At 43.4% G+C, this 57,671-nt stretch carries 56 protein-coding genes, 4 tRNA genes and 1 riboswitch (1 of these 61 running past the window's edge); of the genes, 22 read left to right on the plus strand and 38 right to left on the minus strand.

The window, feature by feature from the left end; translation table 11 throughout:
• From HHA41_RS05775 to HHA41_RS05865, 19 genes are all read right to left on the minus strand, one after another.
• Positions 1-95, minus strand: a 95-nt coding sequence (locus HHA41_RS05775) for a GTP-binding protein (protein WP_017397055.1), incomplete at its 3' end; no start/stop codon positions are given.
• Between the two features lie 148 nt (positions 96-243).
• Positions 244-318, minus strand: a tRNA-Thr gene (locus tag HHA41_RS05780).
• A gap of 14 nt (positions 319-332) precedes the next feature.
• Positions 333-408 (minus strand) — tRNA-Gly (locus HHA41_RS05785).
• A gap of 36 nt (positions 409-444) precedes the next feature.
• Positions 445-528: transfer RNA gene (locus tag HHA41_RS05790), tRNA-Tyr, on the minus strand.
• Between the two features lie 54 nt (positions 529-582).
• Positions 583-658 (minus strand) — tRNA-Thr (locus HHA41_RS05795).
• Between the two features lie 98 nt (positions 659-756).
• Positions 757-2,250 (minus strand): anthranilate synthase component I, encoded by a 1,494-nt coding sequence (gene trpE / locus HHA41_RS05800; protein WP_168418404.1) that lies wholly within the window; start codon positions 2,248-2,250, stop codon positions 757-759.
• 159 nt (positions 2,251-2,409) lie between these two features.
• Entirely contained in the window at positions 2,410-3,081 is a 672-nt protein-coding gene (locus tag HHA41_RS05805; RefSeq protein ID WP_168460966.1) for a phosphoglycolate phosphatase, read from the minus strand.
• Between the two features lie 62 nt (positions 3,082-3,143).
• On the minus strand, positions 3,144-3,794 hold the full coding sequence (locus HHA41_RS05810) for an FHA domain-containing protein (RefSeq protein ID WP_168418402.1): 651 nt from the start codon (positions 3,792-3,794) through the stop codon (positions 3,144-3,146).
• A 69-nt stretch (positions 3,795-3,863) separates the two neighbouring features.
• Entirely contained in the window at positions 3,864-6,119 is a 2,256-nt protein-coding gene (gene gspD / locus HHA41_RS05815; RefSeq protein ID WP_168460924.1) for a type II secretion system secretin GspD, read from the minus strand.
• Between the two features lie 59 nt (positions 6,120-6,178).
• The gene (locus tag HHA41_RS05820) at positions 6,179-7,018 is read right to left on the minus strand and encodes a type II secretion system protein N (RefSeq protein ID WP_168460926.1); all 840 of its coding nucleotides are present in this window, start codon (positions 7,016-7,018) and stop codon (positions 6,179-6,181) included.
• Positions 7,018-7,758: a type II secretion system protein N gene (gene gspN / locus HHA41_RS05825; protein WP_168418400.1), complete on the minus strand. Its 741-nt coding sequence runs from the start codon at positions 7,756-7,758 to the stop codon at positions 7,018-7,020. The genes HHA41_RS05820 and gspN overlap by 1 nt, the downstream gene beginning before the upstream one ends.
• 162 nt (positions 7,759-7,920) lie before the next feature.
• Complete coding sequence (locus HHA41_RS05830) at positions 7,921-8,247, minus strand: H-NS histone family protein (RefSeq protein ID WP_168418399.1); 327 nt, start codon at positions 8,245-8,247, stop codon at positions 7,921-7,923.
• A 144-nt stretch (positions 8,248-8,391) separates the two neighbouring features.
• On the minus strand, positions 8,392-8,823 hold the full coding sequence (locus HHA41_RS05835; RefSeq protein WP_168418398.1) for a thioesterase family protein: 432 nt from the start codon (positions 8,821-8,823) through the stop codon (positions 8,392-8,394).
• Between the two features lie 9 nt (positions 8,824-8,832).
• On the minus strand, positions 8,833-10,026 hold the full coding sequence (locus HHA41_RS05840; protein ID WP_168418397.1) for a heme biosynthesis protein HemY: 1,194 nt from the start codon (positions 10,024-10,026) through the stop codon (positions 8,833-8,835).
• A complete protein-coding gene (locus HHA41_RS05845; RefSeq protein ID WP_168418396.1) occupies positions 10,027-10,863 on the minus strand; it encodes a hypothetical protein in 837 nt (278 codons plus the stop codon).
• The gene (locus tag HHA41_RS05850) at positions 10,860-11,639 is read right to left on the minus strand and encodes a uroporphyrinogen-III synthase (RefSeq protein ID WP_168460927.1); all 780 of its coding nucleotides are present in this window, start codon (positions 11,637-11,639) and stop codon (positions 10,860-10,862) included. The genes HHA41_RS05845 and HHA41_RS05850 overlap by 4 nt, the downstream gene beginning before the upstream one ends.
• A 19-nt stretch (positions 11,640-11,658) precedes the next feature.
• Positions 11,659-12,579: a hydroxymethylbilane synthase gene (gene hemC, locus HHA41_RS05855; protein ID WP_168460967.1), complete on the minus strand. Its 921-nt coding sequence runs from the start codon at positions 12,577-12,579 to the stop codon at positions 11,659-11,661.
• Between the two features lie 123 nt (positions 12,580-12,702).
• The gene (locus HHA41_RS05860) at positions 12,703-13,443 is read right to left on the minus strand and encodes a LytTR family DNA-binding domain-containing protein (protein ID WP_104852924.1); all 741 of its coding nucleotides are present in this window, start codon (positions 13,441-13,443) and stop codon (positions 12,703-12,705) included.
• Between the two features lie 71 nt (positions 13,444-13,514).
• Positions 13,515-14,669 (minus strand): histidine kinase, encoded by a 1,155-nt coding sequence (locus HHA41_RS05865; RefSeq protein WP_168460928.1) that lies wholly within the window; start codon positions 14,667-14,669, stop codon positions 13,515-13,517.
• On the opposite strand from HHA41_RS05865, the gene argH reads away from it, so the two are divergent.
• Both argH and HHA41_RS05875 read left to right on the plus strand, forming a co-directional pair.
• On the plus strand, positions 14,660-16,090 hold the full coding sequence (argH, locus tag HHA41_RS05870; protein WP_171525255.1) for an argininosuccinate lyase: 1,431 nt from the start codon (positions 14,660-14,662) through the stop codon (positions 16,088-16,090). The two genes, HHA41_RS05865 and argH, sit on opposite strands and share 10 nt — an antisense overlap.
• 13 nt (positions 16,091-16,103) lie before the next feature.
• Complete coding sequence (locus HHA41_RS05875; protein ID WP_026438236.1) at positions 16,104-16,376, plus strand: oxidative damage protection protein; 273 nt, start codon at positions 16,104-16,106, stop codon at positions 16,374-16,376.
• Between the two features lie 557 nt (positions 16,377-16,933).
• Here HHA41_RS05875 and phoU read toward each other — a convergent pair.
• Complete coding sequence (phoU, locus tag HHA41_RS05880; protein ID WP_168418393.1) at positions 16,934-17,656, minus strand: phosphate signaling complex protein PhoU; 723 nt, start codon at positions 17,654-17,656, stop codon at positions 16,934-16,936.
• Positions 17,657-17,817: 161 nt separating this feature from the next.
• On the minus strand, positions 17,818-19,155 hold the full coding sequence (locus HHA41_RS05885) for a TolC family outer membrane protein (RefSeq protein WP_168460929.1): 1,338 nt from the start codon (positions 19,153-19,155) through the stop codon (positions 17,818-17,820).
• A 474-nt stretch (positions 19,156-19,629) separates the two neighbouring features.
• Between HHA41_RS05885 and HHA41_RS05890 the strand changes: the two genes are divergently transcribed.
• The 7 genes from HHA41_RS05890 (at position 19,630) to HHA41_RS05920 (ending at position 26,401) form a co-directional block, all read left to right on the plus strand.
• Entirely contained in the window at positions 19,630-20,676 is a 1,047-nt protein-coding gene (locus HHA41_RS05890; protein WP_252726721.1) for a hypothetical protein, read from the plus strand.
• An 80-nt stretch (positions 20,677-20,756) separates the two neighbouring features.
• A riboswitch (TPP riboswitch) is annotated at positions 20,757-20,900 on the plus strand.
• Positions 20,901-20,995: 95 nt separating this feature from the next.
• Positions 20,996-22,891, plus strand: coding sequence for a phosphomethylpyrimidine synthase ThiC (gene thiC, locus HHA41_RS05895; protein ID WP_168460931.1), 1,896 nt, complete (start codon positions 20,996-20,998; stop codon positions 22,889-22,891).
• Between the two features lie 77 nt (positions 22,892-22,968).
• Complete coding sequence (locus HHA41_RS05900) at positions 22,969-23,589, plus strand: NUDIX domain-containing protein (RefSeq protein WP_168418389.1); 621 nt, start codon at positions 22,969-22,971, stop codon at positions 23,587-23,589.
• A gap of 10 nt (positions 23,590-23,599) precedes the next feature.
• On the plus strand, positions 23,600-24,409 hold the full coding sequence (gene cpdA, locus HHA41_RS05905) for a 3',5'-cyclic-AMP phosphodiesterase (protein WP_168418387.1): 810 nt from the start codon (positions 23,600-23,602) through the stop codon (positions 24,407-24,409).
• Between the two features lie 212 nt (positions 24,410-24,621).
• Positions 24,622-25,149, plus strand: coding sequence for an RNA polymerase-binding protein DksA (gene dksA / locus HHA41_RS05910; RefSeq protein WP_168418386.1), 528 nt, complete (start codon positions 24,622-24,624; stop codon positions 25,147-25,149).
• A gap of 2 nt (positions 25,150-25,151) precedes the next feature.
• Positions 25,152-26,084 (plus strand): tRNA glutamyl-Q(34) synthetase GluQRS, encoded by a 933-nt coding sequence (gluQRS, locus tag HHA41_RS05915; protein ID WP_168460932.1) that lies wholly within the window; start codon positions 25,152-25,154, stop codon positions 26,082-26,084.
• 56 nt (positions 26,085-26,140) lie between these two features.
• The gene (locus HHA41_RS05920) at positions 26,141-26,401 is read left to right on the plus strand and encodes a zinc ribbon domain-containing protein (RefSeq protein WP_168418384.1); all 261 of its coding nucleotides are present in this window, start codon (positions 26,141-26,143) and stop codon (positions 26,399-26,401) included.
• A gap of 2 nt (positions 26,402-26,403) precedes the next feature.
• Here HHA41_RS05920 and ftsW read toward each other — a convergent pair whose 3' ends face one another.
• From ftsW to HHA41_RS05945, 5 genes are all read right to left on the minus strand, one after another.
• Positions 26,404-27,600, minus strand: a complete 1,197-nt coding sequence (ftsW, locus tag HHA41_RS05925) for a putative lipid II flippase FtsW (RefSeq protein WP_168418382.1) — start codon at positions 27,598-27,600, stop codon at positions 26,404-26,406.
• 19 nt (positions 27,601-27,619) lie between these two features.
• Positions 27,620-28,966, minus strand: coding sequence for a UDP-N-acetylmuramoyl-L-alanine--D-glutamate ligase (gene murD, locus HHA41_RS05930; protein WP_168460933.1), 1,347 nt, complete (start codon positions 28,964-28,966; stop codon positions 27,620-27,622).
• Between the two features lie 171 nt (positions 28,967-29,137).
• The gene (locus HHA41_RS05935; RefSeq protein ID WP_168460934.1) at positions 29,138-29,389 is read right to left on the minus strand and encodes a DUF6587 family protein; all 252 of its coding nucleotides are present in this window, start codon (positions 29,387-29,389) and stop codon (positions 29,138-29,140) included.
• A gap of 32 nt (positions 29,390-29,421) precedes the next feature.
• Positions 29,422-31,278, minus strand: coding sequence for a ferrous iron transporter B (locus tag HHA41_RS05940; protein WP_168460936.1), 1,857 nt, complete (start codon positions 31,276-31,278; stop codon positions 29,422-29,424).
• On the minus strand, positions 31,275-31,535 hold the full coding sequence (locus HHA41_RS05945) for a FeoA family protein (RefSeq protein ID WP_168418377.1): 261 nt from the start codon (positions 31,533-31,535) through the stop codon (positions 31,275-31,277). Before HHA41_RS05945 ends, HHA41_RS05940 begins: the two co-directional genes overlap by 4 nt.
• A 184-nt stretch (positions 31,536-31,719) precedes the next feature.
• On the opposite strand from HHA41_RS05945, the gene xerD reads away from it, so the two are divergent.
• The 4 genes from xerD (at position 31,720) to thrC (ending at position 36,243) form a co-directional block, all read left to right on the plus strand.
• Complete coding sequence (gene xerD, locus HHA41_RS05950; RefSeq protein WP_168460937.1) at positions 31,720-32,637, plus strand: site-specific tyrosine recombinase XerD; 918 nt, start codon at positions 31,720-31,722, stop codon at positions 32,635-32,637.
• A gap of 89 nt (positions 32,638-32,726) precedes the next feature.
• Positions 32,727-33,542: a DsbC family protein gene (locus tag HHA41_RS05955; protein WP_168460938.1), complete on the plus strand. Its 816-nt coding sequence runs from the start codon at positions 32,727-32,729 to the stop codon at positions 33,540-33,542.
• A gap of 199 nt (positions 33,543-33,741) precedes the next feature.
• Positions 33,742-35,046, plus strand: coding sequence for a homoserine dehydrogenase (locus tag HHA41_RS05960; protein WP_168460939.1), 1,305 nt, complete (start codon positions 33,742-33,744; stop codon positions 35,044-35,046).
• Positions 35,047-35,103: 57 nt separating this feature from the next.
• Positions 35,104-36,243, plus strand: a complete 1,140-nt coding sequence (gene thrC / locus HHA41_RS05965) for a threonine synthase (RefSeq protein ID WP_168460940.1) — start codon at positions 35,104-35,106, stop codon at positions 36,241-36,243.
• A gap of 115 nt (positions 36,244-36,358) precedes the next feature.
• Here thrC and HHA41_RS05970 read toward each other — a convergent pair whose 3' ends face one another.
• On the minus strand, positions 36,359-37,450 hold the full coding sequence (locus HHA41_RS05970; RefSeq protein WP_168460941.1) for a serine hydrolase: 1,092 nt from the start codon (positions 37,448-37,450) through the stop codon (positions 36,359-36,361).
• 217 nt (positions 37,451-37,667) lie between these two features.
• On the opposite strand from HHA41_RS05970, the gene HHA41_RS05975 reads away from it, so the two are divergent.
• The 3 genes from HHA41_RS05975 to HHA41_RS05985 are packed head-to-tail and all read left to right on the plus strand — an operon-like array spanning position 37,668 to position 41,395.
• A complete protein-coding gene (locus HHA41_RS05975) occupies positions 37,668-38,303 on the plus strand; it encodes a response regulator (RefSeq protein WP_004975702.1) in 636 nt (211 codons plus the stop codon).
• A 52-nt stretch (positions 38,304-38,355) separates the two neighbouring features.
• Positions 38,356-39,924: a HAMP domain-containing sensor histidine kinase gene (locus HHA41_RS05980; RefSeq protein ID WP_168460942.1), complete on the plus strand. Its 1,569-nt coding sequence runs from the start codon at positions 38,356-38,358 to the stop codon at positions 39,922-39,924.
• A gap of 43 nt (positions 39,925-39,967) precedes the next feature.
• Positions 39,968-41,395 carry a sigma-54 dependent transcriptional regulator gene (locus HHA41_RS05985; protein WP_168460943.1) on the plus strand — a complete coding sequence of 476 codons (1,428 nt, stop codon included), beginning with the start codon at positions 39,968-39,970 and terminating at the stop codon, positions 41,393-41,395.
• 55 nt (positions 41,396-41,450) lie between these two features.
• Here the strand turns inward: HHA41_RS05985 and HHA41_RS05990 are convergent, their stop codons facing one another.
• The 4 genes from HHA41_RS05990 to lptF all read right to left on the minus strand — a co-directional run bounded on the left by HHA41_RS05990 (position 41,451) and on the right by lptF (position 46,503).
• The gene (locus HHA41_RS05990; protein WP_168460945.1) at positions 41,451-42,620 is read right to left on the minus strand and encodes a S41 family peptidase; all 1,170 of its coding nucleotides are present in this window, start codon (positions 42,618-42,620) and stop codon (positions 41,451-41,453) included.
• Between the two features lie 18 nt (positions 42,621-42,638).
• Complete coding sequence (gpmI, locus tag HHA41_RS05995; RefSeq protein ID WP_168460948.1) at positions 42,639-44,186, minus strand: 2,3-bisphosphoglycerate-independent phosphoglycerate mutase; 1,548 nt, start codon at positions 44,184-44,186, stop codon at positions 42,639-42,641.
• A 144-nt stretch (positions 44,187-44,330) separates the two neighbouring features.
• The gene (gene lptG / locus HHA41_RS06000; RefSeq protein WP_168460950.1) at positions 44,331-45,401 is read right to left on the minus strand and encodes an LPS export ABC transporter permease LptG; all 1,071 of its coding nucleotides are present in this window, start codon (positions 45,399-45,401) and stop codon (positions 44,331-44,333) included.
• Between the two features lies 1 nt (position 45,402).
• Complete coding sequence (lptF, locus tag HHA41_RS06005; RefSeq protein WP_168460951.1) at positions 45,403-46,503, minus strand: LPS export ABC transporter permease LptF; 1,101 nt, start codon at positions 46,501-46,503, stop codon at positions 45,403-45,405.
• Between the two features lie 158 nt (positions 46,504-46,661).
• On the opposite strand from lptF, the gene HHA41_RS06010 reads away from it, so the two are divergent.
• The 4 genes from HHA41_RS06010 to HHA41_RS06025 all read left to right on the plus strand — a co-directional run bounded on the left by HHA41_RS06010 (position 46,662) and on the right by HHA41_RS06025 (position 49,541).
• Positions 46,662-48,110, plus strand: a complete 1,449-nt coding sequence (locus tag HHA41_RS06010; RefSeq protein WP_168460969.1) for a leucyl aminopeptidase — start codon at positions 46,662-46,664, stop codon at positions 48,108-48,110.
• Positions 48,103-48,510: a DNA polymerase III subunit chi gene (locus HHA41_RS06015; protein ID WP_168418363.1), complete on the plus strand. Its 408-nt coding sequence runs from the start codon at positions 48,103-48,105 to the stop codon at positions 48,508-48,510. Before HHA41_RS06010 ends, HHA41_RS06015 begins: the two co-directional genes overlap by 8 nt.
• 47 nt (positions 48,511-48,557) lie before the next feature.
• Entirely contained in the window at positions 48,558-49,178 is a 621-nt protein-coding gene (locus tag HHA41_RS06020; RefSeq protein WP_168460952.1) for a hypothetical protein, read from the plus strand.
• A 144-nt stretch (positions 49,179-49,322) separates the two neighbouring features.
• The gene (locus HHA41_RS06025) at positions 49,323-49,541 is read left to right on the plus strand and encodes a hypothetical protein (protein ID WP_136144345.1); all 219 of its coding nucleotides are present in this window, start codon (positions 49,323-49,325) and stop codon (positions 49,539-49,541) included.
• A gap of 67 nt (positions 49,542-49,608) precedes the next feature.
• Here HHA41_RS06025 and HHA41_RS06030 read toward each other — a convergent pair whose 3' ends face one another.
• The 7 genes from HHA41_RS06030 to glnK all read right to left on the minus strand — a co-directional run bounded on the left by HHA41_RS06030 (position 49,609) and on the right by glnK (position 55,810).
• A complete protein-coding gene (locus tag HHA41_RS06030; protein ID WP_168460954.1) occupies positions 49,609-50,154 on the minus strand; it encodes a VTT domain-containing protein in 546 nt (181 codons plus the stop codon).
• 121 nt (positions 50,155-50,275) lie between these two features.
• On the minus strand, positions 50,276-50,935 hold the full coding sequence (locus HHA41_RS06035) for a riboflavin synthase (protein ID WP_168460955.1): 660 nt from the start codon (positions 50,933-50,935) through the stop codon (positions 50,276-50,278).
• 33 nt (positions 50,936-50,968) lie between these two features.
• The gene (locus tag HHA41_RS06040; protein WP_131260998.1) at positions 50,969-52,261 is read right to left on the minus strand and encodes a DNA adenine methylase; all 1,293 of its coding nucleotides are present in this window, start codon (positions 52,259-52,261) and stop codon (positions 50,969-50,971) included.
• Positions 52,258-53,361, minus strand: coding sequence for a bifunctional diaminohydroxyphosphoribosylaminopyrimidine deaminase/5-amino-6-(5-phosphoribosylamino)uracil reductase RibD (gene ribD, locus HHA41_RS06045; RefSeq protein WP_136144347.1), 1,104 nt, complete (start codon positions 53,359-53,361; stop codon positions 52,258-52,260). Before ribD ends, HHA41_RS06040 begins: the two co-directional genes overlap by 4 nt.
• Positions 53,362-53,397: 36 nt before the next feature.
• Positions 53,398-53,856, minus strand: a complete 459-nt coding sequence (gene nrdR / locus HHA41_RS06050; RefSeq protein WP_096902237.1) for a transcriptional regulator NrdR — start codon at positions 53,854-53,856, stop codon at positions 53,398-53,400.
• Positions 53,857-53,995: 139 nt separating this feature from the next.
• Positions 53,996-55,408 carry an ammonium transporter gene (locus tag HHA41_RS06055; protein WP_168460956.1) on the minus strand — a complete coding sequence of 471 codons (1,413 nt, stop codon included), beginning with the start codon at positions 55,406-55,408 and terminating at the stop codon, positions 53,996-53,998.
• 63 nt (positions 55,409-55,471) lie between these two features.
• Positions 55,472-55,810, minus strand: coding sequence for a P-II family nitrogen regulator (gene glnK / locus HHA41_RS06060; protein WP_004650081.1), 339 nt, complete (start codon positions 55,808-55,810; stop codon positions 55,472-55,474).
• A gap of 275 nt (positions 55,811-56,085) precedes the next feature.
• Between glnK and HHA41_RS06065 the strand changes: the two genes are divergently transcribed.
• Positions 56,086-56,313 (plus strand): accessory factor UbiK family protein, encoded by a 228-nt coding sequence (locus HHA41_RS06065; protein ID WP_136143898.1) that lies wholly within the window; start codon positions 56,086-56,088, stop codon positions 56,311-56,313.
• Between the two features lie 69 nt (positions 56,314-56,382).
• Positions 56,383-57,671 carry the 5' portion of a YifB family Mg chelatase-like AAA ATPase gene (locus HHA41_RS06070; RefSeq protein WP_168418358.1) on the plus strand. It continues 199 nt past the right edge of the window, so 1,289 of the gene's 1,488 nt are visible here — the first part of the coding sequence; its start codon is at positions 56,383-56,385; the stop codon falls past the right edge of the window.

Here is a 57,671-nt window from a genome sequence, read left to right on the forward strand (position 1 = left end):
ATTGCAGCTGTTAAAGTTGTTTTACCATGGTCAACGTGACCGATTGTGCCCACGTTAACGTGTGGCTTATTACGTTCAAACTTAGCCTTAGCCATGTTCATCTTCCTCGTTTACGTCGAACACAATGCTGAGTAAAACTCTGCCCCGACATATCGCCTAAAAATCTAGACACCTAATACTTGAAAAGCAGACTAATAAGCCTGCTTTTTAAAAAATTTTTGCGAATAATCGCTAAACTGTATCTGGAGCTCTTATCGAGATTTGAACTCGAGACCTCTCCCTTACCAAGGGAGTGCTCTACCACTGAGCTATAAGAGCGATAAATCCTTCGATGGAGCGGGAGACGAGGATCGAACTCGCGACATGCAGCTTGGAAGGCTGCCGCTCTACCAACTGAGCTACTCCCGCATCTATGTTGGTAATTACCACTTCTATCGAAGTTAATGGTGGTGGGAGAAGGATTCGAACCTTCGAAGCTTACGCGGCAGAGTTACAGTCTGCTCCCTTTGACCGCTCGGGAATCCCACCATTTCACACTTACTCAGTGTTCGTTCTTTACTTCACGATTTAAACTCTCCAAGATGGTGCCGGCACACGGATTCGAACTGTGGACCTACTGATTACAAGTCAGTTGCTCTACCAACTGAGCTATGCCGGCGTTTCTTAGTGTTTCGTACGTTTCGTATCGGAACGGTGTGCAGTTTAGCAAAACTTGAAATCCGTGCAAGTGTTTTTTTCAAAAAAACCGTTAAAAACTCATAAAATCAATCCATTTGATGATAATTCAACCGCTTTGATCACTGCGCGAGCTTTTATTTGGGTTTCATTCCATTCAGATTCAGGATTTGAGTCAGCAACCAAGCCTGCACCTGCCTGCACATAGACCTTATTTTCACGAATTACACAGGTACGAATGGCAATCGACATATCCATTTCGCCATGCCAGCCTAAATAACCAACAGCACCACCGAAAACGCCACGTTTTACAGGCTCAACTTCGTCAATAATTTCCATAGCACGAATTTTTGGTGCGCCTGAAAGCGTGCCTGCGGGGAAGGTTGCCTGAAAAACATCCAAAGCATCTACATCATCACGCACTTCACCCTGCACATTGGAGACAATATGCATGACATGCGAATAACGTTCGATCACCATTTGATCGGTGACTTGCACTTTACCAATTTTGGCAATACGCCCAACATCATTACGACCTAAATCGATCAGCATTAAATGTTCAGCGATTTCTTTTTCATCTGACAGTAAGTCTTGTTCCAAAGCCAAGTCTTCTTCTTTGGTTTTGCCACGCGGACGTGTACCCGCTAAAGGGCGCACGGTTGCAATGCCATTTTCCAAACGCGATAAAATTTCAGGTGATGAACCGACTATATGAAACGGTTGGTCGTCAGCCAAGGTTTTGCCCTGCACCAAAAACAAATACGGCGATGGATTAAGGTGACGTAAGGCACGATAAACCTGTAACGGTTCACCATCAAAATCCGACACCATACGATGCCCAGGCACCACCTGCATGACATCGCCTGCACGGATATATTCTTTAACTTTTTCAATTGACGCCAAGAATTTTTCTTTGCCTGTGAGTGATTCAAAATGTGGCGGTGTATGCTTTTGTGCTTTTAAGCTAATCGGCGTTGCTAAAACTTCTTCTAGTGCATCGAGCTGCTGTTGTGCCTTGTTATAGGCATCTGCCTGTGCTGCATCGGCATGCACAATTAAAAACAGGGTATCTTTTAAATTATCAAACACGATGACTGTTTTAGACAGCATCATCCAAATATCAGGCAAACCGACAGGATCTGCTGTCGGCACATTTTTCAAACGTGGCTCAATATAACGAACCGCATCGTAACCAAAATACCCAACTAAGCCACCAGTAAAACTTGGCAATTCGGGTAAATCGGCCTGTGTAGGCACTTTAAACTGCGCTTGAAAATCGCGGATATATTGAAAAGGCTGTGCACAGTTTTGTTTTTCTACTGAACCATCTGCATGTTGAATGGTTAACTCGCCTGCATTGCAGGAAAAAACAGTAGATTCACCCAAACCAATAATAGAATAACGTGCCCAGTTTTCGCCCCCTTCTACAGATTCAAACAAATAGGCTTGTTGATGCTGTTTCAAACGTGCAAATACTGACAATGGCGTTTCGGTATCGGCCAGACGTTGGCGATATACAGGAATCAGGTTATAGCCCGCAGTTTTAAGTTGTTCAAATTGAGTCTGAGTGGTCATGTGAAGCTCCCTATTTCGATACACTAATTTTTTCGATAAGACGAAGTGAAGAATGATTTGCGTTTCTGACTAGTGTCGCCATCGAAATATGGGCATGACAGCCTGACTCATATTGATATCCTTTATAGCGGTTTGGGTTGAATTATGAATTGTTAAGGTTCACATCCTTAACAATTCAGTTAAATTATCCACGATTTGTTGTGGCTGACAATCGGCAATGGATTCACCATGATTATAGCCATAGCTGACTACAATACAATCAATACCCGCACGACGCGCAGCCTCTACGTCATTGGAAGAATCTCCAATCATTAACACTTGCGAAGGGTCAACCTGATAACGCTCGACACAGTGCAGCAATTGACGCGGATGTGGTTTACGTTCTTCAAAACGGTCCCCACCAATCACATCATCAAAATAATTTTGCATGTCTAAAGCTTCGATAATGGCACGTGCAGGTTGTTCAGGCTTATTGGTCACACAAACCAAAGTTTTGTTCTGCGCCTTTGCCCAATCCAAAAACTCAATAATGCCTGCAAAGGGCTGCGTATCGATGCACGGTTCAGCATTATAAATGTCTAAAAAGGTATTCAAGAGCTGTTGATGTTGCTCGGGATGCACAACCCCCATTAAATGCATCAACACGCTATGACAAAAAACAGCAGTGCCCTTTCCAACCCAAGTACGTACTTGCTCTAGAGTCACTAAAGGTAACTGCAGTGCATTCAAACTCATGTTCATGGCACGGTATAAGTCTGTGGCAGAATCTACTAGCGTTCCATCAAGGTCAAATAAAATAACTTGGCGTGTATCGAGCTGAGCAATAGACATCATTCCCCCCTAAATTGACAAAGGCATGCGATTGCATGCCCTGATTGTAAAGCAAAGGTCGCTTATTTAAACAATACCCATGCCAAAATAGCTAAAATCACCAACACGATTAGTGAAATTAAGCCAACAGATGCATTTTTTTGTTGTTCTCTCTCTTGTTCCACACGAGAAATAGGCTGCTCTACCGCAACTGGAGTAGGTTCAGCCTGAACCGCATGAATATCGACACCCTCTGGAATTGGTGCTGGCTTAGGTACAGCAACCCCTTGTGGCATCCCATCACGGTTTAATTGCACCGAACTGTCACGCTGATTCAATTCGGGCATGCCTTGCTCATTCATTTGCTGTGCAGCTGTTTTCTCTGTAGCTTCGGTTACTTTTTCTGCCGTTTCTGCCACATCTGCAGCATGTTCAAGTTCAACGGCTGGTGCAAACACAGAGAACTTCAGGCTAGCAAACTGCACAATATCGCCTTCTTTAAGCAAGGTTTCATCGGCAATGCGCAAATCATTCACAAAAGTGCCATTCGAGGAGTTTAAATCTTGCACGTAAAGTGCTTGGTCTTTCACTAAAAAAGCCGCATGTTTACGTGAAATTTCCGCCGATTGCAGCACCAAATCTGCACTTTGATGGCGTCCCACCAACATATCACGGTCGATACTAATTTCCTGGCCAGTAAATTCACCGCTAATTGCTTGTATTTTCCAAGTCATAAATAATTTCTCTGGTGTGATTTGGCAACATCATAACATGCCCTTAACCACAATCTGTGCAGGATACGATTAAGGTGTAGCACGAATTGTGGTTGTGGTAACCGTATTTTTGGTTTTACTCACTTCCTGCTGCGGCAATGCCACGCTTTGACGTTGTACCACAGGCTCAATTGCAACAGGTGTAGTCACCGTTGCCGTACGGTTGGCAGGCACAGCCGATGGCAGCGTTTGGTACACCCCTGCTTGTGGTGCAACCCGAGATACAGGCAAACGCTGCTGATAAACATCACTGACATTTTCAGGCAATTTGGCAAAGCTACCATCGGCATCCATAGCCAGTTGCAAACTATACAATTGACTATAGCGCTGCTGCGAAATACGACGAATATCCTGACTATCACCCACAATAGTCGGGTGGATAAATATCAAGAGATTACGCTTTTGATTGGATTGACCATCGGAACGGAATAAACGCCCAAGCCCTGGAATCGCACCTAAGCCCGGCACAGCTTGACGGCTGTAAATTGAGTTATCTGAAATTAGACCACCCAAGACAATAGTTTGCCCATGCTCTGCTAAAATAGAAGTTTTAATGGCACGTTTACTGGTTACCAAATCCTGTGCCTGACCTTTATTGGCTTTGACATCAGACACTTCTTGTTCCACTTCAAGTCGGAGTGTGCCACCTTCACCAATATGAGGCACAACTTTTAAAGTCACCCCGACATCTTTACGCTCAATGGTGGTATACGGGTTTGCCACTCCGCCATTGGTGGATAATGAACCCGTTACGAAGGGAACGTTCTCACCCACCACAATATAGGCTTCTTCATTGTCCATGGTCACAATGGATGGCGTAGACAATAAGTTGGATTTGGTTTTTTCTTTCAGTGCCTGAATCATCGCACCATAGAGCTTGCGCGAACCATCACGACTTTCGCGATAATCACCCAAAACCAAAGATGTGCCTGCACCAATCGCACCACCCGCACCTGCTGCACCACCTGTCAAATAGCCTGCCGCAACATTTTTCAGACTGGCACCGATATTGTCAAAGTTAATCAAGCCAATGCCGCTGCTTAAATCTCCCAGCGCCCACTGCACACCGAGCTGATCAGCATCAGTGCCTTCTACTTCAATAATCGCAGCTTCAATCAACACCTGTTGACGGCGAGTATCTAGCTGCTGAATGGCCGATTCAATTTCACGCATCAGTTGCGGGTCTGCTTTAACCACCAAGGCATTTTGCGAACCATCGGCAATAATACTAACCCCATTGCCATTAAAACTGGTGATGTTGTTTTGATTATTGCTATTTGAACTACCGCCCAAATTAATACCTGGGGTGGAGATTGTAGATGAATTGCCCGTATTGTTATTGTTGTTACTCAGGTTGCTTGTACTACTATTATTACTGCTGTTGTTATTTGAGCCAGAACTGCTACTGACTGCTTGCCCCGACACCAAACCTTGCAAAATTTCCGCTAAATTCTGTGCACTGGCATACTTCAAACGGAAAACTTTTAAGCCGCCCAAACGATCTGCGGCAGGCACATCCATCATTTCAATCATTTGACGAATGCGTTTACGGGTTGCAGTGTCACCTTTAATGATAATTCGATTGGTGCGGTTGTCTGCCACAATGCGCACACGAGAGCCTTTCACATCTTTGGCTGCCCCGGTCGAACTCATCGACTCAAGCAAACCAATAACCTCTTCTGCCTGACTAGACTGTAGACTAATCGCTTCAATGTCATTTTGCCCAGTACCGTCCAAATTACGAATAATGCTTTCTAGCTGGTAAATGTTGCTGGCACGGTCTGACACGATTAAGGCATTGGTGCCGCCCACTGCAGACAAATGTGCAAACTGTGGCATGAGCGGACGTAAAGCAGGAATCAGGTCATTGGCATTGGTATTTTCTAGCCAGATCACACGTGTCACAATTTGATCGCCACGTGCATTTTGACGGCCGTCATAGGGAATACCTGAACTTTTGACATTGCTGTCAGGTACAAGACGAATGGTATTGCCCGATGGAATGGCAACCACACCATTGACATTCAGCACCCCTAAAAACAGGTCATAGACTTCATTCTTATTTAAGGCTTTGTTGGAAATCACCGTGACATTACCACGCACGCGTGGATCGACCGCAAAGTTTTTGCCCGTAATATCGGCCACTTCATTAATAAATGCAGTCAAGTCCGCATCACGTAAATTAATTTTCCAGGTTTGCGCATGACTTGCAGTACTCACCATTGCAACAAGCGGTGCAGCAGCCAGTAATGCCCAAAATGGACGCTCATGATTCAATAAAGCCATAATCTACTGTGTTTCCTAACCCTAAATATGCCTCTGCATTGTTCAACATGCCGATTCATTTAAAAATTTTGTTGTATGGTCATCACCTGATCACCACGTTTTATTTCTAATTTCACCTGACCTTCACGACGCGCCTGTTCCAGTAACTGTGCATCGTTTTGCCCTTGCCCAACACTCTGCCCATTTAAAGACAAAATACGGTCACCTGGTTGTAAGCCTAGTTTATTTCTTAACGCTGCGGGAGTCCGTGTGGTTACCTCATAACCGCTGCCTGTATTGGTCTCAACTCCCATTTCTTTTAAATATTGTTCACGGTCTTCCTGAATTCGCTGCACTGCTTGTCCAATTGCATTATTCGGTTGTGCAGGCGCTGTTGGGGCAACCATTGCGGGCGCATTGCCACTGGAAATCAATGGGGCAATCGGTTGATTTAAACCATTTTCGATCCCTTTAAACAATATCTCACGCGTAGCACCACTACTATGACGTAATATCACCCGATCCCAATACACTTCTGCCAATTGATACTGACTAGAATCAATCACATCTCCCACACGGTAACGCTCAGCGACATCATTCACTTTAATTACGGCCGATGAGAACTGACTCGGTTGTCCAACAACAACACCTTGCAAAGTCATATTTAATTGATCGTCTACTGTAGCGGTACGCCCAGCCTCATGAAATAGTGCAAATGATGAAATATTTGGAATCTGTGGTTGCTGTGAGCCCAATTCTACCCGATCTACCTGCATAGCCTGCGGCGGTGCAAGCACCAGCCAAAATAAACTCGCCAGTTTCCAGCACAAATACAAAATGAGCAGGGTTAATAATACAGGCGCAACACGGTCTACTTGCTTCCAATCTAAGTTGGCCCAACGCTCTGAAAAATCACGCATCAAAAGCCTCCTTTCAGTAAAGGCTGACGGGTACTGATGACATAAGTATCTAGCCCTGCCTTACCTTCATAAGAAGCAACATTCATCAACAAACGTTGGGTGAGTTGCACATCCAGCATCAAATTCTGATCCAGTGCAATATTCACCATTTTCTGTTCACGTTGATCTCGAATATCGAAGATCAATTTACCATTTTCGTCAGACAAACTGCCTTTTAAAGCAGGAATATTCATACGATCTTGGCGCTGTGCAAAACGATACAGCAACTCGCCCCCTGCCCACTGTATTTGTCCTTCTGACTTTGCAAAACCTTGTTGTTTTTTGAAATTTAAATGAACGTCTTTAAGTTGAATCGCATTGCTCGGCCATTGCCAGTCCACAACACTTTTTAAAGTCTCAGGCGCAATTTGACCTTCGAGTGATTGCAGTAAAATCGTGCCAAAACGATAAGCAACTATGCCTTCCAATTGTGTATTGCCGCTGTGCACTTCTACGTCGGCAGCAACACGCAGTAGTACCAAATCTAAAGGGCGCGTATTCCAGTTTAAAGTGCCACGTAATTGTCCTTTTTGCCAGTCGGCTTGCCCCTGCCAAATGTTGCCACTGACATTATGTAAAGTCTGGTTGTTTTTATAAAATTTTGAAATCAACCACGCTGCAGGAATTTGTAATAACACAAAAATCAAAAATGCAATGAGGGCGAAAATCCACCACGTGATGTATTTGGGTTTCTTTATCATGCCACCACGACCAACCTTACTAATTTTTCTATGAATGACTTTTTATAACACTCACACATTATGCACACTTTTTCGGCATCGCCAATTGATACAGATAAAAAAACCAAGCCGTATTGCTTGGTTTTTGAACTCTAAGTCAACTCAATGACAAATTGATGAAGCTTAGATTAGAAAATCTTCAAGTTTCGCGCCTTTTTCTAATTCAGCAACTAACCAGCGTGGTTGTTTACCACGACCCGTCCAAGTATCTGTTGGATTAGTTTTGCTACGATAACGTGGCTCTACTGTTTTACGTGGGCTTTTTTTACGCTTGCTTTCGCCAACTTCAAGAATTTGCTCAATGCTTAAACCTAAACCATCTGCAATTGCGATAATTTGATTATAGGCATCTTCAATTGCTTGATCTTTTTTCGTGGCAATTAATGCTTCAGCTTCAGCTTGTAAACGCTTTAACTCTTCAACAGATAAATTGCTAATATCGGGCATCATACTTACTCCAAAAACTATGCTTTTTTATATTCAGTTATTAAATTAAGCAGATTCATTACATTTTATCAAACCAAAGCTTTAATAAAAAATCCACTACTCTACGTATAAATAACAGTCGATATATTATGAACTGATTATTTAGTTTTAATCAAGAATATGCTGTACAGTTTTTTCTATTTTATGAATACTTGCGCGTACATTTTCAGGGATTAAGGTTTTTTGCATATTTACATGATCTACACAAACAATAACTGCTTCTGCCTGTGCCACTATAGTTTGTTGAGTTTCGCTGTAGATTAAATAATGCATACGCATAGCACTATTACGTAACTCTTCAACTCGAACCCCAATCTTTAATACATCAGGATAAACCACTGGGCGCATATATTGGCATTGATTAGATGCCACGACCGTGAACACGCCTTGCTGTAAAATTTTCAATTGATCAAAATAATATAAACGTGCACTTTCAATATAACGGTAATACACCACATTATTGACATGCCCAAAAGCATCCATATCACCCCATGCGACACGTTGCTCAAAAATAATAGGATAATCTGATAGTGTTAACACAATTCACCTTTAAATTTTAATTTCGACAAAATTAGAATTATTTTCAAAGATTAAATTTAACTGTTTTAATAATTCAGGCTGATCTTTTAAATTAGATTTAACCCTTAAATAACTCATTAATACATGTTCAGGATATAAAGCAAGTAATTGCTCTGCCTCTGAATAGCGTGCTGTTGCTGTAAAAATATGCCATTTGGCAAAACTAAATACAGGTAATGCAGGGTATTTCTGTTCCCAGATATTTATTTGTTGTTCAATTTTCACATAATCAGGCTGATGTTTTAACAACTGTTGCTGGAACCATAAATAAAACACTTCCTGATTAAATTGTTCACTCAACAAATGTACAGCTAACTGTTCATGCTGTTGCGTCATATCAGGCAAACGTGAAAGTACTTTCAGCCACAACACCTGAATCGCATAACTTTGGCTAAAAATTTGTTCACCTAAATCCAAATAGCGCTGCTGCAATGCCTGTAAGTTTTCTGCATCTACCTGCTCAAACTGAATCAGTAATTGAGTTAGCCATTGTTGTTTTTTTTCGGCATCTAAATGGCCATATTTAGTCGAACGCAAATAATGCCAAGGATATTGCGTAGCAAATTGCCCCCACAAATCAATTAAACGCTTTTGATATGCCGTTTTAACTTTAAATAACCATGGCGATAATTCATGCTGATTTAGAAACTCTAAATGGGTTAAAGCCTGTTCAGGTTGCTGCTGCGCCAAATAAATTTCAATACGCTGAATTTCTGCCAATTCAAAAGCTGCAGCACTGCTTTGATTTAAAGCTGCCAAGGCTTGTGGATATTGCTGCTGAATGGAATACATACGTGCTTCCATCACCCCTTTCAGCAAACCTGACTGGGCAAAGACTTGTCGGACAAATTGGTGCTGATCCTCAGCAGCATCTAATAACCAAATGACTGCCAATTGCTCATAAGGATGTAGGTTTTTAAAATTAAATACCGTTTCGACTTTACGCTGCTCGCGGCTAAAATAGCGTTTTAACAGCAACCATAACACTTGCAACGAAACACTGATGGATAAGAAAAAGAACAACAGCAACCAGATATTGGTTTGTAATTGCCACTCACGCCAATACACATAAACATAGCCTGAACCATGTCCATAACTCAGCAAACTGAGCAGCGCAACGAGTACAAGACTAACCACCACATAGGCGAGTAGAATTTGTTTCATTTATACCGCCCCCAATAAAGCACGTGTTTTTAAGCTTGGCGTAGGTACAATATTTAAATTTTTAATTTTTTCTAATTGCTGAATCAATTGCTGTGCTTTTTGATCAGGTAATGACTGTAGCAGCTGGATAATGCCATTTAGTTCCTGCTGATATTGCAAATACTGACCTTGCATTAATACCTGACGTGCCAATAACAAACGCAATTGAGCTTCTTTTAAGATAATTTGGCGCTGCATTAAGGTGCTTGCAGGTTGTTTAGCGGCCTCAATACTGAGCCACTTTTGCCAAAAATAACGATCCTCTACATCGGCAGGGTTTAGCTCAGGCTGTTGAATTTGCAGTTTTAAATGCTGATCTAGCTGTTGTAACAACTGACTCACCTGCTGATATTGAGCATCACGCGTGGCAATAAACTGTTGGATTTGTTTTTGATCTTGCTGAATGACCTGATGCAGACTTTGTTTTAAGGCAGGTGCTAAGGCATAGTCATTCAAATCATCTGCCAACACACTCATTTTTTCCAAAGCATAATGAAACTGTTGTTGCTGCAATGCGAACTCGACCAAGTCTAATTGCTGCGACACCACATCCATAGGCTGAATACTATTTTCCTGCACTTCGCTACTATACGCTGCAGATTGCTCTGAAGACGGCTGAGTATAATTACGGCGCTGCAAAGCCACCAATTGGTCATTTAAATTGGCATTATTTTTTTCGGCAAGATGCAAACTTTGGCTGAGTTGTTGTTGTTGCGCTGAAATTTGCATGACGTCATAACTCAATTTGACTATCCAGATCACAGCGATCGACGCAACGATCAGCATCAGTTTCTTCATAACTTTCCTTGCATACGCATGATTTGCTGCAATATTAATTCTGTTTTTAAATTGGTCAACTTCAGTATTTTATATTTTGTGTGATGCTGTGCCTGATAATCGAGCAAAATTTGTTCGAGTCGATCACCCAATACCCAATAATGACCTTTATTTAGTAAAGTGGCATCGTGCTGAATCAACATCAACCAATTTAACCAACTGGCCTCACTGCTAATCATCATCCAAAATTCTGAAGTTTGTATTAAACGGCTGCGGACTGCTGCCATTTTTTGCACAGAACTGGCAGGACACTCTCGCTGATACAAGACAAAGTTATGTACTTGCATGCCCTGATCAAGCAGGGTTTGCATCATAAATTGTCGCCCACCTTCGCCACGCCAAAATGCAATTTGCGTACCTGCTGCCAAGTTTTGCAAGCTCGCTAAGCTCAGCATCCCTTCAGAGGTTTCCACCTGCGGGATATCGCTGTGCACTCCATATTCACGCAGCACTTCTGCAGTTTTTTCACCCACAGCCACCCAGCAAATATGTTGTAAATCCTGCAATTGCAGATGACTTTGAGCCAAATACGCCATCCCAATTTCAACGGCTGTTGGGCTAACCACCACAATAATATGCGTATTAGGCAATTGGGCATACAGACTGGCTAGTTCAGCCGACCAAGGCCGTGCTGACAAGCGCAACAACGGCAAATCAATCACCTCAATGTGCTGTTGTTGCAAAGCCTGACTGAGCGCTTCAGCACGCCCCTGCGGGCGAGTATTGATAAAAATCATGGCTTAAAACAACAGACCACTATTGGTACAAAGCTTTGAGCAACTCACCTGCACCTTGCGCCAATAAGGCTTGAGCTAATTGTTCACCCAATTGTTCTGCCTGTTCAGGCGCACCAACTTGTACGGCTTTTAAAATAGTTTGCCCATCGACACTGCCAACACGGCCTTCTATCTGTAATTGACCATCTTGTAAGGTTGCATAGCCTGCAATTGGCACCTGGCAACCACCTTCCAAATAGGCATTAAAGGCACGTTCCGCACGTACACAAACATTGGTGTCTGCATCCATCAACGGTAAAATCAAATCCAATACCGCCTGATCTTGGCTACGACACTCCAAACCTAAAGCGCCTTGCCCAACGGCAGGTAAGCTCAGATCAGGCTGAATAGTATGACGAATACGCTGCTCCAAACCTAAACGTTTCAAACCTGCACTGGCCAAAATAATGGCATCATATTGACCATCATCCAGTTTAGATAAACGTGTTCCCACATTACCGCGTAAATCTATAATTTCTAAATCTGGGCGTGCTTTCAAAATTTGGCATTTACGGCGCAAGCTGGATGTACCCACTTTGGCACCCTGTGGCAAATCTGAAAAATGCGCATAGTGATTTGACACGAAAGCATCTAGCGGGTCTTCACGCTCACAAATGACCGCCAAATTTAAGCCCTCAGGCAATGCCATCGGTACGTCTTTCATGGAGTGCACCGCCAAGTCGGCACGACCATCCATCAAAGCGGCTTCTAATTCCTTAACAAACAGTCCCTTGCCCCCAATTTTTGCCAATGGGGTATCTAAAATTTTATCGCCCTGCGTGACAAAGGTCACCAACTCAACGGTTAAATCGGCATGCAGTGCTTCCAAGCGGGCACGAATGTGTTCGGCCTGCCATAACGCAAGCGGGCTTTGTCGAGTTGCAATTTTCAGGGTTTTCATCATAGTGACTAAGCAAGATCAATTTTGTTCATCTAAACTTAACCTGATCCCCTAAAAATGCAAGTCTATTTCTCTACCGATTGCTTGATCCACTTACAAAAAATGCTGGATTCTGCACAAAAATTAGAGTTTTTGGATGCGTTCTCTCAGCAAAGGTAAGTGTCTGCGGCTGACGGCTAAACGCTCATCCAGCTCACGGCAACGCACCTGATATTGTCCTGAATTGACCACTTCTAGCCCCTCCAAAAACTGAATCGACACTAAGGCATTTCGGTGAATCCGAATAAACTGATCACCAAACTCGGTTTCTAAATCTTTCAGCGTTTCATCAATCAGGACACTGCCATTTTTATGACGCACAGTGACATATTTCTGATCAGCTAAAAAATAGTAGATATTTTCTATTGGCACCAACTCTACACCGCGATAGGTTTTCGCCGCGATTTGGTGACGTTTTATTTTTAATTCGTCCATATTTTCTTTTTGTTTTAAATGACTCATCTGCGCTTGCGTGAGTTTTGTTAAATGATCTAAAACCTGTTGCAATTCCTGTTGCATTATCGGTTTTAACAAATAGCCTTCCGCATTGGATTTAAACGCATCAAGTGCGTGTTCATCATAAGCGGTACAAAACACAATGGCTGGCATAGGGTCAAGCTCACGCAAATGCTGAGCACAACTTAGACCATCCATTCCCGGCATTTGAATATCTAATAATATGACATCCGGCTGATGTTCATCCGCCAGTTCAATCGCCTGTTGCCCATGAGCTGCCGTTGCCACCACATGATGCCCCAGTTGAGTGACCAAACGTGATAATCGCTCTCTAGCTAGAGGCTCATCATCACAAATTAGGATGTCCATTTTTCCTCCTTTTTAAGTCAATAACTTTATTTTTATCAAGTCTAGAAAAATCAGAGCAATCACAGCTTATTTTATTTATAACGGTATTGTAGCACCGTGGTGTACATACCATTCCCCGCATAATTTTTGAAAGTAACGCTGCGTCCATAATACGCTTTTAAGCGCTGTTCCACGTTTTGCAGTGCAATCCCATGTCCAGATCTTAAATTTATTTTATCGCTGACATACGGATTTGTAATGACAATATTGACTTGGTTTTGCAATATTTCGATCAATATACTTATCGTACTCTTTGCTAAAACTTTTTCAACTCCATGAAAAATACTATTTTCTAGCAAGGGTTGTAAAGTTAATAACGGAATTTGTACCTGACTGAGCAGTTGCGGTTGTTCAATTTTCCATTCTACCGCCAGCCGATCACCCAAACGAATTTGCTCAATCTCTAAATATCGTTGGCAAAGTTCGATCTCATCTTTCAGGCTCACCAGTTTTAATTCCTGCAAACTGGCACGGAATAAACGTGATAAATTCAGCAACATCTGCTCAGCTTTATCGGGGTCAATTGCAATTAAACTGATCACATTATTTAAGCTGTTAAACAAAAAGTGTGGATGAATACGGGCCTGCATAGCATGCACCCGCGCTTGCAATTCACTATGCCGCTGCTGAATGGCTTGTTCTCGCACATAGATATAACGAAAACAAAATGCACCCAAAATCACACCATAACTCAAATGCAATCCAATCCTATGCATCAATTCTGCCAGACTAAACTGCTGCAAATGAAAATTTTGCCCAAAATGCAATAAGGTATTTAAGCTGAGTGTCGTGACCAATACGATGGCTTGCAGCAAGATAAAACTCACCATAAACGACAGCGCCAAGCCCATGCGTAAAAAACGTGCCTGAAAAAATTCAACCAAAGCCGCAAAACACAACACTACCCAGTTGATATACAAAATATATTGCAGCACCCGACTAAAACTTAAACCTTGCCAGCCCTGTGCTTCAGCCAAAGCCAAGACCATTGCCAAAGCATTGCTGCCAATAAATAGTTCAATTAGATATTGCCAACGTCCTATTTTCGTAAAAAAATACACATAATTTTGTTCTGCCTGCGTATCAGCAAAAGTTTGATTGGCTTGTTCTTCGGCAAGTGAATCTGAATTTGTTATACTCTTGTCCAAATTACCGCTTTTTACTTTATTGAGCCGATATGACCACATCTTCTAATTCCTCAAATCCGTCACAAGCCCAAACTTCGGGTATGTGGGGCGGTCGTTTCTCTGAAGCTACTGACGCATTTGTTGCTGAATTTACAGCATCTGTTCAATTTGACCAACGCTTTTATAAACAAGATATTGCAGGCTCAATTGCACATGCCACCATGTTGGCAAAAGTGGGTGTACTCACCAGCGAAGAGCGTGATGACATTGTTCAGGGCTTAAACACCATTCAGGCCGAAATTGAAGCGGGTCAATTTGAATGGCGCATTGATCTTGAAGATGTGCACATGAACATTGAATCACGCTTAACTCAGCGTATTGGCATTACAGGTAAAAAACTACACACTGGTCGTAGCCGTAATGACCAAGTGGCAACCGATATTCGCCTCTATGTCCGTGATGAAATTGATGCAATTTTAGAATTATTAAAAAAACTACAACACGGTATTTTGACACTGGCTGCAAAAAATACTGACACTATTATGCCTGGTTTTACTCACTTGCAAACCGCACAGCCTGTGACCTTTGGTCACCACCTGATGGCGTGGTTTGAAATGTTAGTACGTGACTCAGAGCGTTTAATTGACTGTCGTAAACGTGTCAACCGCATGCCATTGGGTTCTGCGGCATTAGCAGGCACGACTTACCCGATTGACCGTGCTTATACGGCAGAACTACTTGGCTTTGAAGCTGTATCTGAAAACTCGCTAGATGCAGTATCAGACCGTGATTTTGGGATCGAATTTAATGCCGCTGCATCGTTAATTATGATGCACTTGTCACGCATGTCTGAAGAGCTGATTTTATGGACATCGGCACAATTTAAGTTTGTGAATATTCCAGACCGTTTCTGCACAGGCTCATCCATTATGCCGCAGAAGAAAAACCCAGACGTACCTGAATTGGTGCGCGGCAAAACAGGTCGTGTCTATGGCGATTTAATGAGCCTATTAACCCTGATGAAAGGTCAGCCTTTGGCTTACAACAAAGACAACCAAGAAGACAAAGAACCTTTATTTGATGCAATTGATACGGTACGTGGCTCACTCATGGCATTTGCCGACATGATCCCTGCCTTAGTACCAAATATTGCAGAAATGCGTGAAGCAGCATTGCGTGGTTTCTCTACAGCAACCGACCTTGCCGATTACTTGGTGAAAAATGGCGTAGCATTCCGTGATGCGCATGAAATTGTAGGTAAAGCCGTAGCCTTGGGTGTTCAAGAAGGTAAAGACTTGTCTGAACTGAGCTTAGCGCAATTACAACAATTCTCTGATTTGATTCAAGCCGATGTATTTGAAAAAGCCTTAACCCTTGAGGCTTCTGTAAATGCACGTGATCATATTGGTGGCACTGCACCTGCACAAGTCGCTGCAGCAATTGAACGTGCTCAAGCACGTCTTGCCCAACTTTATGCCTAACCAGGAAGTCACTATGTCTAAACAAGTGTTTTGTCGTAAATATCAAAAGGAAATGGATGCGATGGATTTTGCACCATTTCCAGGTGCAAAAGGTCAGGAACTGTTTGAAACCGTGTCTAAGCAGGCATGGCAAGAATGGCTCAAACACCAAACTACACTCATTAACGAAAAGCGTTTAAATGTGTTTGAGGCCGATGCGAAAAAGTTTCTTGAAGAACAGCGTGAGAAGTTCCTGAACAATGATGCTAGCCTTGAGGTTGCTGAAGGTTTAAAACCTCAAAACTAATTCCATGCCAGTATTTGCACTCGCATCATGCGATGCTGAGATCACGCACTAATACCAAAGAAGAGTCTTCACGAAGGCTCTTTTTTATGCCTTTTTTTGCATGACCTACTGCCATGCAGCAAAACAACTGAAAGAAGATTCAAAAAGTGAAAGCTATTGCTGATTTTTTTAAAGATGAACATTCACATCTTTAAACCCTAAAAATAGCGGCTTAGGTAATGATTTCAAATAAAATCATAAAAAATAAATCACACAAATAACAATGTAATTCTAAAATACATTTGTATATAAAACGCTACATTCCACTACAATAAAGCACATGATTATCGCGCTGGCTTTTCCTATACTTATTTCCAAGGAGATAAGCAATTGTCTCTTACTATAATAAATATCCCCGATTTCAATCTCAGATTTCCCCCAAAGTCTGGGATTTTTTTTGCCCAAAATTTTTCAAAATAGACTAGCTTCTACTCTCAAAGAAATTCGGACAATAAAAATAGTGGCGTAAAAAAAGCCCCATCATCAGATGAGGCTTTAAAACTAAAAGTAACTAGAACTTAGCGTTCCTGTACTTTTTCTTCAATTTCTTTGACGCTGGTATGGCGCACATCAAAACCTTTCACCATATAGATGACTTGTTCAGAAATATTACGCGCGTGGTCACCAATACGCTCCAATGAACGCAACACCCACATCACATTGATTACACGTGAAATATGACGCGGATCTTCAATCATATAAGTCATCAGGGTGCGAGTTGCAGATTGATATTCACGGTCAATATCGGCATCTGCCAACAATACACGTAGGGCCTGATCTACATCTAAACGTGCAAAAGCATCCAATGCATCATGAATCATGACACGTACTTGGTTGCCAATATGACGGGTTTCCATATAACCTCGTGGCGAACCACCTTCTTCACATAAGTTTTGGGCAATACGTGCAATTTTTGCAGCTTCGTCGCCAATACGCTCTAAATCAGTATTGGCTTTAGACATGGCAATGACCATACGCAAGTCGATGGCTGCAGGATGACGACGTGCCAAAATCAAAGTTAAGGCTTCGTCAATTTCGGTTTCCATGCGGTTAACCACATTATCTTGGAATTGCACTTCTACCGCCAACGCTGCATCAGTATCCAAGAGTGAATGAATCGCATTGGCAACCTGCTGTTCTACCAAACCACCCATGGTCATAAATTTGGTATTTACATCCTGCAAATCTTCATTGAACTGAGAAGAAATATGGTGACTTAACACAGGATTATTCGTACTCAAGGAATACTCTCCACAACAAAAGGATAGACTGACGCAATGATTCAATATTAAAGCACAGCAATGATGACGTTTTTATGACATTTTCTCACCAAACTCTAAAGTCTGATCGTTTCTGTCTTTAAACAACAATCCTGCATTTCGGTTTTCTTAGTGAGCCTATGCTACGATGCCTTTTGCACCAACCAAGCATTCATTTCCTGCAAGTCTTGTTCGGTTAATTGTCCCACCGCAGCTTTAAGCTGCAAGACATGATTTAAATAATCATATTGTGCATTGAGATAATCTTGCTTCGCCGAAAAAGCATTACGCTGTGCCAGCAATACATCCACCATGGTTTTTAAACCTTCTTGATATTGCGCTTTCGAGGCACGTGCCACCAAGTCTGCTGAATTCATGGCTGCTTGGCGTGCCTGCAATTTGGCCTGATCCGTTTCTACTTGTAAATATGCTTTCTTTACATCGGTTTGGGCTTTGCGAATTGCGGCATCTAGTTCAGCTTCCGATTTTTGAACTTGCACTGCCGCTTTTTGCACATTTTTACTGACACGCCCACCACTAAACACGTTCCAGTTCATCTCAACCCCAATCTGATCAAACTGACCATCGGGTGACATCACACTTTCAGGGCTTTGCTTGGCATAGCCATAGCTGCCAACGGCCTCAACTTGTGGATAGCGCGCAGCCTGCTCGACCCGACGTGCATCTTCAGCATATTGGCGCTGTAAACGGGCCTGTAAAATGGCTAAATTTTGCTGTTGGGCCAACTGCGTCCAATCTTCCAGACGCTCTGGTACGGGTTTCTGAAATTGAAAATCTTCACGCAGTACTGCCAAATTTTCCCGATACGGGCCAATCAGTTGTGCCAATTGTTCTTGTGCCAACACCAGTTGCACATGCGTTGCAATACGATTGGCACGTGCATTTTGATATTGCGCATTGGCTTCACTGACTTCACTTTTAGCCACTAAACCCTCACGCAATTTGGCATTCATCATATTAAGCTGTTCCAGCAGGGCTTTTTCTTCTTGTAAATAGGCGGTGGTTAAAGACTGCTGACGCAACACATTAAAATAAGCTTCAGACACATTCAAAATATGTTGTTGCTGTTGTAAACGCAAAGTCACTTCGCTCAAGCTCAAAGAGGTTTTAACTTGTTTTAAAGCTTGCCAAGCATCCCAACGGAACAATGGTTGACGTGCGGTTAAAGCCACTTGACGCGATGTGGATGATGCACTATTTAGCATGTCATTGGGAAAGTCTGCGATATTAACCTGACTCATGTCCTGACTTTTACGGGTGATATTGCCAGATAAGGTCACTGTTGGCAGTAAATTACCTTGGGCAATCCCTAAATTCAGTTGATCGGCTTGATACTGCAATTGCTGTGCTTGCCAATTCGGGTCGTTCTGTTGAGCACGTGCATAGGCTTGCAGCAAATCTAAAGCAAATACTCCTGAACTTGCCCACAATAAACTCAGACTCAAAACGATTTTTTTCATTGTTTTTCTAACAACCCACTTTTGCGATTTCATCAATCCAATTGCATGTTCTTTTTACTCTGCACATACTAAAGCTTATTTGCATTTTTTCCGTATGAGTTTCATTACATTGCATTAATTTTCATTTTATTTCAATTCATTGCATAAGCGCTAACTCAAAAAACCTCTGCTTACACAGGCTTCACAATTCAGCTTCACATCACAACCATGTAACCAAACTCTAGCAGAATACTACAATTTCTTGCGGCTATTTGACCTTACAATGAGCACTCTCAGTTGTGCAATGAAGTGTATTTCTACAAACCGTCTGCATCGTACGAATGGTCTGGAAATTCTACTTTTTGGCAATGCTTAATTTTTGTTTGATGACGTATGTTTGTACCACTTTTCTCATGATGGATTGACACTTAGAGATCACCTTCAATGACCAATCAATTTTTATGTTGAATTGCTGTAATGGTTAAATTTTTTCGCATGAGTAAACTGATCATACTGCTTAGCAGTTGCTTAGGTTTACTCGCCTGCCAAAACTCGGATACTCCGCCTGTACCTGAGCCGCCACAGGTGCAGACCAGTGCCAGTGAGCCTGTGGATTTAACCCAAATGTGTGACAACATTCAGCACAACATGCAGCAAATTGATAATACCCGCACCACATTTGCCTTAGAGCAAATCAATCAGGACTTAAAAGTCTGTTTGCCGCTGTTGCCTTTAGCAGAACAGTTAAAATTGCTCGACCTTTCCACCCAAATGTATCAACGCTTTTTGCATGTAGAACGTAGTGCTACAGAACAATTAGCGTTTGAACAACACGCCTTTGATATGGCTCAACACCCCACCATTCAGCAAAGTCATTTTGAAAAATTTGCTGCGCGTGATCAGTATTTATTGAAACACAAAGGACAAGCCTACTTAGAACTGCATGATGCAGGTGCAAGCAAGCTTGCATACCGACGCAGTCCGCAATATTTAGCAATTATTTTTGCACCTTATATGCCCGATGCTGAGCAAGTTTTCATTGAAAGACTGGCCAATGACAACATGCAGTCTAGCTTACAAGATGCAGGATTGACGCTCGATGCGACAGACATCGCAGAACGTGCTTTGTTTTGGGAAGATTATCTACAACGTTATCCAAAAAGTCACTTTATTGCAGATGCACGTTATCTGGCTGAACTTTATGCCATACTGTTGTTTAAAGGGACAGCGCAAAGCCCTGTTTCATACGATTATGTCGATGAATCCAGTATTCAGCCCGCTGTATTATTTGAAGTTAAAAAACTGGCTGAACTGCAAAAATCTACTTTGGCCAATCAAGCACGCAAATTTATTGCCTTTTTACAAATGAGCGCAGAACAACGCCTTAATGAAATTTCCGCCCAGCCTACCGCACAACAAAAACGTGAACATGGCGAGCAAGCTTTGGTACACGCACAACTGAATCAATATTTAAACCTCAAAACCACGCTCACCAATTCAAAGCGTGACTGTTTCAGTGATGGCATTTGCCTGCCGCTTTAAAGGTAATTTTCTACCAAACACCCCACCTGAATAAAAGCACGGTGAGCCCTGCTTTTATAGTCACAACATGCTACTATTTATACAGCTTGACGGAGCGCGAGTAATTCCTCGCTGAGATTGTGTCCATTTTGTGTTCAGCCTAAAGCAATACACAAGATGTAAACCCAAGTACCGTTGAACCTGATCAGGTTAAAACCTGCGTAGGAATCAAGCCACCTAAACACCCCGCCTAAAAACTGTTTTAACTTTTTAAACAGTTTGATTTGCTATGTTTTTGGTCGTGCTTGATTCGTTGATTTCATTCTTCAGGATCATTGCAATGAACCAATTAACGAATCTGTCCCCTGCTGATATTTCTGCTCAACACGAGCAAGATGCCAAAGATTTAACCCGCATTTTACCTGCATCGAAAAAAGTCTATATCCAAGGCTCACGCCCAGACATTCAAGTGCCAATGCGTGAAATTGAATTGACCGATACCCCAACAGGTTTGGGTGGTGAACACAATCCACCTATTATGGTGTATGACACTTCAGGCGTATATACCGACCCAAATGTTGAAATTGACTTAAACAAAGGCTTACCAAATATTCGTGACAGCTGGATTGAAGAACGCCAAGACACCGAAAAACTAGAAACTCTGAGCTCTGCATTTGGTCAAGAACGCTTACGTGACATTCGCACCGCTGAAATTCGTTTTGCGCATATTCAAAAGCCACGTCGTGCCAAAGCGGGCAAAAACGTAACCCAAATGCACTATGCCAAACAAGGCATCATCACCCCAGAAATGGAATATATCGCGATTCGTGAAAACCAGCGTCAGCGCGAAGGGGTCGATATGCGTCAGCACCCAGGTCAAAACTTCGGGGCTAAAAATCTAACCGAAATCACGCCAGAATTTGTACGTCAGGAAGTGGCTGAAGGCCGTGCAATTATCCCTGCCAACATTAACCACCCAGAATGTGAACCGATGATTATTGGCCGTAACTTCTTGGTGAAAATCAATGCCAATATTGGTAACTCGGCACTAGGTTCCAGTATTGATGAAGAAGTCGCAAAAATGACTTGGGCAACCCGTTGGGGTGCAGACACCATCATGGACTTATCGACAGGTAAGAACATCCATGAAACCCGTGAATGGATTATCCGTAACTCACCTGTGCCAATTGGTACTGTTCCTATTTATCAAGCCTTAGAAAAAGTAAATGGCATTGCCGAAGACCTGACTTGGGAAATTTTTAAAGACACCCTGATTGAACAAGCAGAGCAAGGCGTGGATTACTTCACCATTCACGCAGGGGTGTTATTGCGTTATGTACCCCTCACAGCTAACCGCTTAACAGGCATTGTGTCACGTGGTGGTTCAATCATGGCACAGTGGTGTTTGGCACACCACGAAGAAAACTTCCTGTACACACATTTTGATGAAATCTGCGAAATCATGAAGGCTTATGACGTATCGTTCAGCTTGGGTGATGGTTTACGTCCAGGGTGTATTCAAGATGCCAACGATGAAGCACAGTTCAGCGAGCTGCGTACTTTGGGCGAATTGACCCACCGTGCTTGGGAACATGATGTGCAAGTGATGATTGAAGGCCCAGGACACGTGCCAATGCACATGGTCAAAGAAAATATGGACTTGCAACTTGAGGTCTGTAAAGAAGCACCATTCTATACACTTGGCCCATTAACCACTGATATTGCTCCAGGCTACGACCACATTACCTCTGCCATTGGTGCAGCGATGATTGGCTGGTACGGTACAGCAATGCTGTGCTATGTGACACCAAAAGAGCATTTGGGCTTACCAAACAAAAAAGACGTCAAAGACGGCATCATCACCTATAAGATTGCAGCCCACGCGGCTGACCTTGCCAAAGGTCACCCAGGTGCACAAGCCCGTGACAATGCGCTGTCTAAAGCACGTTTTGAATTCCGCTGGGAAGATCAGTTCAACCTGAGCCTTGACCCAGACACCGCACGCAGCATGCATGATGAAACCATGCCAAAAGAAGCGCATAAGTCTGCACACTTCTGTTCAATGTGCGGACCAAAGTTCTGCTCCATGAAAATCACCCAAAATGTGAGAGATTATGCACAAAATCAAAATACTGCGAACAAAACAGAGCAAGTAGATGCAGAGGTAGAATCAGGTCTCAAAGCCATGAAAACCGCTTATCAGGAACATGGTCAAAAATTGTACCATAAGCTATAAATTGTTTAAAAAGCGTTTGTATTCAATCAAATCTCAGTTAGGATGAAATCATGCTTTGCTCATCCTGATGAGAGTTTATGAAGATTATTCAACAAGCAACTTATGGTCAACACGATGCACAGATTCACCAGCGTGAATACCTGTATCGCGGGTTTATTCAGGTTGAGAAAGTCAGCCTGAGCCATCGCTTGTTTAATCAAACCACCTATACCCCAGTCCTTCAGCGTGAACTTATTCAACGCCCTGAAGCGGCTGGGGTACTCATTTATGATGCCGCACAACAAAAATTTGCACTGATTGAACAGTTCCGCATTGGTGCAATTGACGACAGCGACTCGCCTTGGCAATTGGAAGTGATTGCAGGGGTACTGGATGGCAATGAATCGCCTGAAAGCTGCATTCGTCGTGAAGCCTTAGAAGAGTCAGGCTGCGAGCTGCAACAATTACAACATTTATTTAGTTTTTACCCTTCTGCAGGGGCATGTGCAGAGTTGTTCCACTTATATAGTGCGAATACCACGCTACCACAGGAAGGTGGCGTTTTTGGAATGCCAGATGAGGGAGAAAACATCCAATTACATATTATTGATTATCAGGACATTCCTGACTTACTGACCAATGGTCGGCTAAAGAACGCACCTGTCATTATGGCATTGCAATGGTTACAACAACAGATTAAAACCGTAAAGGATGTCTAAGGGGTCAGGCATGACTTTATTCCCAAATACACACCAGCCAGAGCGCTGGACCATTGTACAAATTTCAGATACACATCTCATGGATCAGGATGATTTAGAGTTTGTGCACATGAATCCTGAACACAGTTTTCATGCGGTCATGCAGGATATTACACAACAATACCCGCAGGCCGATGCAATTTTTCATACTGGCGATTTAGCACAAGTGCCTGTCGCTGCGACATATCAGCGCTATTTAAAATTTATGCAGGCATTAAATATTCCGCATTATCAAATTCCTGGCAATCATGATGATGCCGAGGTCTTCCCTTTTTATGTAAAATCCAATCAAGTCCATGCGATTGAACTGGGTAACTGGTGCGTGATCTTGCTGAATACAGCCGTCAAAAACCGTGTCGATGGATGGATGGATGCAGCACAGTTACAACAATTAGATCAGGTTCTGCAACAACATGCGCATCAGTATGTGATCATTGCCTGTCATCATCATCCTTTTGATATGCATTCACACTGGATTGATCAGCACAAGTTAAAAAACACTGAAGATTTAATTGATGTGTTGGCGCGGCACAGTCAAGTCAAACTGGTGCTGTGCGGTCATGTGCATCAGGACTCGCTCAATGAATGGCAAGGGATTCAGTTTTACTCAACTCCATCGACCTGCGTGCAGTTCAAACCACACAGCCAACACTTTGCTTTAGGTACAGAAGCCCCGGGTTACCGTGTGTTACATTTGAATGCAGATGGCAGTTTTAGCACTCAGGTGCATCGGGTTGAGCATATCGTGCAACAAATAAATTTTGAAATTTCAGGTTATTAACTTTTCATTTTATTTCTTTTGCTTTACTTTATGCCTTCAACGAAAAATGCGATAACACATCCAAACATCAAAGACTATCCATAATCAAAAAAAGTCTATATGATGACGTCCCCCGAAGATCGAATATTGTTCTTTGGGAGTGGATAAAAACACTTGCATATCACCATATTTTTCGCGTACCAATCGTACGCATATGATGAGGAATGCCCTACATGGCGAATGACAACCAAAATCAAGTCTTGGACGAACAAACAGATCTTGTAGAAGAAAAAGCTACAAAACGCGTGCGTAAGGCAAAGCCAAAGGCTTTAGAGGGCGGTTCTACAGCTAGCTTATTTGGTATTGCACCTTATCAGCCTAAAAAAAATGAAGAATACATGTCTGAAGGACAACTCGAGCATTTCCGTCAAATTCTCATGGCGTGGAAAGAAGAGTTAATGTCAGAAGTTGACCGCACTTTAAACACTATGCAAGACGAAAATACAGCCTTGCCAGATGTAAACGACCGTGCGACTCAAGAAGAAGAGTTTGCAATTGAGTTGCGTACTCGTGACCGCGAACGTAAATTGATTCGTAAAATTGAACAATCTATTGAAGCGATTAAAAACGATGACTATGGTTTTTGTGAAACTTGTGGTGTCGAAATTGGTTTACGTCGTTTAGAAGCACGTCCAACTGCAACGTTATGTATTGATTGCAAAACTTTGGCAGAGATCAAAGAGAAGCAAAACAACGGTTAATCGTGACTGTTGAGAATTACCTAGCCGAACACAGTTCGGAGCTTGAGCAGCAGCGAAACGATGTTTCGCTCACTCGCTACACAGGTCGGTTTGCGCCATCGCCAACCGGCCCTTTGCATTTTGGCTCACTCATTACCGCAGTAGCCAGTTATTGTGATGCCAAAGCTCAGCACGGCAAATGGCTCGTCCGCATTGAAGATACCGATATTCCTCGTATCTACCCAGGCAGTGAAAGCCATATTTTGCGCTGCATAGATGCTTTTCAATTTAAACCTGATGCTGAAATTATTTTCCAGAAAGATCGTCTTGAGCTTTATGAAGCCGTATTACAACAGTTACAGCAACAAGATTTAGTCTATGCCTGTCAATGCACCCGTAAAATGCTTGGCTCTGATCATATTTATGCAGGTACCTGCCGTAATCTAGGGCTAGATTTTGCAGAACAAGCCATTCGCGTTAAAGTGAGCGATCAGGACATCTATTTTCAAGACCGTTTACAGGGTCAACAATGTTCCAACCTAGCGCAAGACTTGGGAGATTTTGTATTGAAACGGCGCGATGGCATTATCAACTATCAATTGGCGGTGGTGGTGGATGACTATCTGCAAGGCATCACGCATGTGGTTCGAGGTGCAGATTTGCTGGACAACACCGCACGACAAATTTATTTGGGGCAATTGTTAGGCTATCCACGCCTTAATTATATGCACTTGCCTTTAGCCATGAATGCGCAAGGACAGAAACTGTCTAAACAGAACCTTGCTCAGGCTTTGGACTTAACACAAGCCTCACAATTGCTACAGGCTGCGTTTACTGCGCTAAATCAGCCCCCAATCACCCTAGACACGCCAGCACGTATGTTGCTGCAAGGCATTCAACAATGGGATGCATCTCGTATTCCTGTAGGCACTACGTTACACGGTTGCTACTTATAAAATTCCAGATTCGTTTATGCTCAAAGTCACATTCACAGATTTAGGCAGAAGCATCTATGTTTTTTATTTTTGGTGTAGGGCCGAAAACCAAAGTCGTGGAAAGCAATCAGTTTACTTGTCCTGTTTGTCGTACCCACAGCAGATATGAATTAAGACAACGGCGGCAATATTTTTCTTTATTTTTTATTCCGCTTTTTCCTGTGTCGAAACAGCAGAATGCTACGGTGAAGTGTTTACATTGTGGAACTGAAATGCCGAGCATGGTGCTAAACCATGCTCAGCCGAATTCTGCTAAAGAGATGAATCTAGAAGCTTAAGACTAGAAACTAGATTCTTCACGGCTTGGATTGGTTTCATGGGTCGAGGCTTCAATTTTCAGAATTAGACTCACCATGACTGCGCACATAATCAAAGATGAACCACCATAACTAATGAATGGTAGCGTCAGACCTTTGGTTGGCAACATGCCCATATTCATGCCCGCATTCACCATAATCTGCAACAAGAAGATGATGCTGATTCCATACGCCAAATAGCCTGCACGTAAATATTGGTTTTTTAGGGCACGATGACCAATTTTAATACAAGAAACCAGCATCGCAAAAGACAGGCTGATTACCACAAAAATACCCAAAAAGCCGAACTCTTCACCCAACACAGCCAACATAAAGTCTGTGTGCGCTTCTGGTAAATAGGACATTTTCTGAATACTGTGCCCTAAACCTACACCAACCCACTCACCACGACCAAATGCCATTAAAGCGTTAGATAACTGATAGCCAACACCCAAAGGGTCATTCCACGGGTTTGAGAACGACATTAAGCGTTCAAAGCGATACGGCTCGAACACCACTAAAAACACAAAGGCGGCAATAATTGCCCCGAAGGCAATCCCGAACTGAATTAACGGTGCACCTGCCAAAAAGAAGACGCCCAGCATGGTCAAGGCAATCACCACAGTAGCCCCTAAGTCTGGCTCTGCAATCACCAAACCAACGGTCACGGCCATAATCACCGCAAGACGTACCAAGCCTTTAATATTGTTACGCACTTCTTCGGCACGTCGCACCACATAATCTGCAGTAAATATGGCCATCATGACTTTGGCGACTTCAGAGGCTTGTAAGGTAAATCCTGCAACCCGAATCCAGCGTTTAGAGCCATTAACCTCAGTACCAACCACCAAAACTGCAATCAATAAGGCAATGGTGACAATCCACAGAAAAAAGGTATTGTTAAACCATGTATTCAGCGGCACTTTATACACAACAAAAGCAGCAACCAAGGCCACCACAATCGAAATACCATGGCGGAAAACATAGTGAAAAGCATTTTCATGCATACGCTCTGCATAGGGCATCGACGCCGATGCCACCATAATCGAGCCAATACATAACAATGCCAATACACTAAAAATCAGCACATTACGCACATTTATTTCCGCAGGCAGTTTTGGCAGCCAACGGTCATAGACCTGATTGAGTTTATTGATTGTTGTCTGAGCCAAGCCAGCCATATCTCATCCCTTATTGTTGTTATACCAGCGCGTTAACATAAGCAACGAACTTGTGACCACGTTCTGGATAGCCCGAGAACATATCAAAACTTGCACATGCAGGTGACAATAGCACCACATCATGCGCTTGTGTATGTTGTTGGCAAATTTCGACTGCCTGTTGTAAGGTCTCTGCACGCAAAAGTGTGGTCGTACCCGCAATTACAGCTTCAATTTGCGGTGCATCCTCACCAATCAACACCGCGAGTTTGGCATATTGCTGCAAGGAAGCACGCAGCGCAGTAAAGTCCTGCCCTTTGCCTTGCCCACCTAAAATAATGGCGACTTGCCCACCTTGAGCCTGAATTGCAGCACCCAAGCCATCCAAAGCCGCCAAAGTCGCACCAATATTGGTGCCTTTAGAATCATTATAATAACGCACCTCATGCAAGGTTTTGACAAATTCACAGCGGTGTTCCAAACCTTTAAAAGTTTTCAGCGTTTCCAACATGCTTGCCATAGGTAAACCAATCGCTTCACCCAAAGCCAAACAAGCCAAGGCATTGGCAATGTTATGCGTACCTTGAATATACATTTCGGTACTTTTCAATAAACGCTCACGCCCACGTGCTAGCCACATGCTGCCATCATCATCTTTTAATAAACCGAATTGGTTTAGGTCAGGCGCATTTAAGCCAAAACTTTGCATTGGGGTTTGATCGGGTACTAACGGACGGCTCAAGGCATCATCACGGTTAAACACCACTTTTTTGACACCTTGGAAAATACGATGTTTGGCAGTGTGATAACCCAGCATATCGCCATGGCGGTCTAAGTGATCTTCACTCATATTCAGCACCACCGCCACTTCTGCATTTAAATTCGATGTGGTTTCTAGCTGAAAACTGGAGAGTTCCAATATATACAGCTCAGGATCATCTTTAATCAAATCCAACGCAGGACGGCCTAAATTACCACCCACAGCTACCTTTTTACCCGCCTGCTCTGCCATTAAACCAATTAACGTGGTCACGGTACTTTTCGCATTTGAACCAGTAATAGCCACAATAGGTTTGTCGGTTGCACGACGTAATATTTGAATTTCACTCACCACAGGAATACCCTGCGCCATGGCAGCCTGAATTTCAGGTAATTTTGGGTCTAATCCAGGGCTAATCACAATTTCTTCTGCAGACAGCAATAAATCCTGATCAAACTCCCCAAAACGAGTTTCAACCTCGGCTGGAATTTGATCATGTCCTGGAGGTGTGGGGCGAGAGTCTGTCACAGCAACGCGGTAACCCTGATGATGTAAGAAATTAACGGCTGCAACACCCGAAATACCAAGCCCTGCAACGACTTTTAATCCACCACGTTGTATTAACATTTTTGCCCCATTTTGTGCGGTAATTTTGAAACTGACAAAATGGTAGCACTTTGCTGTTTTGAATGCTTTTTCTGTTTGCAGTTTCTGCAAATTTTTTGTGTCAGTGCGTAAAAAAACCGTCAGATCGCTGACGGTTTTTTAAAACATCTCAGTAAAGTTGGACAGATGTGGCTATTTCCATTTCACTGCTTGGACTTCAACTTTCTTTTCGGTGGGTTGATCTTTGCTGTCACATCCACAACTGCCACCACAACCTGCCACTGCCGCAGGCTTCAACCACTTTGCCAAACCATGCCAACCTTTTTCTGCGCAGGAATTGGACAGTTTTAGAAAAACTGCGCTAGAAGCCTTGGGAAAGACTTTTTTAAAAACCACTACCGCACTCCACAGTACCAGTGCAGCAACAATCAGAATTTCAATCATGTTCGTCTTCTCCTGTGAAACCTAAAATAGCCTTAACCCAATAAATATGAGGCTGTTTGATAAGTCAGGAATGACATAAAGTAGGCCAAACCAAATAAATACACCGTCATAAAACTGACTGTACGCCATGAACCTGTTTCACGCTTTACAGTAGCCAAAGTCGCCAAACAATGCGGTGCATAAATAAACCACACCAACAATGACAAACCTGTCGCCAATGACCAACCAAGCTCACCACCGCCACTAATTAAAGCAGCCAAACCTTCGGACATGGCATCTTCATCAACTGCAGACAAGGCGTAGACTGTACCCAATGCTGCCACGGCTACTTCACGTGCTGCCATGGCAGGAATCAAAGCAATTACAATCTGCCAGTTAAAACCAATGGGTGCAAAAATTGGCTGTAACACATGCCCCAACATCCCTGCAAAGCTGTAATCAATCGCAGGCATGGTCGCGCCTTCTGGCGGTTGTGGGAAGGTACACAAAAACCATAGCAAAATAGACAGCGCAAAAATAATGCCACCGACACGCTTTAAGAAAATTTTGGCGCGATCTAGCAAACCAATCCACACACTTTTTAGGTCTGGAAAACGGTAGCTTGGCAATTCCATTAACAACACGTGTTCAGATTTGTCTTTTTGCAAAAATTTGAGCACAAACGATACGCCCAAGGCACTTAAAATACCCGCCATATAAAGACCGAATAACACCAAACCTTGTAAATTAAACATGCCCCAAACGGTTTGATTTGGAATGAACGCCGCAATCAATAAGGCATATACTGGCAAACGTGCGGAACAAGTCATCAATGGCGCAACCATGATCGTGGTTAAACGATCACGTGGATCAGCAATGCTGCGGGTGGCCATAATCCCTGGAACTGCACAGGCAAAACTGGACAACAAAGGAATAAAGGCACGACCACTCAAGCCTGCACTAAACATCAGCTTATCTAGTAGGAATGCAGCGCGGGGCAAATAGCCCGATTCTTCTAAAATCAGAATAAACAGGAACAAAATTAGAATTTGTGGCAAGAACACTACCACACCGCCTGCACCTGCGATAATGCCATCTACAATTAAGCTGTTCAGCAAAGGATGTGAGATATTTTCCCCAAGCACCTCGCCTAACCAGCCAAAGAAGCTTTCAATACCATCCATAAATGGTGCAGCCCAAGCAAAAACAGCTTGGAATACAATGAACATCATCACGGCAAGGCTTACCAAGCCAAACACAGGATGCAGAAAAATTTTATCTAGAAAGTCAGAGCGTTTGTCTTCTTCATCTACAAACTGCACCACATCATGCAAAATGGTTTGAATACGTTGGTGCTGGCTGCCTTTTAAGCCTGTCAATTCAGTCTGTGGTACCGAAAACTTACCCAAATCCAACGCATTCATTAAATTTTGAATACCTGAATCACGCACCGCAACGGTTTCCACCACAGGCACACCCAAACGCTCAGATAGCTTTTGCGTATTAATTTGCATTCCGCGGCGGCGTGCTTCATCCATCATGTTGAGCACCAATAAAATTGGACGTCCCAACTCAATCATTTCAAGTACTAAACCTAGATGCAGTTTCAGGTTGGTCGCATCGACCACACACAAAAATGCATCTTGCTGACCTTCTTCAGCAATTTTGCCCTGCACTACATCACGGGTAATGGCTTCATCTGGGCTGGTGGCTTCTAGGCTGTATGTACCTGGTAAATCCAGTACACGTACCGCCTGCCCCGAAGGCAAGTTGAACTGACCCACTTTGCGCTCTACGGTAACACCCGCATAGTTTGCAACTTTCTGACGCGTCCCTGTCAAATGGTTAAATAAAGAAGTTTTACCGCAGTTTGGATTCCCTACAAGTGCGATACGTAAGGGATCACTCATGCAGTTACTCCCTGTTCAATTTCAACGCGATCAGCTTCCACTTTGCGCAAGGCAAAACGGGTAAATCCCACCTGAATTAAGATCGGATCTCCACCAAAAATACCTTTGGTAATCACCTGCACAGGCGTTCCAGGCACAAAGCCCAACGTTTCTAAGCGATTCGCAACCAAATCATTTAGGGATGTTCCACCATCGGCAGTCCGAAGTACCTGACGAATGATGGCTGTTTGTTTTGCTTTGAGTTCTGACAAACGCACCGTGAAATTCCTATACTATTTTGCCCATTATATACGCAAATGAGAATAATTAACAAATAAGGTCAACTTACATTTAATGGTTTTATATCACATCGACAGGCTTACTGAATTGGATTAGAGTAGGAAATAACTATGCTTATTATCGATTTCCCCAATCAACATTGGGATTTTTCATGTGATCACTATGCTGAACAAAAAACCGCGTATTCCTGCTGCAATTCAAATTCCAGAATCCCTGAGTTTTTTGGAAGGCTATCGCAATGATTTAATTGCACAAAGTGTGAGCCCACATACACGTAATGCCTATTTATCCGATTTAATTCAGTGCAGCGAATATGTCAGTAAACCCATGCCAGACTGGCAACATGATGATATTTCTGATGTGTTGATTGCGCTGACCAAACAACAGAAAAGTCCACGCTCGATAGCACGCTGTCTTTCTGCCCTGCGCTCTTTTTACAAATTTTTAAGAGAACACAAACTACGTTCCGACAACCCTGTTGCAGCACATAAAACACCTAAGTTAGGTCGTGCTCTACCCAAAGACTTGTCCGAAGCCGATGTCGATGCATTGATTCAAGCACCGAATATTCAGACGGCCTTGGGCTTACGAGATCGTGCCATGCTGGAAGTCCTGTATGCCTGCGGTTTACGTGTCACTGAATTACTCAACTTGCGTCTAGACTTGATTAACCTCAAACAAGGTTATTTACGCATTGTGGGAAAAGGCAATAAAGAACGCTTAGTACCCATGGGGCAAGTCGCATGTGAATGGATCGAGCAATATTTAACAGAATCGCGCCCACAACTGTATAAAACCGCCACAGATTATCTATTTTTAACGCAGCATGGCGGCATTATGAGTCGCCAGAACTTCTGGTACGCCATTAAACGCTATGCCCTGCAAGCAGGCATTCAGGCCGAGTTATCGCCACACACCTTAAGACATGCATTTGCCACCCATTTGCTGAATCATGGTGCAGATTTACGTGTGGTACAAATGCTGCTCGGACACAGTGATTTATCTACCACACAAATTTATACACATGTGGCACAAGTCCGTATGCAGCAACTACATGCCCAGCACCATCCACGGGCTTAAAATCAAAAACGACGCAGAAGTTTAACGATCACGACTATTTTTTGTTATGCTAACGCTCTATTTTTTACGCCAACAAGAAAGGGTTGTTTATGACATTTACCCGCTCAACACTTTTGATTGCCTGCTCACTTGCCAGTGCTTTTGCAATCACCGCTTGCTCAAATGCCAATAACGAAGACAAAAAGCAAACTACGCTCACCGCAAGTGCTCCCGCTACAGGTGAAGCATCGACTCTAATTGAACGCAATGCACAACAACGTCTAAGCACGACCTTGCAGCAACATTTTAAAACTGCAGGCATCAGTGCCAAAATTACCGATATTAAAGCCACTGAAGTACCCAACCTATTTTGGGTCAGCCTAGAAGGCATGTCTTCAGTCTATGCCACCAGTGACGGCAAATATATTATTCAAGGTGACGTAATTCGTTTAGGCGACAAAGAACTGCACAACGTCAGTGAAAACCTGCAAGCAGGCGTGAACAAAAAAATCTTTGCTGAATTAAAGCAGGAAGATTTACTGGTCTTCCCTGCCAAAGGCAAAACCAAACATGTAATTTATGTCTTTACCGATGTCAGCTGCCCATATTGCCATCGTCTACATGAACAAATGGATGAAATGAACGGCAAAGGGATTGAAGTCCGTTACATTGCTTGGCCACGTGGCGAACAGCACATGCCAAACATGGAAGCGATCTGGTGTAGTGAAGACCGCCATGCAGCCTTTAATGCGGTTATGAATGGTGCAGCAATTGCCCCTGCCAACTGTAAAAACCCAGTTCGTGCTCAATATCAACTGGGTTTAAATATGGGCGTAAATGGCACGCCCGCAATTTATAATGCTGAAGGCGTTTATTTGGGTGGCTATTTGTCTACTTCAGAATTGGTGAAGCGTTTAGAAAACTAAAAATACGCAGTTTTTGGGATGTTTCATCTTGGTCATAAACTAAGATGAAGCGTCCATAGAGCCAATATAAATAACGAATTTTTATCTGTGATTTTACTTTTTTTTATATACAAAAGATAAGTGAGATCTGCCCTAGAGTCAGCGCGTTTTTTTAGCTATGATCTAAACTCGCTTAAAGTTGATTAATATGGAGTGTGACGTGAAACCAGTTCGTCTGGCAATCCTCGGTCTTGGTACTGTGGGTGGTGGTGCCCTTAAACTATTAAAAGAAAATGCTGCTGAGATTAGACGTCGCACCGGTCGTGAAATTGAAATCACCTATGTGGGAACACGTCGTCCGCGTCCAGACCTCAACTTGCCAGAATCTGTCAAGCAAAGTGATGACTTGATGGACATCGTACGTCAACCCGATGTAGACGTCGTGGTTGAAGTCATGGGCGGTATTCACCCTGCGTATGAAGTCATCATGGAAGCGATGAAACACGGCAAACAAGTCGTGACTGCCAACAAAGCCCTGCTTGCAGAACATGGCAATGAGCTATTTAAAGCAGCAGAAGACAATGCTGTACAAATTGCCTATGAAGCAGCAGTTGCAGGCGGTATTCCAATTATTAAAGTAATTCGTGAAGGTTTGGCTGCCAACAAAATTGAATGGCTAGCAGGCATCATTAACGGTACTGGCAACTTTATTTTAAGTGAAATGCGTGAAAAAGGCCGTACCTTTGAAGATGTCCTGAAAGAAGCGCAAGAATTAGGTTATGCCGAAGCCGATCCAACCTTTGACGTTGAAGGTATTGATGCTGCACACAAACTGACCATTTTGGCTTCATGTGCTTTTGGTATTCCACTACAGTTTGACAAAGTCTTTACCGAAGGTATTGGCAAAGTCACAGCGCAAGATGTGAAATATGCAGAAGAACTAGGCTTCCGCATCAAACACTTAGGGATTGCACGTCGTACCGACAAAGGGATTGAACTTCGCGTCCACCCAACTTTAATTCCTGAAGAAGAATTGATTGCCAACGTCAACGGCGTAAAAAATGCAGTCTTGGTACAAGCCAATGCTGTTGGCCCAACTTTATATTATGGTGCGGGTGCAGGTGCAGGCCCAACAGCGTCTGCTGTGGTTGCCGATGTTGTCGACATTGTCCGTGATATTTCATATACCGAAGATGGTGCAGGTACGATTCCACAATTGGCATTTGAAGCATTAACCGACTTGCCAATTCTAAGCCGTGAAGAAATGACCACTGGCTACTACATCCGTATTAATGCTGAAGACCAAACTGGTGTTCTTGCCGATGTAACCACCATCTTAAGCCGTGCAGGCATCAGTATTGATGCCATCATGCAACAATCACGCTTAAAAGACCTTATTCCTATCGTGATTCTGACTGACCCAGTTCAGGAATCAAAAATGGATGAAGCGTTACAACAAATTCAAGCATTGCCAACCATTCATGGCGAAATTGTACGAATTCGTTTAGAATCGCTTGATAACTAATCGGGTGGAGGGGAATATTTCCCCTTGCCAAGCTCTACACACAATTGGAACATCATCATGTCGAATGCCAATCGTTATACTGGTTTAGTTGACCGTTATCGTGACCGTTTACCAGTGTCTGCAACTACACGTGCAATCTCTCTAGGCGAAGGTAACACGCCGCTCATTAAGCTTGAGAATATTCCACGCATTATTGGTAAAGATGTTGAAATTTATGTGAAGTATGAAGGCTTAAACCCGACAGGTTCATTTAAAGACCGTGGTATGACCATGGCAGTGACCAAAGCGGTTGAAGAAGGTTCAAAAGCCATTATCTGTGCATCTACAGGTAACACTTCTGCTGCGGCTGCAGCTTATGCTGCCCGTGCTGGCATTAAAGCATTCGTTTTAATTCCAGAAGGCAAAATTGCCATGGGCAAAATGGCACAAGCGATGATGTACGGTGCAATCACCATGCAAATTCGTGGTAACTTTGACGATGGTATGCGCCTCGTTAAAGAAGTGGCTGACCAAGCACCTGTAACGATTGTGAACTCAATCAACCCTTACCGCCTACAAGGTCAAAAGACCATCGCTTATGAAATTGTAGATGAATTAGGTCGTGCTCCAGATTACCACTGCTTACCAGTAGGTAACGCAGGTAACATCACTGCTCACTGGATGGGATATACCGAAGCAGTTGCCAACCAACCTGCAGATCAATTCGAGCAGGTGGTATATGACGCAGCTACTGACAAATTCACAGGCCCAAACCCTGAAGACCGTCCAATCATGGTCGGTTATCAAGCGTCTGGTGCTGCGCCATTCTTACGTGGTGCGCCTGTTGAAAACCCAGAAACTGTTGCAACTGCAATCCGTATTGGTAACCCACAAAGCTGGAACCATGCTAAAGCAGTGGTACGTGATTCAGAAGGTTGGTTTGATGAATTGACCGATGCCGAAATTTTAGAAGCACAACGTATGCTGTCTATGTATGAAGGCGTATTTGTTGAGCCTGCATCTGCTGCGTCTATTGGTGGTGCAATGCGCGACATCAAAGCGGGTAAAATCAAAGAAGGTTCTGTGATTGTATGTACCGTAACAGGTAACGGTCTAAAAGACCCTGACACAGCCATGAAACAATGTGCAGATGCTGTTATGTTGTCAATTGATGCCACCATGCAACAAGTAAAAGACTCGATTCTTTCAAATATGTAAAATTTGAAGTGTCATTAAAAAACCCTGCTTTGGCAGGGTTTTTTCTTGTCTATATTTCTGTTCAGATTTTTCAGCCTTAATCGTGAGAATCACACCATTAAAGCTGAATGCTCGCTTAAATACGTTTTGGCAACTGACTTGCCCAGCTCATTAAACGGGTTGCATCATTGGTACGTGCTTGTGAGGTGTCTGCACCTAAAAGTACCACCACTGCAGGACGGTTATTTAAAGTGGTGTGCATCACCACACAACGCCCTGCCTCATTGATATATCCTGTTTTAGACAGATTGATATTCCAGCCACCATTACGCACTAACGCATTGGTATTATTAGATTTCAAGACTCGATAACCTAAGTTAAAGTCATACGTTGGCGTCGTTGAGAATTGACGAATCAAACCATATTGCGAGGCAGTACTCACCAAAATTCCCAAATCACGTGCAGAAGAAACGTTACGCGGGTCTAGACCTGTAGCTTCGGTAAAGCGGGTAGCATTCATGCCCAATTCACGTGCTTTTGCATTCATGGCTGCAACAAAGGCACTTTTGCCCCCTGGGTAGGTACGCGCTAAGGCTGCTGCTGCTGGATTTTCCGATTTCATTAAAGCAAATAATAATGCTTCGGCACGGTTGAGCTTGTCACCCACACGTAAAGTCGAACTTGAGTTTTTGCCTGCAGCACCTGCAAAGTCTATTGATTGTAAGGTAATTTGTTCAGACATATTCAAACGGGCATCTGAGGTGACCACTGCAGTCATTACTTTAGTCACTGAAGCAATTGGCAATGCTACGTTTGTGTTTTTGCTGTACAGTACTTCACCAGTTTGCGCATCCATCACTAAAGCTGCGCGAGCATTAACAGAAGGCTGGCTGCTATAAGCAGAAGTATCTAAAATACGGACAGTTTTTGGCGTAGTAGACGCGGGTGCAACACCATTGCTGCTACGTACAGTTGTGGTAATTTTGGTTGAACCTGGCGGTGTAGGCTCTGCAACATAAGTGTCTGGTGTAGCCTGAGCGCTCGCATTGCTACTTGCCAGATCACCATTTAAGAATTGATCGGCTTGCTCTGAAGACCAACTTAATGTCGCCTGACCGTCGCTCCCAGAGGAAGGATTGATGACAAGTTCAGCAAAACTGACAGAACTTAGGCTGAGCATCATAGATGCGATCAGCACATGCATTAACGACTTCTTAGAATTTTTCACGACTGCTTACTCAACTCAGGGAGGTAAGATACATTTGCGTATTACCTCAAATATGCCTTACATTAAAAAAAATACAACAATGAATAGTTTTTGCCAGGATATTGTGCAGAACTTTTCATTCTGGATTAAGAATAGCATTGCTAATTTTGTCGTTTCATTGCAAGCTAATTTTGCTTTATGTAACAAAAAAGATGATTTTTTCAAAGGGAGAGTGTAGGTGATCACAGTTTTAGTAGTGGACGATCATGAATTGGTACGTACTGGGATTTGCCGTATGCTCGAAGACCATGCCGATGTACAGGTGATTGGACAGGCTGAATCAGGTGAAGAAGCGATTACCTTAGTACGTCAACATCATCCCAATGTGGTGTTATTAGATGTAAACATGCCTGGCATTGGTGGTGTAGAAACCACGCGTCGCTTGTTGCAGACTGCACCCGACACTAAAGTTTTGGCGGTCAGTGGTTTGGCAGAAGAACCTTACCCTTCTTTACTGCTCAAGGCGGGAGCAAAGGGCTACATCACCAAAGGTGCACCTGTCAGTGAAATGGTACGTGCCATCAAAAAAGTCATGCAGGGCGGCAAATACTTCAGTGCTGATATTGCCGAGCAACTGGCCAGTTCATACTTATCTGACACGCAACAATCGCCTTTTGATAGTCTGTCAGAACGTGAAATGCAAGTGGCAATGATGGTGGTGAACTGTATCAGCGCACAGGAAATTGCCGATAAACTCTTTGTCAGTGTAAAAACGGTGAATACCTACCGCTACCGTATTTTTGAAAAATTAAATATTGATAGTGATGTCAAACTCACGCACCTTGCGATTCGTTATGGATTGATTAAGCCTTAATCTTTACTGTGTGCTTGTTGTGCATTTTATCCGTGTATAAGACGATGACCCTATGCCAGATTTAAAACAACATTCTGAGTTAAATCAGTATCATCTTGGCATGTGGTATGGTGCGTATCGGCTTTTAATTGCCTTTTGTTTACTGCTGATTACCCTAATCACCTTTCAGCAGCTTGGTTCACAGTATCAACATCCTGGTTTATATCTGTATACACTGGTCTGCTATTTTGTGTTTAGCTGTGTGCAACTGATCAGCTATAAATATATTCCCTTCAAAAGCAGCCAACAACTGACTCTATTTTTTGCGGTTGATATTATTGCGCTGAGTAGCCTGACTTTTGCAACCGATGGACCCAACCTCTATTTAAGTTTATTGTTTGTGATCACGATTTTTGCGGCATCGTTATTGCTGCAAAAACGTAAAGCCTTAGCCATCACCCTCATTGCCATGATTATGGTGATTTACCAACATTTTGTTGGCAGCTTACTGGCCTTTTCTTCACTGAATAATATTGGTCATAGTGCCCTGCTGGCATTTTTATTTTGGGTGGTCTATGGCAGTGGCCGTATTGCGGTACGACGCTTTCAGCTGTTAGAAAATCTCAACTTTTCGCAATCTTTAGAACTGCACCGCCTACAAAATATTAATCGGTATATTTTAGAACAAACGGAAATGGGTTATCTGGTGCTAGATGAAAATTGTCATGTGGTTTTAAGCAACCCTGCGGCCTGTTATTTATTGGGTATTCCTGCACAATACGCACACTCAACCTATCCACTGTATAAAATTCAGCCCGATTTATTTGATCTGTTCAAATTTGACCAGTTACAAGATGGTGAAAAATTTCAGTTTGAATCACAACTCAGCAATTTTCACGTGCATATTCAGGTGCAAAAACTCAAAGTACCGCATCAAACATTAACCTTATTGGCACTTCAGGATGGACAAAAAATAAATCAACAAGTCCAGCAACTCAAACTGGCGGCCTTAGGGCAATTATCAGCCAGTATTGCCCACGAAATCCGTAATCCACTGGCTGCCATTGTACAGGCCAATACGCTCCTCAGTGGCAGTGACGCAGCACAACAACAATTGTTGTCCGGCATGATCAGTAAACAAGCGGCCCGGATTGATAAAATTATTCACGACACCTTAAGTATGGTGAAAAACAAACAAACCACACCTGTAGTGATTCAGCTAAACCAATTTTTGCCGCAACTCATTAGGGAAGATTTACCCGATGCTGCCAGTAAAATTCGGCTGCAACTTGAAAATCAAATCAGTATTCTGTTTGATGAATTACAGTTACGCCAAGTGCTAATAAACCTGATTCGCAATGCCATTCGACACAATTCAGCAGATCAGCAAGCCATAGAAATTCATGCATATCATCAAGCAAGTCATATTTACATTGATGTACAGGATTTTGGCTCAGGGGTTGCCAGTCAGGATATTCGCTATCTGTTCCAACCATTTTTCAGTACCGAAATTAATGGAACTGGTTTAGGATTATATTTATCACATAGTTTTTGCGAAGCCAATCAAGCCAAGCTAAGCTATGTAGAACAAAAACAAGGGGCATGTTTCAGAATTAAATGCCAATGCCCACCCGCGATTTAGTCTTTATTTAACGATGTAGTTTTTGTGTTGTTTTGGGGAAAATATGCACGCTGTTCAACCTTTGGTTTTATTGGTCGATGACGAAGAAGACCTTTGTACTCTTATGCAAATGACTTTGGCTCGCATGGGCATTCAAACTCATGTGGCCTACCGTCTGGAACAAGCGAAACAGCGTTTGGCTGAACATCATTATGATGCTTGTTTAACCGACTTAAACCTACCCGATGGCAATGGTATACAACTGGTGGAATTCATTGCAGAGCAATATCCCAATTTACCCGTAGCCGTGTTAACAGCTTATGGCAATATGGAAATTGCAATTGCGGCATTAAAGGCGGGTGCATTTGACTTTGTTAGCAAACCAGTTAATCAGATGCATTTGCAGCAACTCCTTGAAAAAGCGCTAAATAAGCCGTTTGATAAAGCCGAACCAAACAGCCAAGATCAACTCGAATACAAAATGTTGATTGGGCAATCTTTGCCTATTCAGCAATTACGCAGCACCATCAAAAAAATTGCCCGCTCGCAAGCGCCTGTATTTATTACTGGGGAGTCAGGGACAGGTAAAGAAGTAGTTGCCAATTTGGTACACCGTTTAAGTAACCGCAATGAAGGGCCATTTATTGCAATTAACTGCGGGGCAATTCCAACCGAGCTCATGGAAAGCGAGCTGTTTGGGCATAAAAAAGGCAGCTTTACAGGCGCAACCCAAGACAAACAGGGTTTGATTCAATCTGCACATGGTGGCAGCTTGTTCTTAGATGAAATAGCCGAGTTGCCACTGAGTATGCAAGTCAAACTGCTGCGTGCGGTTCAGGAAAAACGGATTCGTCCTGTCGGTTCAGACACCGAAATTGATGTCGATTTTCGTGTGATCAGTGCCAGTCATCAAGACTTAGAAAGTTTGGTTCAGCAAGGACGTTTCCGTCAGGATTTATTTTTCCGTATTCATGTGATGGATTTGGTTTTGCCTGCCCTGCGTGAACGTGAACAAGATATTTTATTACTAGCAGATCACTTCATTCAAAAAGTCGCACAAGAATGGGATATTCCTGCTAAACAGCTCACCCCACGGGCCCAGCAATTTTTACTGGAACAATACTATCCTGGCAACGTGCGTGAATTACGCAATATTATTGAACGCGCCATGACCCTGAGTGAAGATGCCGTCATTGATCTACAACACCTGCAAACTGCGCCATTACGACAGTTTAGTATGGAAACTAGCACTGAGACTCCGTCATCCTCAGACACAAATAACACACTCATGTCAGATGCGATGCCAACAGGACGTAAACTGCCAGAAGAAGGTTTAGAAGCTTATTTAGAAAAAATGGAAAAAGATATTTTACTGAATGCCCTGAATCTAACCCACTGGAACCGCACTTTGGCCGCAAAAAAACTAGGGATGTCTTTCCGTTCTTTACGTTATCGTTTGAAAAAATTTGGGCTCGATACTGAAGATGAATAAGCACTATTCATCTTCAAACTGTATGCGGTGTAAGTTGTGAGTGGCCAGAGATGTATTAACGGCGACTGAGCAACAAGTTCGCCACATGCTCTAAATACGCATCCTCTTTCATCTCTGCAGTCTGGATATATTGCTGATTCGGCTGAATCCCTACGCCTTCAATCATTTGATCACGTGGGGTGTAGTAATGCGAAACTGTCATTTGCAAGGCCGAACCATCGCTGAGGGGAAACAGCTTCTGTACCACACCTTTGCCATAGCTTTTTTCACCCATGACCCAAGCCCGTGCGTGATCTTTCAAAGCAGCCGTAAAAACCTCTGCGGCCGAAGCCGAACGCTGATTAATCAGTACCCCTACTTTTAAATTTTGAAATTCAAAACTTGGTAATGCCTGAAATTGCTGATCGCCCTCAGAACGACTTTTGGTCGATACAATCACACCCTGATTTAGAAATAAATCGGCAGATTCTACTGCAGCAGACAACAAGCCCCCTGGGTTATTACGCAAGTCAATCAATACAGCTCTTAAACGTGGTGTACTACGTTCTTCAATTAAGCGTTTGATTTCATTAGCAGTATCTTGCTGAAACACGCGGACCTTAAGCAACAAGACCTGATTCGGAAGCATTTGTGCCTGAATATCAGTTTCCACTTTTTTGTTGCGCACCAATAACATAGAGGGCTGATTGGCCGCACGCTGTACACTTAAAGTCGAACCTACTGAACCTGTGAGCAAGTTATTGACCTGCTCTGCAGTGAGTTTTCTTAATTCCTGATCATCAATTTTGAACAGGCTATCACCATTACGCAGTCCTTGTTTGGCAGAGTCTGCATCGGTATTTAAGTTCTGAATTACCCACTGCTGCTGGGCCATTTCATAACGTAAATTAAAATCGACCGAAGCCAAATCGCCTTCGGTATATTGTAGAAGCTGTTTATATTCTTCTGCAGTTAAATAACGCGAATAGCGGTCTAAACCGCTCACCAAGCCACGAATGGCTTGCTGAAATAAGGCATCGTCACTTTTTTCAGTCACGTAGTTGTCTTTGACTATGCCATAAATTTGTACAAACTCCTGAATCGCCTCGACAGGCACATCTACATAATCCTGTGCCTGTGTTGGCCCATCCAGCTCTAACTCATCAGGTGCAGCCCAAGTCTGGGAATGACCAACCCACAACAGCAATGTCGTTAATGCCAATGCATAAATTTTGTGAGCCGTCATTCCATCACCAGTCTGAGGTTATGCCTGTAGGCAAATTAAGTTACGACCTTGCATGTCTGCAGGGACAGGCAATTGCATCAAATTCAGTAAAGTTGGCGCAACGTCTGCCAACACACCACCTTCTGCAATAGTCGCCTGTGTTGGGCCTACATAAATGAATGGCACCAATTCAGTCGTATGTTGCGTGTGTACCTGACCACTGTCATAGTCTTGCATTTGTTCAACGTTACCATGGTCAGCAGTAATAATCATGTGACCCTGTTTCGCCATCACCGCTTCATAGACGCGACCCAAGCAGGTATCGACCGCTTCAACCGCTTTCACTGCAGCATCAAAAACACCAGTATGACCGACCATATCGCCATTGGCATAGTTCACCACCAACAAGTCATACTCACCTGAATTGATTGCAGCAACCAGTTCATCGGTCACTTCATAAGCACTCATTTCTGGTTTTAAGTCATAAGTTGCCACATTTGGTGATGGAATCAGGATGCGTTTTTCACCCGGATATTCATCTTCACGGCCACCACTAAAGAAGAAGGTCACGTGTGCATATTTTTCAGTTTCGGCAATACGCAACTGGGTTTTACCTAAGTCTGATAAGTACTCACCAATTGAGTTTTTCAAATCTTCTGGCATATACGCCACAGGCGCAGCAATACTGGCTTGATAACGGGTCAACATCACAAATCTAGACAATTGCGGCACAACTTTTCGCTCAAAGCCAGCAAAGTCCTGTTCCACAAAGGCTTTGGTTAATTCACGCGCGCGGTCAGCACGGAAGTTCATGAATACCACGCTGTCGCCATCTTGAATCTGGGCAATTTCACCAATACGAGTGGCTTTAACAAACTCATCGCTTTCATCTGCTGCATAAGCCGCTGCCAAGCCCTCTACCGCAGTTGCAGCAGTACGCACTGCCTCACCTTCAGTGAGTAGACGATAGGCTTGTTCTACACGATCCCAACGGTTGTCACGATCCATTGCAAAGTAACGGCCAATTAAGCTAGCAATACGCCCCTGACCTGGATATTGTGCAAATAATGCATCCAGTTTTTCTAAAGAAGGCTGTGCGCTTTTGGGTGGTGTATCACGACCATCTAAAAAGGCATGTAGATACACTTTTGCACCACGTTTAAGTGCCAATTCTGCCATCGCCACAATGTGATCTTCATGCGAATGCACACCACCTTCAGACAATAAACCCAAAATGTGCACTGCACCGTTAGCAGCTTTGGCTTTTTCTACAGCATCCACCAACACCTCATGCTCAAAAAAAGCACCTGTGCGGATGTCTTTGGTAATACGGGTAAAGTCTTGGTATAACACGCGCCCTGCGCCCAAGTTCATGTGACCCACTTCAGAGTTGCCCATTTGACCATCTGGCAGGCCAACATCTTCACCAGAACCAGAGATCAAACCATGCGGATGCTTTTCCTGCATAGCAGTCAAATTTGGTCGTTTCGCTGCTAAAAACGCGTTGTCTTCGACCGCTTCGCGATGACCCACACCATCCATAATCACCAATACGTGAGGGATTTTGCCAGCAGTTGCATCCGCCATAATCAATACTCTTTTTCGTCTACAAATTAATCATGCTATCTTAACGAATTTTGCGTCAAGACTCTATGTTCAGAAGATGGTTTCCACCACTGATTCAGATAGGTTTAGCCAATCAAACAGAAATGCAGCAGCATCGGTGCGCACTTAGCGTGCACGATGCAATAAATAGCCGCCGATGACAAACATCAGAACAATAGGAATAAATACGAACCACGCAGGCGATGGTGCATAAACCAAGCTTGCATAGCCCAAGAAATCCTGCAAATAAAAGAAGGTTAAACCCACAAATAAGGCAATCACCAAACGAAAACCCATAGATTGCTGACGTAACGGCCCAAAAATAAAGGAACAGGCAATCACCACCAAGGCAATTAGGGCAAATGGCGCACCAAGTTTTTGCCAAAAGGCCAATTGGTAAGTTTTTGGCACTTGGCTGTATTCATGCATATAACTCATGAAACTCACCAACTGGCTAGGTGATAAATCTTCAGGGTCGATGGTGACCATGTGTACATATTTCGGCTGCAAAGCCAAAGCCAATGCTTGTTGGCTATTTTTGGCCAAGGTCGCGTTACCTGCCTGCAAAATATCCATCTGTTCAGTTTGATTCAGCAACCAACTACCATCTTTTACAAACTGCCCTTGTTCGGCAGACAGCGTGCCACGTAAACGATAGTTGTCATCAAAATCGACCACCTGCACATTTTTTAGCTGACCTTGGGCATTGGCATAGTCAATATAAATAAAACGATTGCCTTCACGTGACCAATAGCCACGAACTTCGCCCAACTCCGCTACGCTGCGGTGACTTTTAACACTTTTGGCCTGTTCGTTGGTATACGGTATCACCCACTCACTGAGTACAAACGACAGAACGATCAACACCAAAGCGGAACGAATGACCCATCCCACAATACGCCACAGACTAATTCCCGCAGAGCGCATCACAATCAATTCACTGTTGGATGCCAAAGTACCCAAACCTAAAACTGCACCAATTAAGGCAGAAATAGGTAAAATTTCATAAAGATAGGTTGGTGCACCCCACAACACATACAGCAGTGCCTGCCATGCGCCATAGCCTTCTTTGAGTGAACCCAACTCTCCCAAATAGGTAAACAACACCTGTAAACCTGACAGAATTGCGGTGGCACCAAACATAGCCAATGCCGTGGTCTTGGTAACGTGTTTTGCAACTATACGACGTGCCAACATCTTAAGACCTCACTCGCTGAATTTGCTGCTTAATTTTAGGTGCCAGTTTTTGTTTACGCGAGAACAAGGCTGCGGCAATGGTATACGCCAACAACACCAGTGGATAGGCAATCATGCCCATCTCTTCCTTGCTAACACGGGTTTTAACTGCCATCAGTGCCACAATCAAACTGGCAAAAATTAACAAAGCTGGAAACAGTTTTAAATAACGTCCCTGCCGTGGACTAACTTCTGATAATGCCACTGCTAAAAACAGCGCCACCACAATTGCAAACGGCACAAAAATACGCCAGCCTAGCTCACTGGCCACCACAGGGTCTTCACGGTTTTTCCAGAGTTGTGACGTGGTTAAAGCTTCGACTTCAGCACTTTCAAATTTGGCTTCTTTGTCATTTTCCAAACGTAAACGATAGCTTTGGAATTCTGCCTGTGAATATTTGGCTGTGCCAGGGAATATTTCATAACGGCGGCCTTCAACTAAATCCACCACATTGGCAGGGTCATTTTCCAGTTCCACCCGCGTAGCCTCTTTGGCCAAAATCATCACATCTGGGCGGCCTGCTTTTTCAGCCCGTTGATAGAAGAAAATATCTTTAAGGTTTTTACGGTCTTCAGATAAATCGCCTGCATAAATGGTGTATGGCCCCGAAGATATAAATTCTTTGGGCCGCACCAAGTCAAAGCCTGTACGTACCGCCTGACTGGTGGTCAGTGCTTCAAACTGACGAATCCCCCAAGGCGATGCCCACAGCATCAAAAAGCCTTGCACAATCAGAAACACCAACGTCATAGGTACCAATAAACGTGCCAGCTGATGTCGACTCACACCACTACTGTTGAGTACCGCCATTTCATGATCGACATATAAACGACCAAAGACCAGCATCAGACCAATAAAGAAACCTAAAGGTAAAATCAGCGTCAAAAATTCAGGCAAGCGATAGCCAATGATGCTGAATAAAATACTCGCATCCAAACGCCCTTGCGCAGCTACGCCAAAATACTTGATCAGTCGACCACCCATCATGATCAAGGTCAGTAAGGCAATCACAACCAAGGATGTCGACACAACTTGCTTGACCAAATAACGCCGAATAATCAAATTATTTCTTCCAAAATGTGAGGGAATCCAATTCGCGTTAGTTTACCTGAATGTTGAAAATATAAAACCTATCACCTTGTTATACATTGAAACTCGACGCATAAAAATGTTTCAATGGTTGCATAGTTTGCACATTTAGATAGGCATAAAATCCAGTGATAAAATTTAGCTTAAGTACGTCATTCCCAGCGCAAAGCGCCAATGAATATTTGTTGATTTTAGTGGCTGCAGAGCAAGTTCCACAGGCAACTGCTGCTTATCAAATCAAGGATTTAGACCGTATTCTTGATGCCACACAATTTAAAGCAGGCTTAAATGAAAGTCTAAGTCTGGTGGCCAATGTTGCAGAATGCGCACATAGCGCTCTGATTGGCTTAGGCAAAGTTGAAGAATTACAGCCTACCAAGCTGGCAAAAATTGCACAAAGCATTATCAAATCTTCACAAAAAAAATTTAAACAGATCAGCATTGATCTGTCTGCCTTGCCAAGCGAGTTGCACTATGTATTTGCACTCAGTCTCACCCAAGCGGCATACGCCTTTGATGAATTCAAAAGTAAAAAGAATGAATTTAATCTTGAACAGATCAACTTAATTGCCAAGGAAAGTTCACTCACTGCCGATCAGTTGCAGTTAATTGAAGCCATGCAATCAGGGCAAAACATGGCACGTGACTTGGGCAACCGTCCGGGCAACATTTGCTTCCCTGAATATTTGGCAGAACAGGCTCAAGCCTTGGCGGCAGAGTTTCCAGACCTGCTCAAAGTCACCATTTTAGATGAAGCACAAATGGCGGAACTGGGCATGGGTGCATTCCTTGCAGTCAGTCAGGGTTCAGACCGTCCAGGGCGCATCATTAGTCTTGAATACCAAGCGCAGCGTGATGAAGCCCCTGTGGTCTTAGTGGGTAAAGGGATTACTTTTGATACAGGCGGCATTTCACTCAAACCTGGCTTAGGCATGGATGAAATGAAATTTGATATGTGTGGTTCTGCCTCAGTCTTAGGCACCATGCGCGCACTGTGCGAAGCACGTTTGCCAATTCATGTGGTCGGCACCATTGCTGCGGCTGAAAATATGCCTTCAGGTAAAGCAACCCGCCCAGGTGATATTGTGACCAGTATGAGCGGTCAAACCATCGAAATTTTAAATACCGATGCCGAAGGTCGTTTGGTACTGTGCGATACCCTTACCTATGTGAAACGCTTCAACCCTGCGTTGGTGATTGATATTGCCACTTTAACAGGCGCGTGCGTGGTTGCACTCGGTTCAGTGCTAACCGGTATGTTTAGCCCTGACGATGAACTGGCAGCAGAATTGGAAGCCGCAGGACAAACTGCATTTGACCGTGTATGGCGCATGCCTGTAATTGATGACTATCAGGAACAACTGGATTCACCATTTGCCGACATTGGCAACATTGGTGGGCCAAAAGCAGGTTCAGTGACTGCAGCTTGTTTCTTGCAGCGCTTTACCCGTGACTACCGTTGGGCGCACCTAGATATTGCAGGTACAGCATGGAACTCAGGCAGCAATAAAGGTGCAACAGGCCGTCCTGTTCCATTATTGATGCAATTCCTTGCACAACGTGCAGGCCATAATGGCTAAAGTCAGCTTTTATTTGTTTGAAAAAAGCCCTGAACGGCAAGTGGAAAGCACTTGCCGTTTATGCCGCAAAATTCTGCGGCAGCAGGCGCGCATTTGGCTGCACTGCCCTGACGCTGACTTGCAACAAGCCTTAGATGAACGTCTATGGAGCTTTGATGCCAGCAGTTTTATTCCTCATGGCATCAACCAAACACAGGCCAGTGTATGTATTTCTGCCGAATTACCACTTGAATCGGACTGGATTGTGTTTAATTTTAACAGTCAGGCACTTGAAGCCTATGCAAAATTTAGTCACATTATTGAGATTATTGAAAATCACGATACCGCCAAAGTGCTTGGGCGTGAAAAATTTAAACAATATCGACGTTTGGGCATAGAACCACAGACGTTTAAGCTTTAATTTTAAAACGATTTTTACAAATACTGCTCAGAATAAGGAGAGTTGTTGTGACCTTAAATGTCGGCTCAGATTTTAAACAGCGCTGGTTAACTGCGCCTCAGGCTGTGCGCCAGACATTTATGGATGATCTTTACCGCATCTGTGAAGTCTTGCAACCTGAAACGAATTTGCAAAACTGGATTGCCCAAGATCAACGTGCACAACAGCGATCTCAGAGCACCATTGAACAAGCTTATGCCGATTTAAAAGCACGCTTGATTGAAGAAGCTCGCCAGCGTCGTCAGTTGGCCTTAGAGAAAAAACTGGAGCAGCAGCGTGCGGAACAAGCAGCCTATGCTGCACAGTTACAACAAGATGAAGCTCAGCGTTTTGCAGAGCAAACCCAGACCCTAGCCATTATGCGCCAAAGTCTGGATCATGAAATTTCAACCTATACCGCACGTTATCAGAAAAATCCTGAATTCCCTGCACTGAGTTTTAATAAAGCAGCTTTAAGTGTTAGTGATGATCAAATCCTGTCTGAATTGGAAAGTGTGCGTTTGCGTTTAGAATTAGAAGCAGAAACCCAGATTGAACAAGCAGTGACCATTTTCCGTGCACGCCTGCATGCTGCTGCTCAGGAAGAAATAGACTATATTTTAAAAAATTCAAATTTTTCTAAAGAGTAATTTTACTTTTTATACAAAATTAACCCAAAGTTTTAACCCAAGTGTCATTAAACTGCAACATTTCTGTCACATCATGAGCGCTCGGAAAAAGTTGAATTTTCAACTTTTATTTCCTTTTATGACTTTTGCAATCATGGGTTTCAAATGGATATCTTGACGAAAATTTCAGGCAAAATCGACCATCTACATACGGGCGAACAGTGGAGTATTCGTGCTCAGGATCTATGGATGAGTCGTGCAGACTTCCAATCATTATGCATGTACTTATCTAAAGAGGCTGAAAAAGGTGAGTTTTCAATTCAAAGCGATAACGCAATTGTGCCACGTTTAGGTGGTACTGAGTTGACAGTCATCAAACACTAAAACCAAATATGATCAAAAGTCCACACTGTGGGCTTTTTTTAGCACTAGCCAAAATAAAATTAAGGGTTTAAATCCAATCACCCAACCAAGATAAAATATTACCTAAACCGTAACCTATTGCCATTAAAGAAAAAATCCACACAGCAGCACCGACTACGTTATACACAGTAAAAGTCGCCAAAGGCATATGCCCCGACCCTGCTGCAAAGGGTGCAAAAGACCGCACGAAAGGTATAAAACGTGCCATTAAAATAGTTTTACCGCCATGTTTCATAAAATAATGGTTGGTTTTTACAATATATTCGGGTTTGAAATAACGTGAATGCTGATGAAAGTATTTTAGTCCCAATATGCGTCCAGTGTAGTAGTTGACGCTATATCCCAAGACCGCAGCAACAAAAAGCAAAATGCCCATATAGTGCAAATGCACCACGTCAGTGGTAGAGCACAGCGCACCAATGGCGATCAGCAAGCTGTCACCTGGCAAAAAGAACATAAACACGGAACCTGTTTCTGCAAAAATGATCAGAAACAAAATGGCATAAATCCACACCCCATAATTATCGAGTAATATGGGCAGCCAGTATTCCAAATTCATTAAAATATCAATCATCTACAATAAACCAATGCATCATCCATGATGAAAAAATGACTTTATTCGGCTGAATTATCCCTAAAAATAAAAAAACAGTCTAATTTTTCAATCAGACTGTTTGAATTTAACGGCGTTGTGCTTATTTTAAAAAGCCATTTTCAGCCAAAAACTCCATGCTGATTTTGGATTGCTGTGTGGTTTCTGCAGCTTTATCACCCAATAGCAAACGCTCAATATAGCGTGCCAATACATCCACTTCTAAATTGACTTTGCTGCCGACTTTCCATGTACCAATATTGGTGCGTTCTGCCGTATGTGGAATTAAATTTAGACTGATGATGCTGCCACGTAAATGGTTAATGGTCAGGCTAATGCCATCTACCGTCACCGAGCCTTTTTCTGCCAAATATTTGGCAATTTCTGCAGGTGCAGTCACTTCATAATAAATCGAACGCGCATCTTCACGTACCACGGTAATTTCACCCACGGCATCTACGTGCCCACTCACGATATGCCCACCAAAACGTGTGGTTGGCAGCATGGCCTTTTCAACGTTGACAGGTTGACCGACTTTCCATGTACCTAAAGTGGTACGGTTCAGACTTTCACGCGACACATCTGCCACATACCAGTTATCGCCCCACTCAATCACGGTTAGACAAATACCATTGGTGGCAATCGAGTCACCCAAATGCACATCTGACATATCTAAATCTGTCTGAATACGCAAACGTACATCACCGCCCACACTTTGCAGGCTTTCCACTTTACCTAAACTTTCAATAATGCCTGTAAACATAATTCTTTCTCTAATGTGTTCATTAAGGTGGGCTTACCACAAGGCCAGCTGGGTACTCACCCCTGAGGTATCGACACCGCCCAATTCTGCAAAATGGTACAACTGACCCAGCAACTGACGAATTGGCGGGCCTGATTTGGCATGGGTGTCGGTAATCACAATAAATTCCAGCACGCGCGCACGTTCAGACTGACGCTGCTTACTGACACGATAACGTGGCACATCTTGCGTCAATAATGTCACGCGGCCACGTTTCAAGTTAGCTTGTAGCAAGTCAGTGGCACTGATATTACCATCGGTAGAATAGCTGGTCAGAATAAAACGTGCATTGATGGTTTCCAATAAGGTTTCATAAGCCTCTTTGGCATACTTGGAAGAGTTGTATGGACTTGGACGTTCCTTACGCCACGCACGGTCAATACCACTTTTAAAGCCTTTGGTGTCTGGAGTGGGTAAATCGACCTGATCCCACAGCGTTAAAGCATTTAAAACATGATAGTTACTGCTATAGGCATGTTGGTTATATGGAGGGTCCAAATACGCGACATCAACCTCAAAACCACTCATTTGATTAGCCAGATGCTGTGCATCAACACACCACATTTCTGCAGCAGGTTTGCTGGCATCGCCAATTTCACAAAAACGGCTTGGCGTGAGCCACAATAACGATTCAATTCGTTCTAGTGCAGTTTTAGTTTTACCACCCCAACCATGGTGGAAGCTTTTAAATACCCCACTGGTATTGCTGACAAAACTGGCAGAATAGAGTAAAGGTGCCAACAAGGCCGACATCTCAACATCATCAATTGCACCCTGCGCTTGCCACGTGGCAATTTGCTGACGAATCGCATCAATACGCATACCGTTACGACGTTTAAAAAATAAACGGTCACGGCTCGGGTCATAAATTTCGTCGTTACGTGGGCATAAGTTATGCGTTACCCAGCCTTTGACTTCAGGCAAGCGGTTCAAATAATCAATGGCTTTTTGATAACCGCCTAATTCTTTAAACGCAGGTGCTTCGGTGCAGGCCAAAATCGCATGGTTTAAGGCATGGCTGTAGGGTTCCCAGTCATTGGCAATTACCCGATAGCCATTTTGGCGAGCCAAACGTGATACCACGCCTGAGCCTGCAAAAAAGTCAGCAAAAATTGGGGCACGACCATCTTTAGGATGTAGCGTTCCTGTCTGTTCAAGGGCTTCTAAAATCAGATGCAGTAAACGGCGTTTATTGCCCAAATAAGGCACCAATTGATGAAATAAGTATTCATCGGTGGTGCGTGCCGCATGACGACGTTTGTGATAAACCGTTGACTCTGAACTCATAGTGTCTCTTGAGAAGGAATTAACCTAAGGCGCACGTCATCACCCAATTGAGTGACGTCGCAAAGTTTAAATCGAAGTTGCTCTGCCATCTGCTCAAATTCTGCATTAAACATGGCACGTGCTGATTGCCCTAATAATGTAGGCGCCACATAGCTGATGACTTCATCAACTAAGCTTTCTTGCAAGAAAGCGGTAGATAAAGTTGCGCCTGCCTCAACCAGTACATCATAAATTTGATGCTGTTTGACCAGTTCAGCCAGTAAGCTTGCCAAAGGCTGTACCGCCAATTGTATCACGCCTAAGGCTGCCAACTCTGCACGATACGGCCCCATCACCATCACGGTTTCAGGTTGCTGCAGAATTTGTGCGCTCAAAGGCAAACGACCTTGACGGTCTAAAATAATCCGTTTTGGCTGTACCACATTGTGAAGATCATCCACCGCTGCCAACTGACGTACATTGAGCAGACAGTCATCGGCCAGTACCGTATCAATACCCGTAATGACTGCTGCAGAAATTGCACGCCAATGTTGCACATCTGCACGTGCTGCAGCCCCTGTAATCCATTTAGATTCACCCGAAGCCATGGCGGTACGACCATCCAAACTAGAGGCAATTTTTAAACGCACATAAGGCATACCTGTAGCCATAGCTTTTAAAAAGCCTGCATTTAACTGTGCTGCTTCAGCTTCTGCCACGCCCACACTGACCTGAATACCTGCATCCTGTAAAATCTGAACGCCTTTACCTGCCACCAATGGATTTGGGTCTGGACAAGCCACAACCACTTTGACCACGCCTGCATCAACCAAGGCTTTGGCACATGGTGGTGTGCGCCCATAGTGTGCACAAGGTTCCAAGGTCACATAGGCGGTTGCACCCTGCGCTTGTTCAGCGGCCTGACGCAAAGCAAAGACTTCGGCATGTGGCTGTCCTGCACGCGGATGGAAACCTTCGCCCAATAATTGGGCATCTTTAACAATAACGCAGCCCACGTTCGGATTTGGCTTAGTGCTGTATTGCCCCAAACGTGCCAGTTCAATGGCACGACGCATCCAAAAAAGATCATCAGGTTGCGCGTCAGTATTGAGTTCAGTCATGGATGGATGCTGTGGAATAGATGCTGGCATTGTGCTTTATTGCTCACGCGACTGCATTTGTTCAATTTGGCGACGGAAGGCTTCAACATCCTGAAAGTCTTGATACACCGAGGCAAAACGTACATAAGCGACATGATCCAATGCAAATAAAGCCTGCATAACAACCTCACCAATGGTACGTGATTTCACATCACGCTCTCCCAAACGGCGAATTTGCAGTTGGATGTCACTAAGTACCGTTTCAATTTGCTCTTGGGTCACAGGACGTTTTTGCAAAGCATGCATTAACGAACGACGCAACTTGGCTTCATCGAAAGGCTCACTTTTACCATCGGATTTAATTACCCGAGGCATGACCACTTCATAACTTTCAAAGGTGGTAAAGCGTTCACCACAGCCAATACACTCACGACGTCGGCGAATTTGGCAGCCTTCTGCCGCCAAACGTGAGTCAATCACTTTACTGTCTGCAGTGTTGCAAAATGGACAATGCATAGCGGTTTAATTGCACAAATTTAAATGAAAATGCAGTGTAGCAAAATTTCCAAACTTTGTAGAGTTTTACGCAACATATAGAAAAAAAACAGCCCCGAAGGGCTGTTTTACACAATATATTGATTATGTGCTGTCTGAATTATTCTACACGTTCACCATGTTGGCTTAAGTCGAGTCCCATACGCTCATCTTCTGCAGCCACACGAATACCGATGGTTAGATCAATTACTTTTAAGATGATGAAAGTCAGTATAGCTGAGTAAGCAATGGTCGCTAACACACCTTCAACTTGCACCCAAAGTTGGCTCATCAAGTTGCTTGGTGCAGCATCGCCCATAATAAACTCGCTGGCAAAGAAGGCGGTTAAAATTGCACCGACAATACCACCTACACCATGTAGTCCAAAGGCATCTAGAGAGTCATCAGCTTTCAGGGCGCGTTTTAAGGCAGTAATACCCCAGAAACATACGACACCACCAATTAAACCCATCGCTAATGCACCACCAACAGTCACAAAACCTGCTGCTGGAGTAATCACCACCAAACCTGCAACAGCACCCGATGCAGCACCTAATACCGAACCTTTACCACGTACCAGTTTTTCAACAACAAGCCATGCGATTGCTGCGGCTGCGGCTGCCACTTGAGTCACAACTAAGGCATAACCCGCTGCACCATTCGCGCCTAAAGCAGAACCACCGTTGAAACCAAACCAGCCCACCCAGAGTAAACTGGCACCCAGTACAGTCAAAGTCAGGTTATGCGGAGCCATAGATTCACGGCCCAAGCCCATACGTTTGCCCAACATGTATGCAGCAACCAAACCTGCAACACCCGAGTTAATATGAACAACAGTACCACCAGCAAAATCAAGTGCACCATCATTGCCTAACCAACCACCACCCCATACCCAGTGGGTAATTGGTGCATAGACCACGACCACCCAGATCGCGATAAAGGCAACAAAGGCACCAAACTTCATTCGTTCTGCAATTGAACCACTGATAATTGCCACAGTAATAATGGCAAAGGTCATTTGGAATATCACAAATAGAATTTCAGGAATACTGCCACTGAGCGCATCGGTACCAATGCCCGCCAGCATGACTTTGTCTAGACCACCAATAAAGGCATTACCTTCACCAAAAGCCAAACTATAGCCCACTGCCACCCAGGCAATACTGACCACGGCTGCTGCTACAAAGCTATAGGCCATAGTATTGAGTACGTTTTTCTTGCGTACCATACCGCCATAAAACAGTGCCAAACCAGGAATGGTCATGAGTAAAACTAAAGCAGTCGAAACTAAAATCCAAGCGGTATCGCCTGTATCTAATACAGCTTCTGGTTCAGCAGCTTCAGTCGTGCTGACTTCTGCTACAGCTGCAACTTCTGTTGTTGCATTTGTTGTTTCGATAGGAGATGTTTCGGCAGTTTCAAGCACTGCAACATCTGAAGTTGGTGCGGTGGCTGTTACGGCTTCTTCAGCCCAAGCAACAGAACCACCAAGAAGTGCGCCTGATAGACTCAGCGCGAGTAGCATTTTTTTCATTTGTGTCCCCCGACCTTTGTTTTTGTGAGTTATTAGGTACTCAGCAAACTTCGTGCCATTTTCTTAAACAGCGTCTGCACCCGTTTCACCTGTACGAATACGGATGACTTGTTCGAGGTTAGTAACAAAGATTTTGCCATCACCAATCTTGCCTGTACTAGCAACACGAGTGATTGACTCAATCACCGAATCCACCATTTCATCACTAATTGCGATTTCAATTTTAACTTTAGGCAAGAAGTCAACGACGTATTCAGCGCCACGATAAAGTTCGGTGTGACCTTTTTGGCGACCGAAGCCTTTGACTTCTGTTACGGTGATCCCTTGAACACCAATTTCAGATAATGCTTCACGTACATCATCTAATTTAAAGGGTTTTACAATTGCAGTTACGAGCTTCATGTTTGTTTTCCTTCGGCTTAATTCACCAGTAAGGTTTTATGTTCAAATTCCATGCCAAAGTTCTAAGGTCGGGGGAAATTAGAAACCGTGACATGAGTTTTCTTTATACCTTATTTTATACATTTATATGGTTTTGATCTTCAAAAAATAGACATATTTACTAGAAGATTTACGATTTTACTCATCGAATAAATCCATATTTCGTCTGAAATGCTATAGTCTATTAAAGACCAGTGCTACACTGCCTACCTTTGTCCATCTGTGTGGAAACAACAATGATTGAAACTTTATTACAAGCCATTTTGGAACAAATTGAACAACCCAAAAAAGATTTAGAACATAATTTACGTGCTTTACTGAATGAAGCCGTGACAAAAATGGATTTGGTCTCTCAAGATGAGCTAGATCGTCAGCGTACTGCGCTGAATAATGCCAATTTGCGTTTAAATGAATTGTTAAAACAAGTCGAAATGCTCGAACAAAAGATGCAGCTCAAAAAATAAGCACCAATTTAGTGCCATAAAAGACCAAACACCTATAAAAATAACGCACCAAAACGGATCATAATAATAATGTCTTTTGCCAAAGTTTATACACGGGGGCTATTGGGTCTGCACGCCCCTGCCATTGAAGTCGAAGTCCATTTAAGTCAGGGTTTACCCTCTTTGACGATTGTCGGCTTAGCCGAAGCGGCAGTCCGTGAAAGTAAAGATCGGGTACGCTCTGCCATTATCAATAGTGGTTTTCAATTTCCAAGCAAACGTCTAACCATTAATTTAGCACCAGCAGACTTACCTAAAGATGGTTCTCGCCTTGACCTTGCCATTGCTTTGGGCATTTTGATTGCTTCAGGTCAACTGCCCGAACACAGTAGCGATGGTTTAGAATTTATTGGTGAACTGGCTTTAGATGGTCAATTGCGTCCAACTACAGGTACGCTGAGTATTGCGATTGCCTGCCAACAGGCACAGCACTGTTTAGTTTTACCCGAACAAAATGCGCAAGAAGCCGCACAATTACCAGACTTTGAAGTTTTTGCTGCCAATCACTTAAAACAAGTTTGTGAGCATTTGGCACAACATCAGCCACTTCATAAAGTCACGCCAGCAAACCAGCCTTTGCTCTCGGCTTCGGCTTTTGATCTGGCAGATGTAAAAGGGCAATTACGCCCAAGACGTGCTTTGGAAATTGCAGCAGCAGGCGGACACTCCTTGTTGTTTAAAGGCCCGCCAGGCACAGGTAAAACCTTGTTGGCTTCTCGCCTTGCCAGTATTTTACCGCCCTTAGATTTACAAGAAAATTTACAAGTTGCGAGTATCTACTCAGTCGCCAACACACCGCATACTTTTGGGCAACGCCCATTTCGTGCCCCACATCATACTGCCTCTGCCGTAGCATTGGTCGGGGGTGGCTCATATCCAAAACCTGGCGAAATCACGCTGGCGCACTTAGGCGTGTTGTTTTTAGATGAATTACCTGAGTTTGATAAGAAAGTATTAGAAGTATTGCGGCAACCGTTGGAGTCTAAAGAAATTGTGATTTCTCGGGCATCGCGACAAATTACCTTTCCTGCGAACTTTCAATTGGTGGCTGCAATGAACCCCTGCCCCTGTGGTTATGCTTTTAATCAGGACGTGCGCTGTCAATGCTCTACAGAAAGTATTAAACGCTATCAAAATCGTATTTCAGGGCCACTGTTAGACCGCATTGATTTACATATTGATGTTCCACCACTACAAGCCCATGAATTACAAGACAGTAGACCTGTTGAAGATTCCGAAACGGTGCGAAAACGCGTAATTCAAGCTTATGAATTGCAAATGCAACGACAAAAGGGCTTAAATATGTCGCTCAGCCCAAA

Origin of the sequence: Acinetobacter sp. A1 (genome assembly GCF_012371315.1) — a bacterium.
Taxonomy (GTDB): Bacteria; Pseudomonadota; Gammaproteobacteria; order Pseudomonadales; family Moraxellaceae; genus Acinetobacter.

Coding starts and splice junctions, on each gene's coding strand:
- HHA41_RS06035 (WP_168460955.1), bottom strand. CDS start 50,935: ATGTTTACAGGCATTATTGAAAGTTTAGGTAAAGTGGAAAGCCTGCAA.
- HHA41_RS05840 (WP_168418397.1), bottom strand. CDS start 10,026: ATGAAACAAATTCTACTCGCCTATGTGGTGGTTAGTCTTGTACTCGTT.
- HHA41_RS05820 (WP_168460926.1), bottom strand. CDS start 7,018: ATGCGTGATTTTTCAGAGCGTTGGGCCAACTTAGATTGGAAGCAAGTA.
- HHA41_RS05830 (WP_168418399.1), bottom strand. CDS start 8,247: ATGATGCCCGATATTAGCAATTTATCTGTTGAAGAGTTAAAGCGTTTA.
- glnK (WP_004650081.1), bottom strand. CDS start 55,810: ATGAAGCTCGTAACTGCAATTGTAAAACCCTTTAAATTAGATGATGTA.
- HHA41_RS05980 (WP_168460942.1), top strand. CDS start 38,356: ATGCCAGATTTAAAACAACATTCTGAGTTAAATCAGTATCATCTTGGC.
- argH (WP_171525255.1), top strand. CDS start 14,660: ATGACCACATCTTCTAATTCCTCAAATCCGTCACAAGCCCAAACTTCG.
- HHA41_RS05860 (WP_104852924.1), bottom strand. CDS start 13,443: ATGGACATCCTAATTTGTGATGATGAGCCTCTAGCTAGAGAGCGATTA.
- HHA41_RS06025 (WP_136144345.1), top strand. CDS start 49,323: ATGGATATCTTGACGAAAATTTCAGGCAAAATCGACCATCTACATACG.
- HHA41_RS05810 (WP_168418402.1), bottom strand. CDS start 3,794: ATGACTTGGAAAATACAAGCAATTAGCGGTGAATTTACTGGCCAGGAA.
- HHA41_RS06065 (WP_136143898.1), top strand. CDS start 56,086: ATGATTGAAACTTTATTACAAGCCATTTTGGAACAAATTGAACAACCC.
- ribD (WP_136144347.1), bottom strand. CDS start 53,361: ATGACTGAACTCAATACTGACGCGCAACCTGATGATCTTTTTTGGATG.
- xerD (WP_168460937.1), top strand. CDS start 31,720: ATGCTGAACAAAAAACCGCGTATTCCTGCTGCAATTCAAATTCCAGAA.
- HHA41_RS05900 (WP_168418389.1), top strand. CDS start 22,969: ATGAAGATTATTCAACAAGCAACTTATGGTCAACACGATGCACAGATT.
- hemC (WP_168460967.1), bottom strand. CDS start 12,579: ATGAAAACCCTGAAAATTGCAACTCGACAAAGCCCGCTTGCGTTATGG.
- cpdA (WP_168418387.1), top strand. CDS start 23,600: ATGACTTTATTCCCAAATACACACCAGCCAGAGCGCTGGACCATTGTA.
- ftsW (WP_168418382.1), bottom strand. CDS start 27,600: ATGGCTGGCTTGGCTCAGACAACAATCAATAAACTCAATCAGGTCTAT.
- gpmI (WP_168460948.1), bottom strand. CDS start 44,186: ATGGCGGATGCAACTGCTGGCAAAATCCCTCACGTATTGGTGATTATG.
- HHA41_RS05805 (WP_168460966.1), bottom strand. CDS start 3,081: ATGTCTATTGCTCAGCTCGATACACGCCAAGTTATTTTATTTGACCTT.
- thiC (WP_168460931.1), top strand. CDS start 20,996: ATGAACCAATTAACGAATCTGTCCCCTGCTGATATTTCTGCTCAACAC.
- HHA41_RS05990 (WP_168460945.1), bottom strand. CDS start 42,620: ATGACGGCTCACAAAATTTATGCATTGGCATTAACGACATTGCTGTTG.
- HHA41_RS05890 (WP_252726721.1), top strand. CDS start 19,630: ATGAGTAAACTGATCATACTGCTTAGCAGTTGCTTAGGTTTACTCGCC.
- gspD (WP_168460924.1), bottom strand. CDS start 6,119: ATGGCTTTATTGAATCATGAGCGTCCATTTTGGGCATTACTGGCTGCT.
- HHA41_RS05875 (WP_026438236.1), top strand. CDS start 16,104: ATGTCTAAACAAGTGTTTTGTCGTAAATATCAAAAGGAAATGGATGCG.
- HHA41_RS06040 (WP_131260998.1), bottom strand. CDS start 52,261: ATGAGTTCAGAGTCAACGGTTTATCACAAACGTCGTCATGCGGCACGC.
- HHA41_RS05955 (WP_168460938.1), top strand. CDS start 32,727: ATGACATTTACCCGCTCAACACTTTTGATTGCCTGCTCACTTGCCAGT.
- HHA41_RS06015 (WP_168418363.1), top strand. CDS start 48,103: ATGGCTAAAGTCAGCTTTTATTTGTTTGAAAAAAGCCCTGAACGGCAA.
- trpE (WP_168418404.1), bottom strand. CDS start 2,250: ATGACCACTCAGACTCAATTTGAACAACTTAAAACTGCGGGCTATAAC.
- thrC (WP_168460940.1), top strand. CDS start 35,104: ATGTCGAATGCCAATCGTTATACTGGTTTAGTTGACCGTTATCGTGAC.
- HHA41_RS06055 (WP_168460956.1), bottom strand. CDS start 55,408: ATGAAAAAAATGCTACTCGCGCTGAGTCTATCAGGCGCACTTCTTGGT.
- murD (WP_168460933.1), bottom strand. CDS start 28,966: ATGTTAATACAACGTGGTGGATTAAAAGTCGTTGCAGGGCTTGGTATT.
- lptG (WP_168460950.1), bottom strand. CDS start 45,401: ATGTTGGCACGTCGTATAGTTGCAAAACACGTTACCAAGACCACGGCA.
- HHA41_RS05885 (WP_168460929.1), bottom strand. CDS start 19,155: ATGAAAAAAATCGTTTTGAGTCTGAGTTTATTGTGGGCAAGTTCAGGA.
- HHA41_RS06030 (WP_168460954.1), bottom strand. CDS start 50,154: ATGATTGATATTTTAATGAATTTGGAATACTGGCTGCCCATATTACTC.
- HHA41_RS05935 (WP_168460934.1), bottom strand. CDS start 29,389: ATGATTGAAATTCTGATTGTTGCTGCACTGGTACTGTGGAGTGCGGTA.
- dksA (WP_168418386.1), top strand. CDS start 24,622: ATGGCGAATGACAACCAAAATCAAGTCTTGGACGAACAAACAGATCTT.
- nrdR (WP_096902237.1), bottom strand. CDS start 53,856: ATGCATTGTCCATTTTGCAACACTGCAGACAGTAAAGTGATTGACTCA.
- HHA41_RS05920 (WP_168418384.1), top strand. CDS start 26,141: ATGTTTTTTATTTTTGGTGTAGGGCCGAAAACCAAAGTCGTGGAAAGC.
- HHA41_RS05940 (WP_168460936.1), bottom strand. CDS start 31,278: ATGAGTGATCCCTTACGTATCGCACTTGTAGGGAATCCAAACTGCGGT.
- gspN (WP_168418400.1), bottom strand. CDS start 7,758: ATGATAAAGAAACCCAAATACATCACGTGGTGGATTTTCGCCCTCATT.
- HHA41_RS05845 (WP_168418396.1), bottom strand. CDS start 10,863: ATGAAGAAACTGATGCTGATCGTTGCGTCGATCGCTGTGATCTGGATA.
- HHA41_RS05850 (WP_168460927.1), bottom strand. CDS start 11,639: ATGATTTTTATCAATACTCGCCCGCAGGGGCGTGCTGAAGCGCTCAGT.
- HHA41_RS05865 (WP_168460928.1), bottom strand. CDS start 14,669: ATGTGGTCATATCGGCTCAATAAAGTAAAAAGCGGTAATTTGGACAAG.
- HHA41_RS05985 (WP_168460943.1), top strand. CDS start 39,968: ATGCACGCTGTTCAACCTTTGGTTTTATTGGTCGATGACGAAGAAGAC.